Here is a 55,930-nt window from a genome sequence, read left to right as displayed (position 1 = left end):
GATGTTCTTGAGGATCGTGGAGGTGTTGAAGCCGCTGCCGCCATTGCCGGTGTCGGCGCGGCGGGTCATGATGACGTCGACGAAGTCGTTGGGCAGGATGAAGCCGCCGGCGGACGTGTCGGCCGATATCGCGGTCGCGACGGCGCGCATGCCGGAAGGCAGGATCGACGACATGAAGCTCTGCCCCTCGCCGACCAGCTTGGAGCGCCGCAAAGGTTCGCCGGTATACATGGCGACACGGGCGACCGAGCCCTTGAGCTTTTCGATCGCATCAGGCTCGGCCGCGCGCGTGATGAAATTGGCGTTGACGCCATCGGCCGGCCATTGTTCCCAGCTGATGTTGTTGCCGAGCTGACTGCCCATCGGCACGTCGCCGGAAAGCACCAGCACATCCTGCAACGCGATCGCCGGCTGCTTGGGCGCATCGACCACGACCTGAGGCGGCGGCGCCACGACCATGTTCTTCGCCACATAGCCCGCGCCACCCGCCGCGACCGCAGCCACGCCCAGAATAATCAATCGGGATGCTGGCATTCGTCCGTAACCCTTCGCCTTAAAGGCAAACCACCTCGCCAGGCCGGACTTTGCAGCTGCAATCGTCAAAACAAGGTTAATGCAATGCTTACGATCGTGATTAATTTAAGGTTTACTCAAATTAGACGGAACGGCCCGCCGTTAACAAAAAAGGCGGCCGGGCCGCCTTGGAATTTAACAAAAAGGCGGCCAAGCCGCCCGGGAGTCGCCGATATCGATCTCGGCCCAAGCCTATGTCGTGAGCCTTTCCAGCGCCCAGACCATCAGCGGCGAGTCTGGGAAAGTGATCAGCCCACCCGCCCCCAGCGCGATGCCATATGGAACGCCGACGCTCTCGTCCGCGAAATGGCGCAGGAACCGGTTGTGACCGGTGTACATGGAGAGCGGTGATTTCCGGTAGGCTAAGATTGCCGCCGTAAGCAGGCCGCCGATGAAGGCCGACGTCACCAGATAGCCGATCAGGTTGATGTTGAGGCCCATCCATAGAGCGGTCGCGGCCAGAAGCTTGGCGTCGCCGCCGCCCATGCCGCCGAGCGCAAAGAGGCCGAACGTCACCGCAAGCACGAGGGCACCGGCAGCGAAGTGCCAGCCATAGGTTGCCCAATCCATACCGGTGAGTGGCGCGACAAGCGCGAATGTCGCCACCAACAGCACGGGAACGCGGTTGGCGATCGTCATCGACAAGGTGTCCGATACCGCAGCGTACAGCATGCAGAAGGGGAAGACGACGAAGATCACGGCTTCAAGCATCGGTTGCGGCGCCCATGCAGCTTTCCGGCGGCATCCTAGGCGCGCCGGATTAACGAACGATGAGGCCGGACGATCAAAGTCGGCCGGACGCATGAAAAAGGGCCGCCAGCTGGCAGCCCTTCTTTTTTGCGATTGAAAAGACGCGATAGCGCGGTCTTGTTACGGAGCCGTGGCGCCGTTGAGGGTCGAGGCGATGTTGGCGAACTTGGCGTTCAGCGCGCCACCGAGCTGGGTAGCACCGACCATGATGGCGAGCGCGATGAGGGCGGCGATCAGACCGTATTCGATGGCGGTTGCGCCGGATTCGTCCTTCACGAAACGTGCAATGAGATTAGACATTCGAGAGCTCCTACTCCACGTGTTACAGCACTTCCGTCAACTTCTCTTTGCGGTTGATCGGATGCTGCAAATCTAGGGAGAAGCCGTTTCGATCGGCTTAATAAACAGCCTTACCGATTCCTTTCCGGTGGCGAACGCGCCGGTTGGTTAACCGTGGCCTAAACATCGCCAGCCGGCTCGGGCCCTTGGGAAACCGGCGCTTGTGCACTATTCCTAAAACAGCAAGCGCCATCGACGCATAACGCACATGCAAGCCGATCCTTAATCATGCCGGGCCGGCTTAACCGTTGCTTCACCAATCTCGTTCATGTTCCGTGAAGAATCTGCCCGCCGGGAGCGCTTCAATGACGTCGTCGAGATCGCTGTTTCCAATCGCCGCGCTGCTGGCAACCGCCGCGTTGGTCATGCCGGCCAGGGCCGGCGCCGGCATAGAAGTCACCATGAACCAGGCAAAGATCGTCAAATTGTCACGCGCTGCCGACACGGTCGTCATCGGCAATCCGGCGATCGCCGACGCCTCCGTGCAGGACGCCTCGACCATCGTTCTCACCGGCAAGGGCTTCGGTGTCACCAACATGGTCGTGCTCGATTCGGACGGCAGCCCGATCATCGATGAACAGGTGACCGTCGTGCGGCAGGCCGCTTCCTCGGTACGCATCTACAGACGCGCCGAAGTCCAGACCATGTCCTGCACACCCTATTGCGAGAGTGCGTTCAAGAGCGAGGCCGAGAAGGCTTCCGAATCCGAAATGAGCGCCGGGCACTGAGCGTTGCGAAGGGGCGAACCCGCCGGCATTAAAGACAGCTTAATGCTCGCCCGACGAATTTAGCGATCATCCAAACCGGAACTCAATGGGTTTTCGCTAACCTTGCCGCCGGTACCATAAAGGGGATCGGCAGGACGCGGTATGAGCAAGGATGCCACAACCGGCAACGGCTTGGACAGCAAGGCGCGCGCCAGATCGCGCCCTGGCTTTTTCAGCGACAGGCGCGGCAGCACGGCGATGGAATTCGCGATGCTGGCCATACCGTTCGCGCTTCTCGTGTTCGCCATTCTCGAAAGCTGCATTTCGTTCGCCGGCCAGGAGGTGATGGCCAACGTCACCGACGACGTGGCCCGCCAACTGCGGACCGGGCAATTGCAAAAGACGAACGTCACCGAAGCCTCCATCAAGCAGCTGATCTGCAGCAGGCTTGAGATCATGGTGGCCCAGGGTTGCCCGGGGTTGCTGGTTGATTTGCGCGAATATCCGAGTTTCGCCGACGCCGCCACGGCGGGCTTCAAGATCGTCGACGGCGACATCGTGCTGGTGCAAGGCACCAACTCGATGACCTTCACGGTCTCGCCGGGGCTGGCGGAGTCCATCAACATGTTGCGGGTGTTCTACAAATGGCCGGTGATGACCGATTTCCTGGCCAAGTCGATGGCCAATCTGAAGGGCGGCAACACGCTGCATTTCGCATCGGTGACCTGGCAGAACGAGCCATTCGACGACAATTGAGGTTGCTCGACGGCTGAAGCCGCGGCGTGGAGGACGATATGCATAGTGCGGGGGCACTGCGGTGGATTTCGGCGAAGGTGGCGCGGTTTTGCCACGATCGCCGCGGCGTCGCGGCGATCGAGTTCGCGTTCATCGTGCCGGTGCTGCTGATCATGTATTTCATCACGATGGAGGCCTCGCAGGCTATCGAGACCAGCAAGAAGGTCAGCCGCATCGGCAGCATGGTGGCGGATCTCGTCACGCAGCAGCAGACCGTCGTGAAGGCCAACCTCGATGCAATGATGAAGATCGGCACATCGACGCTGCAGCCTTACAACCGTTCATTGCCGACGATCATCATCACAGGAATACAGATCACGGACGAAGCGTCGCCGAAGGTTCAGGTTGCATGGTCGCGTAAGCTGGTGGGCACCACCTACAGCGCCGACGCGGCCGTGAACTCGATCACCACGGTGCCGGCGACGCTGAAGATCCGCAACACCTTCCTGGTCCGCGTCGAGAGCGACCTCGGCTACAAACCGATCATCACATGGTCCGCCAGCAATTCGCAGGGGCTCGGGCTGACCTCGGCTTTCAGCAACATATCGATGAGCGAAACCTACTATCTACGGCCGCGCCGGTCCCCGACGATACCCTGCGGCGACTGCTGAAACGCTAGGGCACTTCACCGTTTCACGGACACGGTGAAGTGCCCTATCTCCTTGTTTTTACGCAATTCTGTGCGGAAAACCGGTCACACTGTTCCTGGAATTGCTCTAGTCCTGCCCGTCCGTTTCCCGCTGCACGATCGCCACCGCCATCGCATAGTCTTTCCGCGCGGCCGGCCCGAAGCCGCCGGAATGCGCCCGCTCCAACAGGTCGTACACATCGGGCGTCTGTGACCTGAGATTGGTCAGGAAGACCGTCAGCCGGCGCTTTGCCTCGGGGTCGAGATCGCTGCGGACGGCGTGCGGGCCGTAGCGCAAGAGGCCCGAGGTCCACAACACTCGAAGCGACCCCTCAGGGATGCCGGCAGCCTCCAGCCGCGCGACGCTGCCGTCGGAATGGCTGGGCTGGCCGTCGGCACCGGCCGGCTCCCACCCGAACAGGGCGTCCGCTTCGCCGCCAGCCAGCATCGTCTCGGCCGCGGTGGCTGAAGCGGCGTGCACAAGAAAGGGCGAATCCCGCGCGATCTTGGCGCCTTCGGCCGACAGCGCCGCCAGCGGCAGCAGAGAACCGCCGACATTGTCATCGGGCGCGATCGCGATTCGATGCGAGGCCAGTGCGGCGAGGTCCGGCACTTTGCCGTCACGCGTCACCAGGACGGAACGGATGCCAACGGCGCCGTCGGCATCGACCGGCGCCACCAGAGGCTCGACACAGCCGCAGCGCTCCGAAGCCGCGGCATACGCGAGAGCGGAATAGACTGCGTATTGCACGCGTCCGCTCGCCTGCGCCTCGATCAGCGCCGCGTAATCGCGCGCAACGACGAACTCGACCTTCATGCCGAGTGCATTGGCGTAGGCCTCGGTCAGGCGCGCGAGCCCCGGAACGGTGTTGCCGCCGCCCGGTTCGGCGACGATGCCGATGCGGAACGTTCCGATGTCGTCACGCCAGTCGGCGCGTGCCGGCCAGGAAGCAGCGCCGAACGTCGCGAGGACGACCGCGCACATTTTCACGGCCTGCCTTGCCGCGATTTTGCCGCGCCTTGCCATACCTGCTTCGTCCCCGCTGCATCCACGCCTCGCCGCAACTATGGCGCCAAGCGGTTGCGGTTTGGTTTCCGATTTGCCAACGCCGCCGGGGAACCCTATGTCTGGCAGCGAGCACTGACAACAAAGATACCCGTGGCGCGCGCGTTCCTGTTCGTTCTCGATTCTTTCGGCATCGGCGGCGCGGCCGACGCCGAACGCTATGGCGATGCCGGCGCCGACACGTTCGGACATATTTTTCAGGCCTGCGCCGATGGTCGCGCCGACCGGGAAGGTTTGCGAAACGGGCCGCTTGCGGTACCCAACATGATGGCGCTCGGTCTTGGCCGGGCGGCACGGACGGCGACCGGGCTCAAGCTCGACATCGATACACCGTTGCTTGCCTCGGCCTTCCATGGTGCCGCCCAGGAAGTGTCGAGCGGCAAGGATACTCCCTCCGGCCACTGGGAGATCGCCGGCCTGCCTGTGCGCTTCGACTGGGGCTATTTTCCCGACACGGTGCCGGCCTTCCCGGCGGAGCTCACCGACGCGATCATCCGCGAGGGCAAGCTGCCGGGCATCCTCGGCAACTGCCACGCGCCTGGAACCGAGATCATAGAGCGGCTCGGCGAGGAGCATATCCGCACCGGCAGGCCGATCTGCTACACATCGGTCGATTCCGTGTTGCAGATCGCCGCGCATGAAACGCATTTCGGGCTGGAGCGGCTTTATGAGCTTTGCCTCACGGTGCGGCGGCTGGCCGATCCGCTAAAGATCGGGCGCGTGATCGCGCGGCCATTCGTGGGCGAGACAAAAGCCACGTTCCAGCGCACCCACAATCGCCGCGACTATGCGGTGCCGCCGCCGGAAGAGACCCTGCTCGACCGGCTGACCGGCCGCGGCAGCAAGGTCATCGCCGTCGGCAAGATCGGCGACATCTTCGCTCATCGCGGCATTTCGGAAGTGCGCAAGGCCGGCGGCAACATGGCGATGTTCGACAAGGCGCTCGGCGCCATGGACGACGCCCGCGACGGCGATCTGGTCTTTGCCAATTTCGTCGATTTCGATACCGAGTTCGGCCACCGGCGCGATGTCGCCGGCTATGCCGCGGCGCTCGAAGCCTTCGACCGCCGGCTGGCCGAGGCGCTGTCGCGCGTCAGGCCAGGAGATCTGCTCATCCTCACCGCCGACCATGGCAACGATCCGACCTGGCGCGGCACCGACCATACGCGCGAGCGCGTTCCGGTGATCGGCATTGGGCCGGGGCTGAAGGGCGGCGACATCGGGCTGAGGCCGACTTTCGCCGATATCGGCGAAACCGTCGCGGATCATCTCGGCCTGGCAATCGGCCGCCATGGGACGTCCTTTCTCGCAACGATAGGCGGCCATGCCTGAGCTGCCTGAAGTCGAGACCGTACGCCGCGGGCTGCAGCCGGTCCTGGAAGGGGCGCGGTTCGTCAACGTCGAGGCGCGCAGGCCGGATCTTCGCTTTCCCTTTCCCGAGCGCTTTTCGGAGCGGCTTACCGGCAAGACCGTGACGGCGCTTGGCCGGCGCGCCAAATACCTGACGATGCATATCGAAAACGGCCCGGTTCTCATCTGTCATCTCGGCATGTCGGGATCGTTCCGGGTCGAGGCCGCCGGGAGTGGCGACGTCGCCGGCAGCTTCCACCACGAGCGCTCGAAAAGCGCGGCGCATGACCATGTCGTGTTCGATGTCGCCTCGACAACGGGCGAGCGATCGCGCGTCGTCTTCAACGACCCGCGCCGCTTCGGCTTCATGCTGTTTGCCGAAGGGCCGCCGGACACACATCCGATGCTGGCGGGGCTCGGCATCGAGCCAACCGGCAACGCGCTCGACGGCCCCCTGCTCGCCTCGCTGCTGAAGGATCGCAGATCGCCGCTCAAGGCGGCGCTGCTCGATCAGAGGCTGATCGCCGGACTAGGCAATATATATGTGGCGGAAGCCTTGTGGCGCGCCGGCCTCTCGCCGCTGCGCGAAGCCGGCACCATCGCCGGATCGGCCAAGAAGGCGAAAGAGCAAAGCGAACGTCTTGCCGGGGCGATCCGCTCGGTCATCGCCGATGCGATCGCCGCGGGCGGCTCCTCGCTGCGCGACTATGTCCAGGCCGACGGATCGCTCGGCTATTTCCAGCATTCCTTCGCAGTGTACGACCGGGAGGGCGAGCCGTGCCCGAAGCCGGGCTGCCACGGCCACATCGAGCGCATCGTGCAGAGCGGCCGCTCGACCTTCTATTGCCGGACCTGTCAGCGGTAAGCTAGGAACGGTATCGATCACCCCACTGCCGCGGAAGGAAGAGCCCATGACCTATGAAACCATTCTGGCGGAAACACGCGGCAAGGTCGGGCTGATCACGCTGAACCGGCCCAAGGCGCTCAATGCGCTGAATTCGCAGGTCCTCGCGGAGGTCTTGGCGGCGACGAGCGCGTTCAACGCCGATCCCGCGATCGGCGCGATGGTGCTTACGGGCTCGGAAAAGGCGTTTGCCGCCGGTGCCGACATCAAGGAAATGCAGGCGCTGTCCTTCGCCGACGCCTACAGCCAGGATTTCTTCGTCGGCTGGGAGGAATTCACACGCATCCGCAAGCCCATCATCGCGGCAGTCGCGGGCTATGCACTCGGCGGCGGCTGCGAGCTGGCCATGATGTGCGACTTCATCATCGCCGGCGACAATGCCAAGTTCGGCCAGCCCGAAATCACGCTCGGCGTCATGCCGGGCATGGGCGGATCGCAGCGGCTGACCCGCTTCGTCGGCAAGTCGAAGGCGATGGACATGTGCCTGACCGGGCGGATGATGGACGCGGCCGAAGCCGAGCGGAGCGGGCTGGTGTCGCGGGTGGTGCCGGTCGCCGAACTCACCGAGGAAGCACTGAAAGCGGCAGCGAAGATCGCGGAGTTCTCGCTGCCGTCGGTGATGATGACCAAGGAGGCGGTCAACCGCGCTTATGAGACGACGCTCGCCGAAGGGCTGCGCTTCGAACGCCGCCTGTTCCATTCACTGTTTGCGCTCGACGATCAGAAAGAAGGCATGGCCGCCTTCGTCGAGAAGCGGAAGCCGAATTTCACCAACCGCTAGGCCGTGGCGCCCGATGATTGAAAGCGGGTGACGACGCGCCGCGCTTTCAGTCTCCAAAAGACCACCCAAAAAGACTTCCCAGTGGCGTTGACGCGCCGGAAAAGCTGAACTATAAGCCGCACCAACCGAGGCGGCCCTGTGGCTGCCCGTTTGTTTTTTGCGCCCTGCGGCACCCCGCTGGCGCTCACCAGATCAGAAGAGAGGCATCATGGCCAATACGTCCTCGGCCAAAAAGGCAACGCGCAAGATCGCCCGCCGCGCAGCGATCAACAAGAACCGTCGCTCGCGCGTCCGCACCTATGTCCGCAAGGTCGAAGAGGCGCTGGCCGCCGGCGACAAGGCTGCGGCGGTGGAAGCCTTCAAGGCTGCGGAGCCGGAATTGATGCGCGCCGCCACCAAGGGCGTTGTCCACAAGAACACGGCTTCGCGCAAGGTCTCGCGGCTGGCCCAGCGGGTCAAGACGCTGTCGGCCTGACCGACTCCTCTTCCACTCAGTCGATACTGAACCCGGCCGTACAGGCCGGGTTTTTTCGTTTGCCGGCAAGTACTTAAAAAGTTTGCTCGCAAGCTGCACTTGTGAGCGATTCCAATGCCGGTAATGTTTTGCCGGCATATTCAGTGCCGCTGATATCGGCACGCCCTCGCCGCGGCAACTGCCCAAATTTGCCTATCAAGAAATCCCTAGATTTTTCAATGGCTTACGGCGGGTCATCCACAGCTTGTTCAACTCATGACCGAGCGATAGGGGAGAAGTAGCTGTCAAGAGAATTATTTCAGAATATTTCGTTTCAGGCGGCCTTTTTCATATTCGCCGGAAAAGGGTTTGAATCACAAAGGCTTTGTCAAAACGTGCCGTCGCGGCACCCGATTTGAAGCCCTCTCCGGTAACCAGATTCGTTAAAAAACCGTTAGATGTGGCCTTGCCCTATCCACAGCGATTTCGGTAATGTCCATCCATCGAAGGGACGGGCTCTAGCCCTTGACCCAGCCTGAATCGGCCAGCACAAAATGGCGGAATTCATGACGTGGAGCAATTCCGCGTGTGGCTTGGTTTGTCTCTTCGATGCGGGTAGGGGACTGGCGTAATTGTACATGGCAGTCGATGTCTCACCGGCCTTTCCGCCGGACGGCAGTGCATTGCCTTGTCTTTGTTGGAAGCCGGCGTGCGGAGCCGGCAGCTGGTCCCTTGCGCGAGTTGCGACGATCGTTGCCGGCGGCGGCAACGGCAGCGCAGCAAATGAGGTCGCCGGACCAAGGATGCAGGAGGCGCATTCCCGGCGGAAAAAAGGGTACGAGAAGACAAGGGACTTGATCATGCAAAGCGGCATCGAGAGGGAGATAGCGGGCGAACTCCCGTTTCCATCAACTTTTGTCGGAGGGGGCGACATGGTGGCATCCAGCGACGCGGAACAGAAGTTCGAACGGGTCAAGGCTCAGCTGAAAGCGCGTCTCGGAGCCGAGGTCTATTCGAGCTGGTTCGGTCGCATGAAGGTCGCCGAGGCCTCCCGCGGCATTGTCCGCATCTCCGTGCCGACAGCCTTCCTGCGGTCCTGGATCAACGGCCATTACCTCGAGCTCATCGCCGAGCTTTGGCGGCATGAGGATCCGGACGTCCTCAAGATCGAGATCATCGTGCGCACCGCCACGCGCCAGGGGCGCAACCATGTCGAGCCGGAAGTGGCGCCGCCGCGCAAGATGACCAAGCAGACCCACACCGCGCTTGCCAACGGCACCGCGAGCGCCGGGCGCGTGGAACAACGGGCGCCGGCGCCGCGCCCGGGCGCGCCCGCGGAACCGGAGTTCCGCCACAATGTTCTGGGGTCGCCGCTCGATCCGCGCTACACGTTCAGCTCCTTCATCGAGGGGCCGTCGAACAGAGTGGCCTTCGCGGCGGCGAGAGCCGTGGCGGAATCGCAGTCGAGCGCGGTGCGCTTCAACCCGCTTTTCCTGCACGCGACCGTCGGGCTCGGCAAGACGCACCTGCTGCAGGCGATCGCAGCGGAATCGCTGCGGCACAACCCGAAGTCTCGCGTCGTCTACCTGACGGCGGAATATTTCATGTGGCGCTTTGCCACCGCGATCCGCGACAACAACGCGCTGACGCTGAAAGAGCAGCTGCGCGACATCGATCTCTTGATCATCGACGACATGCAGTTCCTGCAGGGCAAGTCGATTCAGCATGAATTCTGCCACCTCATCAACATGCTGCTCGACAGCGCCAAACAGGTCGTGGTCGCGGCCGACCGGCCGCCGTCGGAACTGGAATCGCTGGAGCCGCGCGTGCGTTCGCGGCTGAACGGCGGCGTGGCGCTGGAAATGTCGGCGCCGGATTTCGCCATGCGGCTCGGCATGCTGAAGCTGCGCCGCGCCACCGCCAAGACCGATGACACCTCGCTCGACATCTCCGACGAAATCCTGGAGCATGTCGCGCGCACGGTGACCGGCAGCGGGCGCGAGCTCGAAGGCGCCTTCAACCAGCTTCTGTTCCGCCAATCCTTCGAGCCGCAGATCACCATCGACCGCATCGACGAGATCCTCGGTCACATCTACCGCTCCGGCGAGCCGAAGCGCGTGCGCATCGAGGACATCCAGCGCATCGTGGCGCGCCACTACAACGTGTCGAAGACGGAGCTTCTGTCCAACCGGCGCACGCGCACGATCGTCAAGCCGCGGCAGGTGGCGATGTATCTGTCGAAAGTGATGACGCCGCGCTCGTTACCGGAGATCGGGCGGCGCTTCGGCGGCCGCGACCACACGACCGTGCTGCATGCCGTGCGCAAGATCGAGGACCTTTCGGGCGGGGACAATACGCTGGCGCAGGAGCTCGAACTGCTCAGAAGGCTGATCAACGACCAGGCCTGAGGGATCGCGGAAACAGTCGACGACGTGCTTCGCCGGCTTTATCCCCAGAAAGCCCGCGCTGCCGGCCGTAACCGGTGCCGCGGGCTTGCGTTCGCAGGCTTTTTACTGTCAGCTTACGGAGATTCTGGAAGCCTTTCAGGGCTTTCGCGGGATGCCGTCTGCCGGTGACCCGTTCATTCATTGAAGCGAGCCTGTTTCGTCATGCGTGTTATCCTGGAACGGTCAAATCTCCTGAAGTCCCTCAACCACGTCCATCGCGTGGTCGAGCGGCGCAACACCATACCGATCCTGTCCAACGTGCTGCTCAGCGCCGAGGGCGCCAGCCTCGAGATGAAGGCCACCGACCTCGACCTCGAAGTGACGGAGGCGACGCCCGCCAAGGTCGAGCGCGGCGGCGCGACGACGGTGCCGGCGCATCTGCTCTACGACATCGTGCGCAAGCTTTCCGACGGCGCCGAGGTGATGCTGAAGACGGACGAGGACGGCAACGCGATGACCGTCACCTCGGGACGTTCGAGCTTCCGTCTGCAGTGCCTGCCGCAATCCGACTTCCCGGAGCTCTCGGCCGGTTCGTTCTCGCATATCTTCCGGTTGGAATCGGCGGCGCTCAAGGGGCTGATCGACAAAACCCAGTTCGCCATCTCCACCGAGGAGACGCGCTACTACCTCAACGGCATCTTCCTGCACACGCATGAGGTGGGCGGCAAGTTGAAGCTGCGCTCGGTGGCGACCGACGGACACCGCCTGGCGCGCGCCGAGATCGACGCGCCGGCGGGCTCGGAAGGCATGCCCGGCATCATCATTCCGCGCAAGACGGTGAGCGAGCTGCAGAAGCTGGTCGACGATCCCGATGTGGCGGTGACCACCGAGCTGTCGGATACCAAGATCCGCTTCACCATCGGCAGCGTCGTTTTGACCTCGAAGCTGATCGACGGCACCTTCCCCGACTATCAGCGCGTCATCCCGACCGGCAATGACAAGAAGCTGATCATCGACCGCCAGAGCTTCGCGGCTGCGGTCGACCGCGTTTCAACCATTTCCTCCGAACGCGGCCGGGCCGTGAAGCTGTCGATCAATGACGGCCAGCTCACCTTAGCCGTCAACAACCCCGACTCTGGCAGCGCCACCGAGGAACTGGCGGCCGACTATTCGGCGGACCCGATCGAGATCGGCTTCAACGCCAAATACCTGCTCGATGTCGCCGCCCAGCTCACGGGTTCCGAGGCCAAGTTCATGCTGGCCGACGCCGGTTCGCCGACGCTGATCCACGACATGGCCGACGAGACCGCGCTCTACGTGCTGATGCCGATGCGGGTCTAGGTCCGGGGCGGACCTGATGTGTTACCTTGACCACGGACGCCAGACAGCTTCGGCAGCAAAGCTATATAAGTAAGCTAACACTTACGAATTTCCGCAACTACGCAGCGCTTTCGCTCGACCTAGCGCCCGGCGCTGTGGTGCTGTCGGGCGACAATGGCGCGGGCAAGACCAATCTCTTGGAAGCGATCTCGTTTCTGACACCCGGCCGGGGCCTGCGCCGCGCGCCCTATGCAGATGTGGCGCGCGAAGGCGGCGACGGCGGCTTCGCTCTGCATGCGCGCATCGACGGACCGGAAGGCCAGGTCGAGATCGGCACTGGCATCTCCGGCGGCGACGCAGCCGGCGAAAGCGGCAGGAAGGTGCGGATCAACGGCGCGCCGGCGCGATCGGCCGAGGACATGCTGGAGTGGCTGCGGGTCGTCTGGCTGACGCCGGCGATGGATGGCCTGTTTCCTGGGCCGGCGGCGGACCGCCGCCGCTTTCTCGACCGGCTGGTGCTGGCGATCGATCCCGGCCATGGCCAGCGCGCGCTCGACTATGAGAAGGCCATGCGCGGCCGTAACCGCCTGCTTACCGAAGGTTCCCGCGATGGCGCCTGGTTCGACGCGATCGAGACGCAGATGGCCGAGACCGGGGTGGCGATCGCCGCCGCGCGGGCAGAGCTGGTGCGGCTGCTTGCAGCCATGATCGACAGATTGCCCGGCAGCGGGCCGTTTCCGCAGGCCGACATCAGTCTTGCCGGCGACCTGGAGAGCGAGGTCGCCGTCGCGCCGGCCGTCGATGTCGAGGAGCGCTTCCGCCGCGCGCTTGCCAATGGCCGCGAGCGCGACCGCGCCGCCGGCCGTACGCTGGACGGTCCGCATCGCTCCGATCTCCTGGTACGGCACCGGCCGAAGTCGATGCCGGCGGAACTGTGCTCGACCGGCGAGCAGAAGGCGCTGCTGGTCGGCATCGTTTTGTCGCATGCCAGGCTGACCGGTGAGATGTCGGGACTGACGCCGATCCTTCTCCTGGACGAGATCGCCGCGCATCTCGACGCGGGCCGGCGCGCGGCGTTGTTCTCGATCCTGGAAGAGCTGAATTGCCAGGCCTTCATGACCGGCACCGATGCGGCCCTGTTTTCGAGTCTTGCCGGCCGGGCGCAGTTCCTGACGGTCGATCACGGCAGCATCGGACTGACGGCGAGCCCTTGAAGCCATTTTCGCGCTGCGCCACCAGGGTTTGCCGCGCGTGTGGACCACAAGGCTTCGCCTTGCGCTTACTGACAAGGGTCTACGCCGGCGATATGGTTCGACTATGACCGACACCGCCCTGACCGACGAAGAGCTCGAACGCTATGCCCGCCACATCGTGCTGCCGGAGATCGGCGGGCCGGGCCAGCAGAAGCTGAAACGGGCGCGGGTGCTGGTGATCGGCGCCGGCGGGCTCGGCGCGCCGGTGCTGGAATATCTTGCCGCCGCCGGCGTCGGTACGCTCGGCATCGTCGATGACGATACGGTTTCCCTGTCCAACCTGCAGCGGCAGGTGATCCATGGCAGCGACACGATCGGCATGGCCAAGACCGACAGCGCACGAGAAGCGATCATGCGCATCAATCCCAATGTCACGGTGGAATCGCATCGCCTGAGGCTGACGGCGGAAAACGCCCCTGCCCTCGTCGCCCGCTACGATGTCGTTGTCGACGGCTCCGACAATTTCGAGACGCGCTACGCGGCCGCCGATGCCTGCGCCGGCGAGAAGAAGCCCCTCGTCACGGCCGCCGTCGGCCGCTTCGACGGGTCGGTGACGGTGTTGAAGCCGTTCGAGACAGGCGCGGACGGCAAACGCAATCCGAGCTATCGCGACCTGTTCCCGGAGGCGCCGCCCGAAGGGCTGGTGCCGTCCTGCGCCGTCGCCGGTATAGTCGGCGCGCTGACGGGCGTTATCGGCACGCTGGAGGCGATGGAGGCCGTCAAGCTGATCACCGGCATAGGCGAGCCGCTGATCGGCCGCCTGCTGCTCTACGATGGCCTCACGGCCCGCTTCGACACCATCCGCTACAAGGCCGTCTGAGCGCATGGACCAGAGCGTCGGAATCTCCATAATCGGCCTTCCAACGGATTTCGACCGGTGGGACGACCTGCTCGCGCTGATCCGGCGCGCCTTCGCCTATATGGACGGGGTCATCGACCCGCCCTCCTCGGCGCATCTTTTGACCGCCGATACCCTTGCCGAGAAGGCAAAACGCGAGACGGGGTTTCTGGCGATCGAGAACAGCCGTATCGTCGGCTGCGTCTTCGCGCTGGAGCGAGTGCGGGATTTCTATGTCGGCAAGCTCGCGGTCGAGCCGCGGCTGCAGGGCCAAGGCATAGGGGCCCGGCTGATGCGGGCGGTCGAGAATCTCGCCCGCAAACGGGGCAAGGAGGCGATCGAGCTCCAGGCCCGCATCGAGCTGACGGCAAACCACGCAGCCTTTGCCCGGCTCGGCTTTCGCGAAACCGAGCGCACGGCGCATGAGGGCTATGACAGGCCGACCTCCATCACCATGCGCAAGGTGCTGCCTTGAGCCTTTCGCTCAATCCGGAAGAACAGGCGATTGCCGCCCGCCAGGACGGCGCCGGCATGGCGATGCGCATCGTCGCCGAAAGCGCCCGCCTGCTCGGCGCGCCGCGGCTGATCCCGATCGCGTCCACCCATATCGACGGCGCCCTGTACCACGGCGATTCCGGCACGCTGTTCGCAGAAAAACTGGTCGAAGGCGGAGCGAAGGTCGCGGTGCGCTCGACGCTCAATGTCGGGGCGCTCGACCTGATGGGCTGCTCGCGCATTCGTCTGGAAGAGCCGCAACGCGGCATGGCCCGGCGGATGATGGAGGCCTATCGCAAGCTTGGTTGCGAGCAGAGCTGGACCTGCGCGCCGTATCAGGCCGGACACAGGCCGGCACTCGGCAGCGACGTCGCCTGGGGCGAGTCCAACGCCGTCGTCTTCTGCAATTCTGTGCTGGGCGCGCGAACCAACCGCTATGGCGATTTCCTGGACATTGCCTGCGCCATCACCGGCCGCGCGCCGGATTACGGCCTGCACCAGCCCGACAACCGCCGAGCGCGGCTCGTTTTCGATGTCTCGGGCCTGTCGCCTTCCTTCCTTGCCTCGGAGATCGCCTGGCCTGTCTTGGGAAGCCTTTATGGCCGCGAGGTGGGCAACGCGATCGGCGTCGTCACCGGCGTGACGGGTCATCCCGGCGAAGACGCGCTGAAAGCCTGCGGCGCGGCGGCTGCATCGTCGGGCGCGGTCGGCCTGTTCCACATTGCGGGCGTAACGCCCGAGGCGCCCGACGTCGAAACCATCCTGGCCGGGGCGGAGCCGGAAGCGGTGATCCGCGTGACGCCTGAGATGGTGGCCAAGGCCCGCGCGGGCCTATCGACCGCGGCGGCGGCCAAGACCATCGACGCGGTGGCGATCGGCAGCCCGCATCTGTCGAACGCCGAGTTCGACACCCTGGAGCGGCTGATCGCCGGACGGCGGCTTGCGGTGCCGATCTACGCCTGCACCGGCCGCCACGCGCTTGCGTTGCTGGAGCAGGACGGCCGGCGAAGAAGGCTCGAGGCGAGTGGGGTCGTCATCGTCGCCGATACATGCGTGGTGGTGACGCCGATCATGCCGGAGCTCGGCAATGGCGTGCTGATGACCAACTCAGGCAAGTTCGCGCATTACGCGCCGGGCAACACCGGCTACGCGGTGCTCTATGCCTCGCTCGCGGACTGCGTCGAAAGCGCGGTCCTCGGCAAGCCGGTCTTCACGGATATCGCCGCATGAGCGCTGCCGCCGAAATCCTTGTGCCGGGCAAAGCGGGCGAAGGCGAGGCGCTGGTGCTGACGGCACCGATCAGCTTCTGGGGCGGCGTCGACCCGAAGACAGGCCGCATCGCCGATGTCCGCCATCCGCAGCATGGCGAAGTCATTGCCGGCCGCGTGCTGTTCCTGCCCGGCACGATCGGCTCGTCGTCCGCTTCGGCGGTGCTGATGGAGCTCGTCCACAACGGCCGGGCGCCGGCCGCCCTGGTGCTGCACGAGCCCGACGCCATCCTGCTGCTCGGCCTGATCGTCGCCCGGGAGATGGGTTGGGAAACGCCGATGGCGGTGCGGCTTGGCCGAGACGCGTTCGAAACCTGTGGCGGCAGGGTGAGAATAGCCGAAGACGGCGCTCTCACCGTCTCGGGCGAATAAGCTTCAGGTCCTGAGCGGCAGGACGCGATCGGGAGGGCGGTGGCCATCGAAGAAGGCGCGGATGTTGATGATCACCTTCTCGCCCATGTCGATGCGGCCCTCGAGCGTGGCCGAGCCCATATGCGGCAAAAGCACAACCTTGCCTTTGGCGGCGAGCTTCAACAGCTTGCTGTTCAGCGCCGGCTCGTGCTCGTAGACGTCGAGGCCGGCACCGGCGATCTTGCCGTCCTGGATCAGCTTGACCAGCGAGTCCTCATCGATAATGTCGCCGCGCGCGGTGTTGACGATATAGGCCGAGGGCTGCATCAGCGCGAGACGACGGCCGGATAAAAGGTGGAATGTCGCCGGCGTCGACGGGCAGTTGACCGAGATGATGTCCATGCGGGCGAGCATCTGGTCGAGGCTTTCCCAGTAGGTCGCCTCCAGTTCCTCCTCGACGGCCGGCAGCACGCGGTGCCGGTTGTGGTAATGGATCGACAGGCCGAAGGCCTTGGCCCGCCTGGCGACCGCCGTGCCGATGCGGCCCATGCCGACGATGCCGAGACGTTTTCCCCAGATGCGCCGGCCGAGCATCCAAGTCGGCGACCAGCCGGCCCATTTCTTCTCGCCCGTCAGCACATTGGCGCCTTCGGCGAGCCTGCGCGGCACGGCGAGCATCAGCGCCATGGTCATGTCGGCGGTGTCTTCGGTAAGCACGTTCGGTGTGTTGGTGACGGTGATGCCTTTCTTGGCGGCCGCCGCGACGTCGATCTTGTCGACGCCGTTGCCGAAATTCGCGATCAGCTTGAGGTTTTCGCCGGCCTGGGCGATCAGCGCGGCGTCGATATGGTCGGTGATGGTGGGGACCAGCACATCGGCTTCCTTGACCGCCGCGACCAGCTCCGGCTGCGTCATTGGCCGGTCCTCGACATTCAGCCTCGCGTCGAACAGCTCGCGCATGCGCGTTTCGACCGGATCGGGCAGCTTGCGCGTTATGACGACGAGGGGCCGTTTTTTGCCTGCCATTTTATCCCCGAAGCTTCCTCGAAACCGATCTCGTTGAGACCTCTTTAACCAAGACCGGCGAAACTTATAACCAGTCGCGGCATCAGCCCACTCCTGTAACAAGCGGTGCCGCCGAAGACAAAGAAAAAGGGGCGCCCGTCCCGACGGACCGGCGCCGAAAGGAACGAAAGTGTCTGGTTTCGCGTCGCTTCGCCTGGCCTTCAGCGCTGCCGTTGTCGGTGCCCTGCTTTGCGCGCCGCAGGCTTCGGCGCAGAGCGCCGCAGCACCCGCCCAAACCATAACGCTCGGGCCGAGCGGCCTGCCGCTGCCGCGTTTCGTCAGCCTGAAGCCGGCCCGCGTCAATTCGCGCGTCGGCCCCGGCGCCAATTATTCCGTCAACTGGATGTATCTGAAGGCCGGCCTGCCGATGGAAGTCATCCAGGAATTCGACACCTGGCGCCGCGTGCGCGATGCCGACGGCTCGGAGGGCTGGATCAACCAGTCGCTGCTTTCCGGCCGCCGCACCGCGATCGTCGCGCCCTGGCAACGCGGCAAGGGCGGGCGAATCAACCTGCTCGACGAACCCGACAAGGATGCGAGTGTCGTCGCCATCATCGAGCCGGGCGTGATCGGCTCGATCAAGAAATGCGACGGCCAATGGTGCGAGATGACCTTCGACGGCCATACCGGCTGGATGGCGCAATCGCAGGTGTGGGGCGCCTATCCGGGCGAAAAGGTCAAGAACTAGGCCGTGCCGATATTCAGGTGAGGCCGGTTTGCGAATGGCGGCTCACTGCGCTTCCGGTGCTCACGTATCTTAAGTACGCTCCGCTCCGGCTCTCGAAAACCCGCCATTCTCGACTGGGCCTGGCCTGAATCGACCCAGCCTAACTGGACACACCGTCCTGCGGGCGGCCGATGCGGCCGAGATGCGTATCCTGAAAACCGGTGGGCAGCTTGAGGCCGTAGCCGAGGGCACGGTCGATGGCGATGTGGGCGATCCAGATCAGCGCCACAGCGGTCGTGACCGGGGCTCCGAGCAACGCGGCCGCGAGCAGGAGGACGAGCGGGGCAATCAGGACATGCAAGGCGTTGTAGGTGACGGCGCCGACTCGCGGTCCGGCGAGGTAGCCTAGCATCGACAGGTCGGGCGCCAGGACAAGCAGCACAAACAGCCACCAGGAAAAGCCGGCCATTGCATAGCAGACGATGGCCAACGCGGCGACCGTGACCCATTCAAACCGCGCAATCAGGTCGACGGGCCGCATCGCCACGGGATCAGTCGCCGCGTTTCGGGCGAAGCCTCACGACGATGTCGACATTGGCGATTTCCATGCCCTCCGGCGGCGCCGGCAGGTTGGAGACGGTCACCGGTCCGCTTTCGATGTCGAAAATCCGGTTCTCGCCTTCGACGTAGAAGTGGTGGTGATCGGACGTGTTGGTGTCGAAATAGGTTTTCGAGCCTTCCACCGCCAGGATACGCAGCAGGCCGGCCTGGGTGAACTGGTGAAGCGCGTTGTAGACAGTCGCCAGCGAAACAGGCACGCCGGCGGCGAGCGCCTCTTCATGCAGTTCCTCGGCGGAAAGATGGCGGTCGCCCTTGGCGAAAAGCAGATCGGCCAGCGCAATGCGCTGACGCGTCGGCCTCAGGCCGGCTTCGCGAACCCGCTTGTCCACAGCGACATTTTCCTTCCGGTAGCCCGAATCCATCTCTTCGCGTCGAAGCTTGCGGCCCAGCCCATCAACAGGTCCAGAGTGGCAAAAAGACGTCAAATGCCAAAACCGGACATCAATCGACATATATTCTGTAGTCCGAATGCGATCAATAGCGCGCATTGACCCGGGCAGGCGCACGGGTTAAGCGCAAACGCCGGTTTCCGGCCGCAAACAGAGTGTGTTAGGAAACCAACGAGAAGGGCGCCCTGCCGCCCGCGAAGGACACGGGGACAGAAATTTGATGGCGGGTCAAAAGTCCAGCTACGATTACGAGGAACTGCTTGCCTGCGCCCGCGGCGAGCTGTTCGGGCCGGGCAACGCCCAGCTGCCCTACCCACCGATGCTGATGTTCGACCGCATCACCGAGATCAGCGAGACCGGCGGAGCTTTCGACAAGGGCTTCATCCGCGCCGAATTCGATATCAAGCCGGATCTTTGGTTCTTTGCCTGCCATTTCATCGGCAATCCGATCATGCCGGGCTGCCTCGGCCTCGACGCCATGTGGCAGTTGACCGGCTTCTATCTCGGCTGGCTGGGCGAACCCGGAAAGGGCATGGCGCTTTCGACCGGCGAGGTGAAGTTCAAGGGCATGGTGACGCCGTCGGTGAAGAAGGTCGAATACGGCGTCGACTTCAAGCGCGTGATGCGGGGCCGGCTGGTGCTCGGCATCGCCGATGGCTGGCTCAAGGCGGATGGCGAACCCATATACGCGGCTACGGATCTGAAGGTCGGTCTGTCCAAGCAGTCGGCCGCCTGACCGTTTTTCGCCACGGCGTCGCGTAGCCAATGGGCGCCACGTCAGTTTATTTGCGTATGATCACAAGCGGAAACCGGCTAGGTTTTTCGCCCGGATACGCCGGAAGGAGTTGCGAATGAGACGGGTCGTAGTGACAGGGCTCGGCATTGTGTCGTCGATCGGCAACAATGCCAACGAGGTGCAGAGCTCGCTTTACGATGCCAAATCCGGCATCAGCTTTTCCAATTCCTTCGCCGAGCACGGCTTCCGCTGCCAGGTCTGGGGCGCGCCGACGCTCGATCCCACGCCGATGATCGATCGCCGCGCCATGCGCTTCCTGAGCCAGGGCGCGGCCTGGAACCACGTCGCCATGGACCAGGCGATCGCCGATGCCGGCCTGAGCGAAAGCGATATCACCAATGAGCGGACCGGCATCGTGATGGGTTCCGGCGGGCCATCCACCCGAACCATCGTCGAAGCGGCCGAAACCACGATCAAGAACAACAGCCCGAAGCGCATCGGCCCGTTCGCCGTGCCGAAGGCCATGTCGTCGACCGCGTCGGCCACGCTGGCGACATGGTTCAAGATCCACGGCGTCAACTATTCGATCTCGTCGGCCTGCTCGACCTCCGCGCATTGCATTGGCAATGCCTATGAGCTGATCCAATGGGGCAAGCAGGACGTGATGTTTGCCGGCGGCCACGAGGACCTCGACTGGACCATGTCGGACCTTTTCGACGCCATGGGCGCCATGTCGTCGAAGTTCAACGACAAGGCGTCGACCGCTTCGCGCGCCTACGACATCAACCGCGACGGCTTCGTCATCGCCGGCGGCGCCGGCGTGCTGGTGCTGGAGGAGTTGGAGCACGCCAAGGCGCGCGGCGCCAAGATCTATGCCGAGATCGTCGGCTATGGCGCGACGTCCGACGGCTACGACATGGTCGCTCCTTCGGGCGAAGGCGCTATGCGCTGCATGCGGCAGGCACTGTCCACGGTGACCTCGCCGGTCGACTACATCAACACCCACGGCACCTCGACGCCGGTCGGCGATTCCAAGGAAATGGGCGCCATTCGCGAGGTGTTCGGCGACAAGATGCCCTATATCACCTCGACCAAGTCGCTCACCGGCCATTCGCTGGGTGCGGCCGGCGTGCAGGAATCGATCTACTCGATCCTGATGATGCAGGGCGGCTTCATCGGCGAGAGCGCCCATATCGAGGAGCTCGATCCGGAATTCGAGGGCATGCCGATCGTGCGCAAGCGTATCGACGACGCCAAGATCGACACCGTCCTGTCCAATTCCTTCGGTTTCGGTGGCACCAACGCAACGCTGATCTTCCAGCGCTATTCCGCATAAAGCCGGCGTTTTTATAAGGATTGCCTTTTATGGACGGGTTGATGAAGGGCAAGCGCGGGCTTGTCATGGGTGTCGCCAACGATCATTCGATTGCCTGGGGCATCGCCAGGAAGCTGTCGGAACACGGGGCGGAGCTCGCCTTCACCTACCAGGGCGACGCCTTCGGGCGGCGGGTCAAGCCGTTGGCCGAGAAGGTGGGAGCCTCGCTGATCGTGCCCTGCGACGTCGAGGACAGCGCCTCGGTCACCGCGACCTTCGAAACCCTCGGCAAGGCTTGGGGCGGGCTGGATTTCGTGGTTCACGCCATCGGCTTTTCCGACAAGAACGAGCTGAAGGGCCTTTACGCCGACACCAGCCGCGACAATTTCGTGCGCACCATGGTGATCTCCTGCTACTCTTTCACCGAGATTGCGCGCAATGCCGCCGCGCTGATGGGCAATGGCGGCTCGATGATCACGCTGACCTATGCCGGCTCGGTCAGGGTGATGCCGAACTACAATGTCATGGGCGTCGCCAAGGCCGGGTTGGAGGCCAGCGTGCGCTACCTCGCCAACGACTACGGCCCACGCGGCATCAGGGTGAATGCCATCTCGGCCGGGCCGGTGCGGACGCTGGCCGGCTCCGGCGTGTCCGACGCCCGCCACATGTTCTCCTACCAGCAGCGCAATTCGCCGCTCAGGCGCACCGTGACCATCGACGAAGTCGGCGGCTCGGCGCTTTACCTGCTCTCAGACCTGTCGTCGGGCGTCACCGGCGAGATCCACTATGTGGATTCCGGCTATCACATCGTTTCGATGCCGGCACTGGAGGAATTGAAGCAGAACGACGGCTAGTGCATTTCACCGTTTCATGGAAACGGCGAAACGCACTATCTCTTTGTTTTTACGCAATTCCGGATGGAAAACCGCTCACACTTTCCTGGAATTGCTTCTGGCGCGAATAGTTTGCGGCCGCCATAGTAGCGTTCCGGTAAAATTGCATGCCTCCGCGGAAACTCATTTTAAGGAGATATCCGCTATAAGGCCCCGTAATCCAGGGACCATGCATGCCTGCAGTCAGCAATCCCAAACGGACTCCGCTGTTCCGGCTCATCACCATCGCCAGCTCCGGCATGGGCAGTTTCATCCTTGGGCTATGGGGGCTGCGGTTCGGCTTCGGCGACGGCATGGCCGGCATGCCGGCCGAAACGATGGCCGGCGTCATCGCCGCGCTCTGCGCCTTGGCCGCCGGCGGCGCCGCGCTGTCGTTCTTCGCGGGCGTCGATGAATCGGAAGCCTATGTCTTCAAGGAAACCCATTTCGACAAGCTGACCGGCCTTCTGTCGCGCCAGGCCATGGTCGGCAAGATAGCCGAGGCCGCCTCCGGGACGATCCGAACCGGCGAGCCGGTGTTCCTGATCGACATCGATATCGACCGTTTCAAGCAGATCAACGACGCCATCGGTTACAGCCAGGGTGACGAACTGATCCGCGCCTTCACCACAAGGCTGAAGGAGAATATGCCGAAGAATGTAACGATCGGCCGCATCGGCGCCGGCGAGTTCGCCGTGTTGCTGCCCGACCGCGACCTCAGGGGGTCGATCGAACGGCTCATCGAAAGGTTCATCAACGAGATGATGGAGCCCTATCAGCTGCCGAGCCATCTGCAGTCGGTCAGCCTGTCGGTCGGCATCGTAGCGATGCCGAAGGACGGCGTCGACCCGGTGCTCATCCTGCGCCGCTCGAACCTGGCGCTGCAGAACGCGCGCGCCAGCGGCGTCGGTAACTGGTCCGTCTTCCACGCCGATATGGGCCGCGTCGCGGATTACCGGCAGTGGATCGAGTCGGAGCTGAAGACCGCCTTCGACCGCGGCGACTTCAGCCTCCACTATCAGCCGCAGTTTAACCTGCCGAGCGGCCGTGTCGTCGGTTATGAGGCGCTGATCCGCTGGAAACATCCGGAGCGCGGCATGATCCCGCCGGTGGAGTTCATTCCGATCGCCGAGGAAACCGGCATGATCAATCCGATCGGCGAGTGGGTACTGCGCAAGGCCTGCAGCGACGCCAGGTACCTGCCGCAGGAATGCTTCGTCGCCGTCAACATCTCTCCAGTCCAGTTCATGACCAGGGACTTCGTTGGCATCGTGCGGGAAGTGATGGAATCGACCGGCATCAAGCCGTCGCGGCTGGAGCTCGAGGTCACCGAGACGGCGATGATGCAGGATCGCGACCGCGCCGCGGCGATCCTGGAGCAGCTTGCCGAGATGGGCATCTCCGTTGCCGTCGACGATTTCGGCACCGGCTATTCCAATTTGAGCTACCTGATCGACTTCTCCTTCGGCAAGCTCAAGATCGACCGTTCCTTCGTCAGCCGCATCGACAGCGACTCCAGCTCCGGCGCGATCGTTTCGACCATTGTCGGCCTGTCACGGGCGCTCGGCGTCGGCATCATCGCCGAGGGCGTGGAGACCGAGAACCAGGCGACGCTGCTTCGGGCCGCCGGCTGCGAGGTGGTGCAGGGCTATCTGTTCGGCCGACCGGCGCCGCTCAAGGTCGAGCTCGGCGAGGCGCGGCCCGCCTTCGGCGCGCGCGAGCCTGCCCGCATCGTCAGCGTGCAGTGAAGCGCCCACGCAAGGCATTTCAGCGACGCGCCGAAAACACCTTGAACATGTTATCGCGGGCGATCTCGGCATGGCTGGCAAAGGCCGCCGAGAGCACCTGTTCGTAAGGAAGCTGGCGGTTGGCGACCATGAACAGGCGGCCGCCCGGTTTCAGAGCCTTCGACGCGGCGCGGATGATGCCGGCGCCGATTCCGGGCTCGGCGGCGCGGCCGCTGTGGAAAGGCGGGTTCATGACGATCGCATCGTAGCGCCGTTCGACCGCCTCGGTGAGCAGATCGATCCAGAAGAAGCGCGGCTCGATGACGCCATGGACGTTCAGCCTGGCCGCCTCCAGGGCCCCGAAATCCGCTTCGTAGAGATCGAGCGCGGTGAGGCCTTGCGAGCGCTCCAGGACTTCCGCCGCCAGATAACCCCAGCCGGCGCAGAAATCGGCGACATTGCCTCTGAGATCGCCGGGCAGGTTCGCGGCCAGCAGTTTCGAACCGGCATCGATCCGATCAAAGGAAAACATGCCGGGCGCGGTCCTGAAGCCGCCTTCGATAACAAGGTCGGGATTGCTGGCGCGCAGCGCCGCGGCTACCTGCGTGCCAGTCCGCCGGAACCAGAAAGCAACGCCGTGATGCTTCGGCAGATGGCCTTCGAGCGGCGACAGCGCGTTGATCCGCTTGCGCAGGCTGTCGACGCCCTCATCCTTGCCGCCGGCAACGACGACAGGCGCGCCCGGAGCGGTACGCTCGACCGCTTCGGCGATGCTTAACTCATTTTGCCCGCGATGCCGGCCGGCGAGCACGAGAGCGATGTCGTAGTCCTCGCCCTCCGGCCGCGATGTGACCGTATAACCGGACGCCTGCAAGGCGCGAAAATGCGGCCTAAAACCTTGCGCGCAATGCAATGCCGCCGCGAAACCTTCGGGCAAGCGGAAGCCAGGCTCGGCGCCGAGAAAAAGCACGCGGGCATCCTTTCGGGGCAGAGGCAGCGCCTCGGCCTCGAACGGATAGAACAGCGTCTTCAGCGGCTCGGGGGCCATTCACCTGCTCCGTAGAACTCTTTGCATTGCCCTGAAACAAAACGGGCGCGACCTTGCGGCGCGCCCGTCTTGGATTATGCGATCAAGCCGATCAGGCGGCGTCTTCCTCGCCTTCGGCCTTCTTCTTTTCCTGGACGATTTCCTTGCCGGTCGCCTGGTCGACGACCTTCATCGACAGGCGAACCTTGCCGCGCTCGTCGAAGCCCATCAGCTTGACCCAAACCTTGTCGCCTTCCTTGACGACGTCGGAGGTCTTGGCGACGCGCTCATTGGCGAGCTGCGAGATGTGGACGAGACCGTCGCGCGGGCCGAAGAAATTGACGAACGCGCCGAAGTCGGCCGTCTTGACGACGGTGCCTTCGTAGATCTCGCCGACTTCCGGCTCGGCGACGATGGTGTGGATCCACTTCTTCGCCGCCTCGATCTCCTTGGCGTTCGCCGAAGCGATCTTGACGGTGCCGTCGTCCTCGATGTTGATCTTGGCGCCGGTCTTCTCGACGATCTCGCGGATCACCTTGCCGCCGGAGCCGATGACGTCGCGGATCTTGTCGGTCGGGATGTGCATGACCTCGATGCGCGGCGCGAACTCGCCGAGCTCGGCGCGGGCGCCGGAGATCGCATGCGCCATCTCACCCAGGATGTGCAAGCGGCCGTCCTTGGCCTGGCCCAGCGCGATGCCCATGATTTCCTCGGTGATGCCCTCGATCTTGATGTCCATCTGCAGCGAGGTGACGCCATTGGCGGTGCCGGCGACCTTGAAGTCCATGTCGCCGAGATGGTCCTCGTCGCCGAGGATGTCGGAGAGCACGGCGAAGCGCTCGCCTTCCTTGATCAGGCCCATGGCGATGCCGGCCACGGGCTTGGCCAGCGGCACGCCGGCATCCATCAGCGCCAGCGAGGTGCCGCAGACGGTTGCCATCGAGGACGAGCCGTTAGACTCGGTGATCTCGGAGACGACACGCAGCGTATAGGGGAACTGGTCGGCGCTGGGCAGCATCGGGCGAATGGCGCGCCAGGCCAGCTTGCCATGGCCGATCTCGCGACGGCCCGGCGAACCCATGCGGCCGGTTTCGCCGACCGAATAGGGCGGGAAGTTGTAGTGGAGAAGGAACTTCTCCTTGTACATGCCGATCAGCGAATCGACGAACTGCTCGTCCTCGCCGGTGCCGAGCGTGGCGACGACCAGCGCCTGGGTTTCGCCGCGGGTGAACAGCGCCGAACCATGGGTGCGCGGCAGGACGCCGACCTCGGAGACGATCTTGCGCACGGTCTTGAGATCGCGGCCGTCGATGCGCGAGCCGGTGTCGAGGATGTTCCAGCGCACGACCTTGGCCTGGAGTTCCTTGAAGACGGTGCCGATCTGCTCGGACGTGTACTTGGCTTCCTCGCCTTCGGCCGGAGCGAACGCGGCCTTGACCTTCGCCTTGACGGCGTCGACCGCGGCATAGCGCGACTGCTTGTCGGTGATCTTGTAGGCTTCGCGAAGCTCGTCGCCGACGACCTTCAGCATCTCGCCTTCGAGCTCGGAATAATCCGGCGCGGTGAAGTCGCGCGGCTCCTTGGCGGCGACCTCGGCCAGCTTGATGATGGCGTCGATGACCGGCTGGAAGCTCCTGTGGCCGAACATGACGGCGCCGAGCATCAGATCCTCGGAGAGCTCCTTGGCCTCGGATTCGACCATCAGCACGGCGTCGGCGGTGCCGGCGACGACGAGGTCGAGCTTGGATTCCTCCATCTCGTCGATATGCGGGTTGAGCACATATTCGCCGTTGATGTAGCCGACGCGGGCACCGCCGATCGGGCCCATGAAGGGCACGCCAGAAAGCGTCAGCGCGGCGGAGGTGGCGACGATCGACAGGATGTCGGGATCGTTCTCGAGGTCATGCTGGACGACGGTGACGACGATCTGGGTGTCGTTCTTGTAGCCGTCGGCGAAAAGCGGGCGGATCGGACGGTCGATCAGGCGCGAAACCAGCGTTTCCTTCTCGCTCGGACGGCCTTCGCGCTTGAAGTAGCCGCCCGGGATCTTGCCAGCGGCATAGGTCTTTTCCTGGTAGTTGACGGTCAGCGGGAAGAAATCGAGGCCGGGCTTCGGCTCCTTCATCGAAACGACGGTGGCGAGAACGACGGTCTCGCCGTAGGTGGCGAGCACCGCGCCGTCAGCCTGGCGCGCGATCTTGCCGGTTTCCAGGATGAGCGGACGGCCGCCCCATTCGATTTCCACTTTGTGTTGATTGAACATATCTTGTCCTTCATATGCGGAAAGGACCGCGCCGTCCTAACGGCTACGGGTTCTCCCTTTCCTGGCTTCTTCGGGCAGCCACGGGCAAGACAACGGGAAGCTCGATCAAGTCCGGCTCCAGCCGAGCGAGCATCCTGCAATCCTGCCCCATGACCGTCCATGGGCGGCTCCGGATAGCCCTCTGCGGTCCGGAACCCGGTCGGCCGATTGACCGGCCAGCTTTACGCATGACGCCGGAAACCGCGGTTTCCGGAACGCGCCCTGCGCGGAGAAGAATTCCTTTTCAGCACCGATGCACCGGACCATCCGATGCGCCAATGCGCGACCGGCGGGCCCCTACGGGAGCCCGCCGGTCAATTCGTCAGCGACGCAGACCGAGCTTGTCGATCAGCGTCTGGTAGCGCGCGTCGTCCTTGCGCTTGAGATAGTCAAGCAGGCTGCGGCGCTGGGAGACCAGAGCAAGCAGACCACGGCGGGAATGGTTATCCTTCTTGTGATCCTTGAAGTGCTCGGTCAGGTTCTTGATGCGCTCGGAAAGGATGGCAACCTGGACTTCCGGGGATCCGGTGTCGCCCTTGGCGGTTGCGAATTCAGTCATCAATTCCTTCTTGCGATCGGCAGTGATCGACATCGTGCTTTTCCTTATCTGTTGGAGGAAACGGGACGCCCACAGCCGGGATGTCGTCCAGCAGGGGCCAGTGCAAGCGACGCGTCAGGGCGCGAAGCTGCGGCGCATATAGTGCAATTCCGGAAAAAACACCAGCCCAATTGTCAAGCCGGCTTGTCGCAGGTTCTGGTTGCGAAAAGGACGGATATCAAAGGTCACAGCCACTTCTTCCATTTGAAGAATGCAATCAAACCGGCGGCGACCAGCGCCATGAACACCAACGCCGCCGGATAGCCGTAATAGGCCTTCAGCTCCGGCATGTTCCAGGGCGAGCTTTGCGGATCGAAATTCATACCCCAGACGCCGACCAGGAAGGTCAGCGGCATGAAGATCACCGAGACGATCGTCAGATAGGAAATGACGTCGTTGGTGCGGGCCTGGGTCAGCGACACATGCATCTCGATCAGGCCGGTAAGCATGTCGCGCTGGTTCTCGACCAGCTCGATCAGGCGCAGCGAATGGTCGAGCGTGTCGTTGAAGAAGATCTTGGTCTCCGCCTTCACGAACGGCACGTCGTTGCGGATCAGCGTCGCCAGCGCGTCGCGCATCGGCCACAGCACGCCCTTGAGAACGTTAGCGTCACGCCTCAGCTCGTGCAGCTGCCGCATCTGGTGCTTGTGCGGCTTGTTCAGCATCTCGTCCTCGATGCCGTCGACCGTTTCGCTCGCCGCCTCGATGGGCGGGAAATAACTGTCAACGATGGCATCGATCAGCGCGTAAGCGAGATAATCGGCGCCGCGCGAGCGCAGCCGGTTGGGCATCGCGCCGGCAATGCGCTTGCGCACCGGATCGAAGGGATCGCCCTCGCGCTCCTGGAAGGTCACGACGAAATTGCCGCCGAAGAACAGCGCGACCTGCTCGTAGCGATGCGAGGTGACATCGTCGATCATGCGCATGACGACGAAGGCATGGTCCTCGTAGAAATCCACCTTGGGCCGCTGGCCGGTGTTGACGACATCCTCCAGCGCCAGCGGATGCAGGTGGAAGATGCGGCCGATCTCCTCGATCAGCGGTATGTTGGCAAGCCCGGTGCAATCCAGCCAGACCACAGGCCATTTCTCGCAATGGGCGTTGAGGTCGTCGATCGATGCATTGTCGATGGTTTCGTATTTCCGAGGCGAGATCAGCGTCAGCCGAAGCTCGCTGCGCTGCGCCGCGGGATCGGCGATAAGCGTGCCGGGCGACGCGCCGACCGGAGGCCGGCGGGTTTTCGACGGCGCCCTTTTCCTGCCGGTGTCAGCCTTTGCCATGAGTTCCCTAGAGCATTTCACCGTTTCACGGAAACGGTGAAATGCTCTATCTCCTTGTTTTTACGCAATCCGGGCGGAAAACCGCTCACACTTTTCCTGGAATTGCTCTAGACTCTCGCGCTCAGCCGGAGATTAAAGCGATTCCAGGAGAAGTGTGCAGCGGTTTTCCGTCCGGGACTGCACAAACAACAAAGACTTGCATCGGAATCACCCGGCAAAGACCCGCTTGGGCTTGAACATGCCCTGCTCGATGGCGCCGATGGCAACGAGCTTGCCGCGCGCGGTGGCGCAGGCCTCCTCGGCCTCGACGGGCGCATCGCGGCCACGAATGATGACGGGATTGCCAAGGCGGATCTTGGTCGCAGCGTCGTCGCTGACGGCGACCTGCGGCAGGCAGTCGAGCGCCACCGCCGTTTCGACGAGCAGCGCATCGATGGCGCTGAAATCGACCGGGATCGCGGCTTCGTCCGGGCCAGCTTCCGTCCTGCCGCCGAAGCGGGCCGCTTCCAGCTCGGCTACCGTGACGAAATCCTCCGGCGTGAACGGCTCGACCTCGACACGGCGCAATTCGGCGATATGGCCGAAGCAGCCAAGGTCGCGACCCATGTCGCGAGCCAGCGAGCGCACGTAGGTGCCCTTGCCGCATTCGACCTCGAAGACGGTTTTGTCGGTGCCATGCTCGACGATATCCAAACGGCCGATCTCGATTTCCCGCGCGGGTATCTCGACCGTCTCGCCGTCGCGGGCGAGGTCGTAGGCACGCTCGCCGGCGATCTTGATGGCCGAAAATTGCGGCGGCGTCTGCATGATGACGCCGATGTATTTGGGCAGCAGCGCCCGCAGCTCGGCCTCGGTCGGACGACGGTCGGAGCTGTTGGTCACGGGACCTTCGAGATCGTCGGTCGAGCGTTCTTCGCCCCAGGCGACGGTGAAGCGGTAGACCTTGGCGCCGTCCTGAACATAAGGCACGGTCTTGGTCGCCTCGCCGAGCGCGATCGGCAGCATGCCCGAGGCGAGCGGATCGAGCGTGCCGGCATGGCCGGCCTTTTCGGCCTGGAACAGCCATTTGATCTTTGACACGGCCTCGGTCGAGCCCATGCCCACCGGCTTGTCCAGCACCACCCAGCCGGAGACCGGCCGCCCCTTCTTCTTGCCGCGACGCGCCAATCTAGTCCTCGTCCTTGTCGTTGTTCTTGCCGTCGCCGAGATCGCGCGCGACTTCGGGCGATTTCAGCAGTTCATTGATCTTCGCGAAATTGTCGAAGGAGGTATCGAGCCGGAAGCGAAATTCCGGCATGTACTTCATCTGCCTCAACGCGCCGGAAACACGGCCGCGGATGAACTTCGCATGCCTGTTGAGCGCCTCGACCACGGCGTTGTCATCGCCCGCGCCAAGCGGCGAGACGAAGGCGGTGGCGATCTTGAGATCGGGCGACATGCGCACCTCGGAGACCGAGACGACGCTGTTCTCGATCACTGGATCGATGATCTCGCCGCGCTGCAAGGTCTCGGAAAGGGCATGGCGCACCTGCTCGCCGACGCGCAGCATGCGCTGGGAGGGGCCTGACTGTGTCGAACGGGACATGTTTCTTCGGTCCTGAAATCGTGGAGCGCGGGATGGGACCACGCCCCATGTCTCAAAATGCATGAGTGGTGTGGGCGGCAGCCTCGCGGCCGCCGCCCGTTTCATTCCGGCAAGTATAGCCGAATTTAGAGCGTCCTGCTCACCATCTCGACGCGGAAGCACTCGATGACGTCACCGACGCGCATGTCCTCGTAGTTCTGGAAGGCCATGCCGCACTCCTGGCCGGCCGGCACTTCCGCAACCTCGTCCTTGAAGCGCTTCAGCGTCTTCAGCGTGCCTTCGTGGACGACGACGTTGTCGCGGATCAGGCGCACGCCCGCGCCACGCTCGACCTTGCCCTCGGTGACGCGGCAGCCGGCGATCTTGCCGACCTTCGAGATGTCGAAGATCTCCAGGATCTCGGCATTGCCGATGAAGGTCTCGCGCCGCTCCGGAGAAAGCATGCCGGAAAGGGCGGCCTTCACGTCGTCGACAAGGTTGTAGATGATCGAGTAGTAGCGGATCTCGATGCCCGCGGCAGCAGCCGCAGTGCGCGCCTGCGCGTTGGCGCGGACGTTGAAGCCGATGATCGCGGCACCCGACGTCTCGGCCAGCGAGACGTCGCTCTCGGTGATGCCGCCGGCGCCCGAATGGACGATCCGCACCCTCACCTCGTCGTTGCCGAGCTTTTCGAGAGCGGCATTGATCGCCTCGATGGAGCCCTGCACGTCGCCCTTGATGACCAGCGGAAACTCCTTCAGTCCGCTCGTCTGCAACTGCGACATCATCTGCTCGAGCGAACCGCGCTGGCCGGCATGCTTGGCAACCGCCTTGTCGCGGGCCAGGCGCTGGCGATATTCGGTGATCTCGCGGGCGCGGGCCTCGTTGTTGACGACGGCGAAGCGGTCGCCGGCCAGCGGCGTGCCCTGAAGGCCGAGCACCTCGACCGGCATCGCGGGGGGCGCTTCCGGAACGTGATCGCCGCGGTCGTTCACCAGCGCGCGCACGCGGCCCCACTCATTGCCGGCGACGATGATGTCGCCCGGCATCAGCGTGCCGGTCTGCACCAGGACGGTAGCGACCGAGCCACGGCCCTTGTCGAGCTTGGCCTCGATCACCGCGCCTTCGGCGGTGCGGTCGGGATTGGCCTTGAGGTCGAGGACTTCGGCCTGCAACAGGATCGCCTCGAGCAACTTGTCGATGTTGGTGCCCTTGGTCGCCGAAACCTCGACGTCAAGAACCTCGCCGCCCATCGATTCCACGAACACTTCGTGGCGCAGCAGTTCCGTCCGAACCTTCTGAGGGTCGGCGTCGCGCTTGTCGATCTTGTTGATCGCCACGATGATCGGCACGCCGGCCGCCTTGGCGTGATTGATCGATTCGATCGTCTGCGGCATCACGCTGTCGTCGGCAGCCACCACCAGCACCGCGATGTCGGTGACCTGGGCGCCGCGGGCGCGCATGGCCGTGAAGGCGGCGTGGCCGGGCGTATCGATGAAGGTGATCTTGTGGCCGTCCTTCTCGATCTGATAGGCGCCGATATGCTGGGTGATGCCGCCGGCCTCGCCGGAGACGACATTGGCGTTGCGGATGGCGTCGAGCAGCGAGGTCTTGCCGTGATCGACATGGCCCATGATGGTCACGACCGGCGGGCGCGATACCAGATCTTCAGGCCGGTCGGCGATGTTGAACAATCCTTCCTCGATGTCGGACTCGGCGACACGGCGGACCGTGTGGCCGAATTCGGAAGCCACCAGCTCGGCCGTGTCGGCGTCGATGACGTCGCCCGGCTTCAGGATCTGGCCCTGCTTCATGAAGTACTTGACCACGTCCACGGCGCGTTCGGACATGCGCTGCGCCAGTTCCTGGATGGTGATGGTTTCGGGCAGGATCACTTCGCGCATGACTTTCTCGCGCGGCTCGTTGTGCAGCGCGCGTTTGAACTTCTCCTGGCGGCGGCGCATCGAAGACAGCGAGCGTCCGCGCGCATCGTCATCCGACAGCGCCGAGTTCAGTGTCAGCTTGCCGCGGCGGCGGTCGTCCTCGCCCTTGGCGGGCCTGGCCGGACGAGCCACTTCGGGCGTGGCGAGGCGGCGCGCCGGCGCACTGGCCGCACCACCGGTGCCTGAGCGCCTGGGCTTGGCCTCTTCCTCGTCATCGGCCGTGGCGACGTCGGCGGCCAGCGGTGCGCGGCGGCGAGCCTCTTCCTCGGCGCGGCGCCGGGATTCGGCTTCGGCCTGGAGGCGCGCTTCTTCCTCGGCCTGACGGCGCGCGGATTCCTCGCGCTCGCGCTTGCGGCGTTCTTCCTCCTCGGCGCGGCGCTTGCTCTCTTCCAGAGCACGCTGCCGATCCTCGGCCTCGCGGGCCTTGGACCCTTCCAGCGCCCTGCGGCGCGCTTCCATCTCGCCGCGCGAGAGTTCGTTCAGAACCATGCCGGAACGCTCGGCCGGCGGAGGCGGCGCCTTGGGCGCTTCCTGCACGGCAGGCGCGGCGGCGACAGGAGCAGCGGCGGGCTTGGGCGTGAACACCGACGGCGCCACCGGCTCCGGCTTGTCGCCAGGCAGCGAGAACTTGCGCTTCTTGGTCTCGACCACGACCGACTTGGTGCGGCCATGCGAGAAATTCTGGCGCACGGTGCCCTGCTCAAGGCCGGGGCGCTTCAGCGTCAAGGTCTTCTTCGGCGTAACGCTCAACGTCTTGTCGTCGCCCGATTTCGTATCGTTCATTCCATATCCTCTGCGGCATCATCTTCGTCAGCAACGGCCGCAAGCATTGCCAGATCGTTCGGGGTACCGCCCCGATATCGGTCGAGCGCAACAACGCGCTTCTCAACCGCCAGTCCCGCGTCCTGCGCGAGGACGGCAGCATGTATCACATTTGTGCCCCCCAATGCCAAGCTCAACTCGGCCTCGGAGAAAAGTTTGTAGGCAAGGATGGCCGGACCGCCAAGATGGACGGTTGCCCGCCGCGCCTGACTGATCTTGCGGACGCCATCGTCCGAGGCCTCGGTCGCATGCAGCACCAGCAGCGCCTGCCCGTCGCGCACCGCGCCCTCGACCTTGGCGGCGCCAAGAACGACGGCGCCCGCCTTGCGGGCAAGGCCGAGCATGCCCAGAGCGGATCTGGAGAGCAGCCCGTCGACCATGCCGCCGATATCGGCCGGAACGGTCACCTGTGCCTTGAATGCACGGGCAAACAGGTTCTTCGCCGCTGCCTTGTCGATATGTAGGCGATCGGCGGTGACCCAGCAACCGCGGCCGGGCAGATTTCTCTTGATGTCCGGAACGACGGCCGAATCCGGGCCGACGACGAAGCGGATCAGTTCATCCGCTTCGGCCTGCCTGCGCGTAACGATGCAAGTGCGATCGTTCATCTCGTCCACGGGCTTTGCGATTGGTGGTCACCTCACGCACCGACGGTTTCGCCGGCCGCTGCCTGCTCGGCGGCGAGCTCTTCCTCGGTGATCCAGCCGGCCTTCTTACGGGCGGCAAGCACCATCTGCTCGGCCTCGGCGCGCGAGACGCCGTGGCTGGCGAGCACGCCCGGATAGACCTTGGTCTCACCGTCCTTGCGCTCTTTCCAGCCGATCAGGTCGTCCGCGGCATAGCCGGCGAAGTCCTCGATGGTCTTCACGCCGTCCTCGCCGAGCGTCACCATCATGGCGGTGGTGATGCCGGGGATCTCACGCAACTCGTCCTTGACGCCCAGCGCCTTGCGCTTTTCGTCGTGCTCGGCCTCGATCTTTTCCAGATATTCGCGGGCGCGGGTCTGGATCTCCGAAGCGGTGTCCTCGTCGAAGCCGTCGATCGAGGAGATTTCGCCGGAGTCGACATAGGCGACTTCCTCGACGCTGGTGAAGCCTTCGGAGGCGAGCACCTGGCCGACCATCTCGTCGACGTCGAGAGCTTCCATGAACAGCGCCGAACGCTCGACGAATTCCTTCTGGCGACGCTCGCTCTCCTCCTGTTCGGTCAGGATGTCGATATCCCAGCCGGTGAGCTGCGAGGCGAGCCGCACGTTCTGGCCGCGGCGGCCAATGGCCAGCGACAGCTGGTCGTCCGGCACCACCACCTCGATGCGCTCGGCATCCTCGTCCAGCACCACCTTGGCGACTTCGGCCGGCTGCAGCGCGTTGACGATGAAGGAAGCGGCCGACGGCGACCACGGAATGATGTCGATCTTCTCGCCCTGCAACTCGCCGACCACCGCCTGGACGCGGCTGCCGCGCATGCCGACGCAGGCGCCGACCGGATCGATCGAAGAATCGCGCGAGATGACGGCGATCTTGGCGCGGGAGCCCGGATCGCGGGCGACCGACTTGATCTCGATGATGCCGTCGTAGATTTCCGGCACTTCCATGGTGAAGAGCTTGGCCATGAACTGCGGATGCGTGCGCGACAGGAAGATCTGCGGGCCGCGCTGCTCGCGGCGCACGTCGTAGACATAGGCGCGGACGCGGTCGCCATATTTGTAGTTCTCGCGCGGGATCAGTTCGTCGCGGCGGATGATCGCCTCGCCACGGCCGAGATCGACGATGACATTGCCGTATTCGACGCGCTTGACGGTGCCGTTGACGATTTCGCCGATGCGGTCTTTGTACTCGTCATATTGGCGGTCACGCTCGGCCTCGCGCACCTTCTGCACGATGACCTGCTTGGCCGACTGGGCGGCGATGCGGCCGAAATCCATCGGCGGCAGCTGCTCGGCGATGAAGTCGCCGATCTGGGCGTCGGGATTGCGCTCGCGGGCCGTGGAAAGCGCGATCTGCGTCGCGTAGTCCTCGACCTTATCGACCACTTCCATCAGCCGCTGCAGCTTCATCTCGCCGGTGTTCGGGTTGATGTCCGCGCGGATGTTGGTCTCCTGGCCGTAGCGGGAGCGCGCCGCCTTCTGGATCGCATCGGCCATGGCGGCGATGACGATCTGCTTGTCGATGGACTTTTCACGCGCGACCGCGTCGGCGATCTGCAGCAGTTCAAGCCTGTTGGCGCTTACAACCATTGTCTTTCTCCCGATTTCGCGCCGGGCACGCGGCCCGGCTACTCAATCAACTTTCCTGTTCGGTTTCGTTTTCTTCGTCCGCGCCGGCGTCTTGCGCCTCGCCGCGGCGTTTCCTGGCTTCCTTGCGCGCCCGGTTGTCCTTCGACAGGGCGTCGCGGATGAGATCGTCGGTCAGCACCAGCCGGGCCTCGGCGATCGCGTCGTAGGGCACGCGCACCGTCGGCTCCTCGCCATACGCCGCCTTGTCGCGCTCGACCAGGATGCCGTCGGCGTCGGCCTCGGCGATTTTGCCCTTGAAGCGCTTGCGGTCGTCGATGAGGACCGACGTCTCCAGCTTGACCAAATGGCCGGTCCAGGTGGTGAAATCCGACTTGCGCACCAGCGGCCGGTCGATGCCGGGCGAGGACACTTCGAGATGATACGCCTTTTCGATCGGATCCTCGACATCGAGCGCCGGCGACACCGCGCGGCTGACTTCTTCACAGTCCTCGACGGTCATGGTGCCGTCTTCGCGCTCGGCCATGATCTGCAGCGTCAGCCCGTTCTGGCCGGTCAACTGCACACGCACGAGACGGAAGCCGATCGCCTTGAGCACCGGCTGCACGATCAGCGCAATGCGCGCATCGATGCCGCTTTCGCGGATGATACGGTCGTCGGCCTCGCTTGCCGCTGCAGTCATCGGATCCCTGTCGCTTTTGGCTTCCGGCCGGCGGGTAATAAAAAAGAGCGGGACCGGGTGGACCCACTCTTCGTCATACCGACCAAGAATTTGAGGCTGATATAGACGATTGCCGCCGGTGTTTCAAGCCTGCAGGACGGGGCTTGCTGCGATGTCTATAGTTGTCGCGGCCATCGCTGGGCTGCAAGATCGGATATTCCTTGCGTTCGACCGGGGCGGCCATAACTGTCTCCTTACCGGCAATTCGCGATCTGTAGCGCTAAATGTAATACAGAGGCCGGCCACCACTTATCTCCGTATAAACGTCAGATAAGCCGGCCGGCGTCCCTCGCGGATGGCCTTGGCCTCGTAGCGGGTGCCGGGCCAGCCCGCATAGGGCCGATGCCAATCCGCAGCCTCTCCAGCCTGCCACTCGAACGCGTCGTGAGCGCGGCAGGCAAGCAGCGTCCAGTTCACATAGCTGTCGATGTCGGAGGCGAAGCGGAACCTGCCGCCGGCTTTCAGCACCCGGGCAAAGCGGCCGAGATTGGCGGCGCTGACGAAGCGCCGCTTCCAATGCTTCTTCTTCGGCCACGGATCCGGATAGAGCAGGTCGATGCCGTCGAGCGAGTCTGACGGCAGCCAGTCGAGCAGTCGCGTGGCGTCGTCGTCATAGACCCTGAGATTGGCAAGCGGCGCCTTGCCGAGCGCCGTCATCATCTTGGCCATGCCATTGACGAAGGGCTCGACGCCGATGAAGCCCGTCCCCGGCGCTTCCATGGCGCGATGCAGGAGATGCTCGCCGCCGCCGAAGCCGATTTCCAGCCGCAGCGCCGAAACCTTGGCCTTGAACAAGGTGCTGAGGTCCGCCGGCGCTTGCGCCGTCAGGTCGAGCCGGTATTCGCGCAGGCCGCTTTCGAGGGCGACTGCCTGCTGCGGGCGTATGGTCTTGCCGTGCCGGCGGCCGAAGAATCCTTCGGTCGCCCGGCTCGGCCTGTCCTTTGCGTCCGCTGGCGTCAGGCGGCTACGGCGTCCTTGAGCGCCTTGGCGAGATCGGTCTTCTCCCAGGAGAAGGAGCCGTCGCGGCCGGCCTTGCGGCCGAAATGGCCGTAGGACGAGGTTTTTGCGTAGATCGGCTTGTTCAAATCGAGATGACGGCGGATGCCCGACGGCGACAGGTCCATGACCTTGCGCAGCGCCTCCTCGAGCTTCGCTTCCTCGACCTTGCCGGTGCCGTGCAGGTCGACATAGACCGACAGCGGCTGGGCGACGCCGATGGCATAGGAAAGCTGGATGGTGCAGCGGTCGGCAAGCTTGGCCGCCACCACATTCTTGGCCAGGTAGCGGGCCGCATAGGCCGCCGAACGGTCGACCTTGGTGGTGTCCTTGCCCGAGAAGGCGCCGCCGCCATGCGGTGCCGCGCCGCCATAGGTGTCGACGATGATCTTGCGGCCGGTGAGGCCGGCATCGCCGTCAGGCCCGCCGATGACGAACTTGCCGGTCGGGTTGATGTACCAGTTGCAGTCGTCGGCGATCTTCAGGTCGCCAAGCGCCTCGCGGATATAGGGCTCGACCACCTTGCGGACCTTCTTGGAGTCCCAGCTCGCATCGAGATGCTGGGTGGAGAGCACGATCTGCGTGACTTCGGCGGCCTTGCCGTCGGCATAGCGCACGGTGACCTGGCTCTTGGCGTCCGGGCCGAGCTTGCCGGCATCGCCATTGCCTTCATGGCGCGCTGCCGCCAGCAATTCGAGAATCTTGTGGCTGTAGTAAATCGGCGCCGGCATCAGATCGGGCGTCTCACGGCAGGCGTAGCCGAACATGATGCCCTGGTCGCCTGCGCCTTCCTCGCCCTGGCGGTCCGCGGCGTTGTCGACGCCCTGGCCGATGTCGGGCGACTGGCCATGCAGCAGCACGTCGATCTTGGCGGTCTTCCAATGGAAGCCGGACTGCTCGTAGCCGATCTCGCGGATCGCCTTGCGGGCAACGGACTTGAACTTGGCCGGATTGACCACCGGATGGCCGGATGCATCCTTGAGGACGTTGCCCGCCTTGTCCTTCTTCAAAAGCGTGTCGGGGACGCGGACCTCGCCGGCGATGACGACACGGTTGGTGGTGGCCAGCGTCTCGCAGGCGACGCGCACCTTCCACGGATCCATGCCCGTCTTCTTGGCTTCGCGATAGACCAGATCGACGATCTCGTCGGAGATACGGTCACAGACTTTGTCGGGATGACCCTCGGAGACGGATTCCGAGGTGAAGAGATAATTCTGCCGCGTCACGGGTGTCCCCTCTTGAAAAAAGATCGGCAGGCCTGCCGATTTTGGCGCGCCACGTGTTAGCGGTGCCGGGCGCCGCTCGTCAAGCGGCGCGACGGATCTGGCATGAATGTAAGGCAAGGTCGGCTATGCCACCGGCGGCAGGGTGCCGCCGGTGGCATAGGTAAAAGTCAATCGGCGTCGTCGGCGGAGAGCGCCTTGACCAGATCGATGATCCGGCGGCGCACCTTGACGTCGCCGATCTTGACGAAAGCCCTGTTGAGCTGAAGCCCTTCAGGACTGCCGCAGAATTCGATGGCGAAGGCCATCGAGGAGTCTTCGGCAAATCCCCGATTGCCGCCGCCGGTCTCCTCGCCGGGGGCATCCTCGAAGAAGAAGGCGACGGGAACGCTCAGGATGGAGGCGATCGCCTGCAGACGGCTGGCGCCAACCCTGTTCGTGCCCTTCTCGTACTTCTGGATCTGCTGAAAGGTGATGCCAAGATTTTCACCCAGCTTTTCCTGGCTCATTCCAAGCATATTTCGACGTAGCCGGATGCGACTCCCGACATGGATGTCGATCGGATTCGGCTTCTTCTTGTTCTCTTCTGTCATTTTTTCCTCGCCGAATTTTTCCGGCTTTTTCTATTTTGTTCCGCCCATATGAAGCCGGAGCCACCTGCCCCAACAGAACCCTCCAACCGACTTCGAGAAAATTTTAGGCGTTACAGTATGAGTTTCTAATGTGCCGACTGTCAATTCACCCGTAGCCGCTGCCTTACATTCAATGTGAAGGCGGCGAGCGCAAACAGCAACATGATCAGCAATCCGTTAATGCGCCGCTGGTCGGGAGACAGGAGGGCGCGCCCAGAGACCGGCACATGCGCGTCGATGGCGCCGCGCGCGTCGACAGCAAGCGCATCGACGATGCGACCGTGCGAATCGACGACCGCGGAGATGCCGTTGTTGGCCGCGCGCAACAGCGGCAACCCATTCTCCACCGCGCGAATCTGGGCCTGCCTGAAGTGCTGATACGGGCCTGGCGTGTCGCCGAACCAGGCGTCGTTGGTGACGTTCACAATTACGTCAGATGACGCAGCGTCGACGGCGACGAGATCGGGAAAGATCACCTCGTAGCAGATGAACGGAGCAGCGCGCAGGCCGCCCGGCACGCCGATCGGATGCCGCTCGTTGCCGGCGGCGAAATTCATCGGTCCGGCAACGAGCTGGCCGACGCCGAAGCGTTCGAAAAGATCGGCGAAGGGCAGATACTCGCCGAAGGGCACCAGATGCACCTTGTCGACGGCATCGACGATCTCGCCCTTGTCGTTGATCGCCACGACGGAATTGTAATAGCGGCTGCCGGCACTCGCCGATCCGCCTTCCTCGCGCACGACACCGGCAATCAGCATCTGGCCGTCGGCCAGCATGTCGCCTAGCGCCGTCAGAGCGTCCGGACGCTCGGTGAACAGGAACGGCACCGACGTTTCCGGCCACAGGATGAGCTGCGGCTTGGCATGCCCCTCTTCCGGCGCTTTCCCCGATATTCCCAGCAAAGTCGCGAAGATGCGGTCGCGCACCGAGGCGTCCCATTTTTCACTGAGATCGACCGCGGGCTGGACGATGCGGACATCGATCGAGCGTGTCGGCTTCACCGGGGTGGCGAGCCTGAAATAGCCGAAGCCGACATGGGCGGCGACGAGGATGACGAACAGGGCGATACCCAGCCTCAGATGCCGGCGCGCCGCGACCAGCGCGGGGAGGGAAAACAGGAAGACGGCGAGCGCGTTCATGCCGGTCATGCCGGTCACCGACACGCTCTGCATCAAGAGCGGCACCGGCATCGCAGCATAGCCGACGGCGTTCCAGGGAAAGCCAGTGAAGAGGAAGTCGCGCAGCCATTCGGCCAGACCGAAGCCGAAGGCGAGCGCGGCGATGCGGCCGATGTCGCTGCTCCAGAACAGCCGCGCCACCACGGTGGCAAGGCCATAGAAGAAGGCTAGCGCGAAGGGGATGCCGACGACGGCGAAGGGCAAGGCCCAGGCGAAGCTGTCGGCCTCGACCAGCAATGCCTGGCCGATCCACCAGAGACCGGCGAGGAAGTAGCCGAAGCCGAACCACCAGCCGGTGGCGAAAGCCGGTCTCAGGCGCCGGAACCAGCCATCGGAAGCTTCGCCTGTGGCGCCGTCGAGCAGCCAGACGAGCACCGGAAAAGAGACGAAGCAAACGGCGAAGAAATCGTAGGGCGCCTGGGCAAGCACCGCCAGCGCCCCCGCGGCAAAGGCCACCAGCGACCGCCGCCATCCCCAAAGCAGAATTATCCGGCCGGCAAAGCGCTGCATCAAGCGTCCCAAGTCGCGCGAATCAGGGAGCTAGAGATTTAACAGGCTGCACCGCCCGATCCAAACCCGGATAAGCGCGGCCTGATACACGGTCTTTCTATCCATGCCAGCCCTCGATGCGCAGGCCGCTCAGTCGCTCAGCCTCGTCCTTGGGCACAACACGCACGGTGCGCGTGAATGTCCAGACATGGCCTTCGGGATCACGGGCACGATATTGGCGCTCGCCGTAGAAATGATCGGCGGGCTCCTCGACGACTTCGGCGCCCGCCGCGCGCGCTTGCTCGCAATGAGCGTCAAGGTCTTGCTGCAAACGGACATAGACGGCTTGCGTGTTCCTGCCGCCGACGGAGGCGGGACTGGCGATACGCTCATCCCATTCCGAATCGACGATGATGTAGCCGTCGCCGAAACGCATTTCGGCATGCACGAGCCGGCCGTCGGCGTCGCTCACCAGCATGCTCGGCTCGAAGCCGAAGGCCGCCTGCAGAAAGGCCAATGCCGCGCGCGGATCGCGGTAGAAGACGCCTGAGCCCAGGACCGCGTGCTTGAACGGATCGTCGATCGGCATGCCGCTCCAAGTCTTTTTGCGCAATCCCGGACGGAAAGCCGCTACACACTTTTACTGGAATTGCGCTCCAAGTTTTGTCTTTACGCAATTCCGGACGGAAAACCGCTACACTTTCCTGGAATTGCTCCAGGCGATCAGGCCTGTTCGGTGCGGGCGGCGCGGCGGCGCTGGCGCTCGCCCTTCTGGCTTTGCACGATGCGCACGCGCTTGACGCGGCGCGGGTCGGCGTCGAGCACATGGAATTCGAAGCCCGGAATGGCCTGCACGACTTCGCCGCGGGCGGGGACGCGGCCCAGCGTGTTGAAGATCATGCCGCCGATGGTGTCGACATATTCGCCATGCTCGCCGGCGGCGAAATCCCCGCCGATCATCTTGGCGACCTCGTCGATCTCGGCCTTGCCGTCGACGACGAAGACTCCGTCGCCGGTCTGCGTGATCATCGGCTCGTCGTCGTCATGCTCGTCCTCGATGTCGCCGACCACCATCTCGACGATGTCTTCCAGCGAGGCGAGGCCATCGGTGCCGCCATATTCGTCGATGACCAGCGCCATCTGCGTGCGCGTCGTCTGCATGCGGCCCATCAGGTCGGAGGCGAGCATCGAGGGCGGCACGAACAGCACCTGGCGGATCAGATTGAGATCGCCGATGGTGCGCGCCAGATCGACCTGCGCGAGGTCGAGCGCCGTCGTCGCCGGCGCCTTCGCCCTGGTGCGGCCCTTCTTGACGCGGGCCACCTTGGTGATGTGGGCGAGCACGTCGCGAATGTGGACCATGCCGCGCGGATCGTCGAGCGTCTCGGAATAGACCGGCATGCGCGAATGGCCGGACTGCTCGAAAAGGCCGAGCAGGTCGCCAAGGGTGGTGTTGATCTCGACCGCCTCGATATCGGCGCGCGGCACCATGACATCCTCGACCCGCACTTCGCGCAGGCGCAGGATGTTGTTGAGCATGGCGCGTTCGCCGGGCGAGAAGGACTCGGCGTCGGTCGCCGTTTCGGCAAGCGCGCCGGCGATCTCCTCGCGCAGGCTGGTGCCGTTGCGGTGCCGGAACAGGCCGAGCACGCGGTCGAAGAGGGAAGGACCGGCATGCGTCGGCTCGGCGGCCGCGCTGCCGGTGGGAATACTCGGACTCGAGCCCTCTTCCGTCTTTTCGGAAGGTTTGGCAGCACTGCCGGCGTCCGGGCGGGCGGCAGTTTCTGGTGTGTCGTTCATCGCCATCGGGTCAATTGAGCTTTTTTGTTACGCGTAGGGATCGGGAATGGCAAGCCTCGCAAGCGCCGCGCGCTCGATCGCTTCCATCTCCTCCGCCTCAGCGTCGGTCTCGTGATCATGACCCAAAAGATGCAGCAGGCCATGGATGACGAGATGGGTGATATGGTTCTCAACCGGCTTGTCTTCCAGGGCGGCCTCGCGCGCCACCGTCTCGGAGGCGAGCACGATATCGCCCAGCATCGGCGGCAGCGGGCCGCCTTTCGGGACGGAAAAAGCCGGGAAAGACAACACGTTGGTGGGTTTGTCCTTGCCGCGCCATTCGGCATTGAGCGTCCGGATATGGGCATCGTCGGAAAAAACGATGCTGAGCTCGGAGGCTCCCTCCGCGCTGGTCTCCGCGAAGGCGGCCGCAACAGCGCGATCGACGAGACGCGTCAACTCGGCTTCAGCCGGCCAATCGCCAGCCTCGATGAAAATATCGATATCGACCGGCGTCTCGCCGCCACGTTCCGGGTGCGGAGCCATTGCGCCTTCGATCAGCTTTCGGCGCCCAGGCCTCGCGCCAGCTTGCCGTCGCGGTCATAGGCCTTGACGATCTCGGCGACCAGCGGATGGCGCACAACGTCGCCCTCGTTGAAGCGGACGGTGACGATGCCAGGCACCCCGTCGAGGATGCGCAGCGCCTCGACCAGTCCCGACTTGGTGTTGGGCGGCAGGTCGATCTGGCTCGGATCGCCGGTGACGATCATGCGCGAGTTCTCGCCGAGACGGGTCAGGAACATCTTCATCTGCATCTGCGTGGTGTTCTGCGCCTCGTCGAGGATCACCGCCGCATGCGCCAGCGTCCGGCCACGCATGAAGGCCAGCGGCGCGATCTCGATGACCTCGGCCGCGATCGCCCGCTCGACCTTGTCGGCCGGCATCATGTCGTACAGCGCGTCGTAGAGGGGCCTGAGATAGGGGTCGACCTTCTCCTTCATGTCGCCGGGCAGGAAGCCAAGCCGCTCGCCGGCCTCGACCGCGGGGCGCGACAGCACGATGCGCTCGACCATGCCGCGTTCGAGCAGCATGGCCGCATGCGCCACCGCCAGGTAGGTCTTGCCGGTACCGGCGGGGCCGATGCCGAAGACCATTTCGGAACGCTCCAGCGCCCGCATATAGGCGTCCTGCGTCAGCGAGCGGGCATAGATCGTCTTCTTGCGCGTCGATATCTGGGCGGCCGAGACCTTGCCCTTGCGCTCCATGGTCGGCAGCGTCAGCTGGTCATCGGCGGCAATCGCCATGCGCACGGCACCGTCGACGTCCGACTGGCCGATGTCGACGCCCTTCTGCAGGATGCCGTAGAGCGTATCCAGCGCGCGGCGCGCCTGTTCGGCGGCCGAAGCCGAGCCCTTGATCGCAAGCTGGTTGCCGCGCGAGCGGATATCGACGCCGAGCTTCTGCTCGAGCCGGGCCAGATTCTCGTCGAACTGACCATAAAGGGCGCTGGCAAGCTTGTTGTTGTCGAAGGTCAGTACGATGTGCGCCATGTCGGAGGCCCCGGACGCCTGGTTCTGGGGCGGATTCTTCAGTTCGGCAGCGCTCAACCGTCTCTCCTCATCTGCCGAGGCTTGTGGCTATGCATGTCGTTGTCCCAAAACCGCGGGGCACTTTGGGCGACATGCATCAGACCAACTCGGCGAACAGGCTGTTGGGGCCTGTCTTCGTGATTCGTACGTCAATAATGTCACCGATTCCACCGGCCTTGTCGTCAACAATAACCGGATTCAGCCATGGCGAGCGGCCGACGATCTGGCCGGCATGGCGGCCGGGCTTCTCGATCAGCGTGCTGACGGTGCGGCCGACCAGGCCGGCGATGAAATTCCGCTGCTGCTCGTTGATCAGCGCCTGCAGGCGCTGCAGCCGCTCGTCCTTCACCGCTTCGGCGAGGTGCCCGTCCATCTCGGCGCCCGGCGTGCCGGGCCGGGGCGAATATTTGAACGAGAAACAGGCTGCGTAGTTCACCTCGCGCACCAGGCTCAGCGTCGCCTCGAAATCCTCCTCCGTTTCGCCGGGGAAGCCGACGATGAAGTCGCCGGACATGGCGATGTCGGGGCGGGCTGCGCGGATGCGCTCGATCAGCGCCAGATAGTCACGTGCCGTGTGCCTGCGGTTCATTGCCTTCAAAATCCGGTCGGATCCCGACTGCACCGGCAAATGCAGATAGGGCATGAGAGCGGGCAGGTCACGATGCGCGGCGATCAATTCGTCGTCCATGTCGCGCGGATGGCTGGTGGTGTAGCGCAGCCGCGCAAGGCCGGGGATTTCCGCGAGCCGGAACAGGAGACGGCCGAGGCCCCATTCCTCGCCGTTTTCGCCGACGCCGTGCCAGGCGTTGACGTTCTGGCCGAGCAGGGTCACCTCGCGGACGCCGGCCTCGGCCAGGCGCTCGGCCTCGGCGACGATCTGCGCCACAGGGCGCGAGATCTCGGAGCCGCGCGTGTAGGGCACCACGCAGAAGGTGCAGAACTTGTCGCAGCCTTCCTGCACGGTGAGAAAAGCGGTGACGCCGCGCCTGGCGAGCTCGGCGCGCTTCGGCTGCGGCAGATGCTCGAACTTGTCCTCGATGGCGTATTCGGTCTCGACGATCTTCTCGCCGCCACGGACCCTTGCCAGCACGTCGGGCAGCCGGTGATAGGTCTGCGGGCCGATGACCAGATCGACCGCGGGGGCGCGGCGGATGATCTCGGCGCCTTCGGCCTGCGCCACGCAGCCGGCGACGCCGATCAGCAACTCGCGGCCGGCCTCGGCGCGCTCGGCCTTCATGTCGCGGATGCGGCCAAGCTCGGAATAGACCTTTTCCGCCGCCTTTTCGCGGATATGGCAGGTGTTGAGCAGCACCAGGTCGGCGTCTTCGACGGCGTCGGTGGCGACATAGCCGTCGGCCGCCAGCGCATCGGTCATGCGCTGGGAATCGTAGACGTTCATCTGGCAGCCGTAGGTCTTGACGAAGACCTTTTTCGCCGTCCGGACCGTGCCGGCCGAGTGCCCGGCCGCACCGCCGATGTCGTGGCTTTCAATCGTGTTCACTTCCATCGGGCGGCTTCTAGCGCCTTTCCGTGACAAAAAACAGACGATTCTGGCCGGATGCAGCGCCGCGCGTCCCGCTTTCAGGCAACACGCTGACGACCGGGACGCGGATCGGCGAGCGCGGCCTGCATCATCTCGCGCACCTTGGCTTCCATCAGCCGAGCCGTTTCCTTGCGGTTCGAGCCCTTGGAAAACGGCACCGGCTGGCCGAAATGCACCTCGGCGTCGATCGCGCCTTCGGCAAGCAGGGTTTTGAGATGCGGCATCAGATCCTGATCGCCGATCCAGGCGGTCATCGGCCGATGGCGGCGGCCCATCGGCATGCCATGCAGGCGCGTATAGGCGATCGCCACGGGTTGGATGAAGACCTGGTCCGCCGCGCCTTCCGAGATCGCCATGGAGGCGGCGCCGAAGAGCGTGCTCTTGAACGGCAAAACGAGGTTGCCATCGCCGGTCGAGCCTTCGGCGAACAGCACCATGGCGTCACCTTTTGCCATCCTTTTGGCAATCTCGCTTGCCTGGTCGCCGGAGGTGCGTTTGCGCTCGCGTTCGATGAAGACGGTGCGCTGCAGCTTGGACAACATGCCGATCAGCGGCCAGCCTTCCATGTCGGCCCTGGCGATGAACTTCACGTCGACGAAGGAGCCGAGCACCATGATGTCGGTCCAGGAGATGTGGTTGGCCGCCACCAGCAGAGGACGGTCCTTGGCCAAGGCGCCTTTCACATGCACCCGCATGCCCAGCGCCCTCAGGATCATGCTGTGCCAGATCTTCAGAATGAACGTTTCCGGCCACAGCCCCGTCTTCATCGACAGGATCTGCAACGGCACCAGCACCAGGGAACAGACGACGACATAGAAGAGCGCCAGAAAAATCCGTAATTTCTTGATCATTCGCTCCGGCCCCAACCGGACTGTCGCTAGCGAAGATCGCGGCGCATGACAAGCGCGCCGGTCGGGCCGTGCTCGGTCGAGCGGTAATAGTTCGGGCGATGACCGACCTGGATGAAGCCGAGCCTGCGGTAAAGTCCGATCGCGGGCGCATTGGTCTCGTCGACCTCGAGGAAGAGCGCTTCGGCGCGCTGCGCATGAAGCTCGCGCAGCACGGCGTCCATCAATTGCCAGCCAAGGCCCTGCCGGCGATGGCTGCGGGCGACGGCCACGGTCAGGATCTCACCCTCGCCGGCCGCGAGCCGGGCGAGCACGAAGCCGACCGGCGGTTTGGAGCCCTGGCCGGTTTCGCGCGCCGCGTAACCGAACACGGTATCCTGCTCGAGCAGCGCCGCGAATTCGCCGTCGGTCCAGGGCCGGACGAAATCCTCGCGATGCAGTACCGAGACGGCGGCGCTGTCGGCAACGGTCAGCGGTTCCAGCGCATAATCCCTGCGGCGCGGCTGAAAGAACGGAATGCGCATCAGGAATCGTTTCCCCTATCCTGCCTTGGCAGAATGAAACCCGCCTGCGGCTTGGCGTCCGCGCCACGCAGATAGAGCGGCTTCGGCTTCTCGCCGGGTCCCTTGCCGGCGGCCAGCCTGGCATAGGTTGCAATGTCGGCGGTGGCGGCGACCGGGCCGATGTCGAAAGGGCGCCCGGCCGCCTCGGCAATCCGCGGCGCGGCGGTGCCGACCAGGACCGCTTCAGCACCGATCGCCATGGCCGCTGCCCCGGGAAGCGTGGCCACCGAAGGTCCGTAAGTTTCGACTAACTCTTCATTGTAGAGCGCGGCATGGATTTCCTCGCGGCCGGCGTCGAGCGCTGCAAGCACCGAACGCCCGGGAAAGGCGTTCGCGCCCTCCGCCGCCAGAGCTTCCAGCGTCGTCACGCCTATCGCCGGGATTTTCAGGGCGAGCGCCAGGCCGCGCGCGGTCGAGACGCCGACGCGCAGGCCGGTAAAGGAGCCTGGTCCGATCGAGACAGCAGCGGCGCCGAGGTCGGGATAGCCGATCCCGCCGATCTGCATGGCCGTCTCGATGACGGCCATCAGATGCTCGGCATGGCCCTTGCCGAGATCGCGCACCTCGCGGCCAAGTTCCTCCCCCGCGCCTGCGTCATAGACGCAAGCGGCACAGAGATTGGCGGCGCAATCGATGGCGAGCAATTTCATGCAAGCAGCTTCATGGGGACAGCTTCATAGGCCGGTTAAAGAACTGGATCGAAACACAATTCCCTCTGCCCGGCATACGCCGCCGCCGCAAGTGCCAAGGAGGAGAAATGTTAAGCGGCTTTGCTTCTTGAGCGTTCACCGTTTCATGGAAACGGCGAGCCGCTCTATCTCTTATTTACGCAATTCCGGACGGAAAACCGCTCACACTTTTCCTGGCATTGCTCTGAATCCTGACGCAATTCCGGACGGAAACCGCTCACACTTTTCCTGGAATTGCTCTAGGCGCGGCGATCACGCCGCCGCGATGCGCAGCATATGGTTGTCCCAGACATAATCCGGCTCGGAACGGGTGGCGCCGACGCCGCCGACGATCTCGCCGGCGCCGGTCGTCGCCATGAAGCCGGCGCCATCCGGCGCGAGGCCGCAGACCTCGACCAGCGACTTGGTCGCGACCACGCGTCCGCTGGCGGAATCGAGGATGGCCAGCGAATTGCCTTCCGGAGAGGTGACGGCAACCGTGCCTGTCGCGGCATTGGCGGCGACCGAGCCGATATAGTTGCGGAAGCCGGCGAGCACATCCCGCGGCATCTCCAGGAGGTCGAGTTCCTTGCCGCGCACGGCGCGGCCGACCAGCGCCGGGCGGTCGGTCGCCGGCCCGCGATACTGGCAGCCGAACCAGACGGTGCCCGCCTGGTCGAGATCCATGTGGCGGATCGAAAGCTGGTGCAGCGCCGGCGGCAATTCGTGCTTTTCGATCAGGTCGCCGGTGACGCGGTCGACCAGCGTGTAGGACGGCTTCATCGTCGCGATGTTGAGCTCGGCCCGGCCATAGTCGGGATGGGTTTCGATGCCGCCGTTGGCGATAGCCAGCGTTCGGCCATCGCCGAGCAGGAGCAACTCGTGCGGCCCCATGCCGTAGGTCGGGAACTCGCCGATGCGATCGAACTTTGCCTTCGCGTCATAGACGCCGACGACACCGGTTGCGTTGTCGAAATCGTTCTCGGTCGCGTAGAGCAAGGCGCCGTCGGGCGAGAACACGCCGTGACCGAAGAAATGCCGGCCGGTGATGCTGGCAATGGTCAATGGCTTGTCGCGACCCGCATGATCGAAGACGACGGCGAAAGTGCCAGGCTGGCGGGCAAACACCACCGAGCGCTTCGACACCGGATCGAAGGTGACGTCATGCCCGCGATCCGGCAGATCGACCGTGTGCAGGATTTTGCCGGCCTCGGAGAGCACGGCGGCGCCGAAACTGCCGTCGCGCTTGACGAAGGCTGTGGCAAACACCGCATCCGCGGCAAGCGTGTCCGCCCAGGCGCGCGGCGCCATGGCGGCGGCAAAGCCCGCGCCTGCGGCGCGCAGAAAATCGCGGCGGTCGATAAGGGCGGTTCTCACGGGACGATCTCCCTTGGAGCCTGACCTTGTCCAAAAAGTCTGCAACTTTTTGGGGTCATGCTCAGTCCCCATCCAGCGAGGAAAAGCCCGCGGTCAGGCCGAACTCGGCGGTCATCCTGGTGCCGATCAAGGTCGACAGGCTGGAGGTGATCAGCGCGAAATGCTGGAGCTTGTCGCGCAGCGTGGGATCGGCGAGGGCCTTGTCGATCGGTCCGGCGATCGATTTCGCTGTTGTCACGCCGTTGGCGAGCTGGATGTGGATGGATTCGGCCATCCATCGCGCATCGGCAGGCAGCGCGTCGCCGAGCTTCGAGGCCTGGAACAGCTGGTCGATGCCCGAGAGATTTCCGGCCAGCGACCTCGCCGTGTTCTGCGAGCGCCAGTAGATCGCCTGCTTCGGCTTGTCGGCATCCGGCTTGACGCCAAGAAAGCCCTTGAGCCGCACGTCGCGGATCATGTCCAGCTCGTTGATGAAGACGCCGACAAGTTCTGTCACCGCTTCGTTGCCGTCACGGTAGAGTGGGTTTTTCGGCCCTGGATTGGCCCAGAGCCCAGCGAAGCCATCGGGCTTTTGCCAGGCGTCGCGCACCTCGCCGGCCATGGTTTCGACGTTGCCGGCGACAGCAGCACCATAAGCGCAGCGATAGGGCTCGTCCTTCCCTGCAAGCGTTTCGGCGCCGTCGCCATAGAGCACATATTCGAGGGCGCCGAGGCCCTGCATGGCGACGCTCTTTTGCGCCAGCTGCGCCGGATCGGTGGCTGACGGATCCTTCGATGCGAGCGTGGCCTGCACTTGCCGCAGGCCGATGCTCTTGCGGTCCGGCCAATAGAGCATGCGTTCCAGCCGGTTGTTTTCCTTGATCGGCCCGAAGGCGATGATCTCTGCCACCGACCAGGCCTCCACCGTTGCAGAAAACGCCGCGCGCGCCGCTTCGAGTTTTTGGCCGGTCGGCGCTTCGCAAAGCTGGTGCATCGCCTTGGTCAGGCCGTCCGCATGCTCGTCGAGGCTGGCATAGGCGGGGCGGACGAAACCGTCGATCGCTCGGCCGATGACGTCGGAGGCCTTGACCGCAGCCGATGCCGGCAGCGCGGCGGCCAGAAGGAACGGGAGAGCAAGGATCAGGCGTTTCGACATCAGAGTGACGCGTTTTAACATCAGAGGGACTCCAGGAATTTGATCAGTGCGTCACGATCGGCAGCTGCTGCGCCTGCGAAGCGGTCGCGCGCCTTCTCGCCCTCGCCGCCATGCCACAGGATCGCCTCGGCAAGCGTGCGGGCGCGGCCGTCATGCAGATAGAAAGTGTTGCCGTTGACCGTCGCGGTCAGCCCGATACCCCAGAGCGGCGGCGTGCGCCATTCGGCCCCCGTCGCTTCGCCGACCCGCTGCCCATCGGCGAGCCCCTCGCCCATGTCGTGCAGCAGGAAGTCCGAATAAGGCCAGATCAACTGAAAGGCCTGCGCCTTGTTGGGCGTGCCGCGCATGGTGACGAATTTCGGCGTGTGGCAGGCAATGCAGCCCATCTCGTAAAACTGTTTCTTGCCGGCAAGCACTTGCGGTGCGGCGATGTCGCGCCGCGCCGGTACCGCCAGGTTCTGCGAATAGAATGTGACGAGGTCCATCACCGGCGGCGGGGCTTCGGCCGTGCCCAGCCGCAGCTGCACGCCGTTCGGCATGGCAAGGCAATCCTTCTCGGCTTCCGTGCAGTCGCCCCAGGGCTTCGGCATTTCCGGCGTCGAGATGCCGATATCGCCGGCGAAGGCGTCGGCCGCCTGCTGGCGGATCGAAGCGGTCTGCGCCTTCCAGCCGAAGCGGCCCAAGACCACCTGGCCGCTCAGTTCGTCGCGCACGATGTTCGGCCGGCCCGAAATCCCGTCACTGTTACGGTCGTCCGGATCGGCATGGGCAAGAATATCGGCCGGCGCGATCTGCTCGATCAGGCCGAGCCCGATCATCGGCGGCGTCAGGCGCGGCGAGAGCGTGGTGCGCGGATCGAGCGGACCGTAGCCGGGATTTTCGATCTTGTAGCTCGGCTTGCGCAGCGAAACGACGGCGCCGTCGCCGAGCGTCACCTTTTGCTCCTGGTAATCGACCCGCATCCTGCCCTCGCCCTTGAGGCCCGGGACCGCGAGCTCCTGCAGTTGGGAGCCGTAAACCGGGTCCGGAAAATTCAGCAGCTCATGGCCGGCAAGCGCGGCCTTTTCCTCGGCATTGCTCGCGTCGCGCGCAAGCCGCAGGAACATCGATGTCGATCCGGCATCACCTTCCGGCGGGCGGCCGCGGCCATCCTTCAGATGGCAGTTCTGGCAGGCGCGCTCGTTGAACAGCGGACCGAGCCCATCCGAAGCCTGGGTCGAAGACGGCGACGACACCCAGTTCTTGCGGAACAGCGCGTTACCGAGCTTGAAGGTTCCTTCTTCCTCGAAGGTTATGTTGGCGGAGGATTGCGAGAAGGCATCGCGGTTGACGTCCTTCTCCGACGTGCCGGCGCCGCCCTGCATCAGCTCGAACGGCTCCGGCCTGGTAAAATCGGTCGTTGGCCTTGTGACGGCCAGGACCCGCGCCTGATCCTTCGGCGTCAGGTCGGTGCGGCTCGTCGGCAAAGCCGCCGGCTCGCCGGCCCAGACAGGCAGGGAAAGCATGGTTGCCAGCAAAAGCGAAGCCCCGCTGCCGGTCCGGTGTCGCGGGGTGTTCTGGGGCGGCAGGCCCTCGATTGCGGCCAGCCGCGCGCGACGCGAAAAATCTACGGGGCGCCGCATTCCCGCATGTCCTTACTCCGCCTCGTTGGCCGAGTCGGCGTTGAGCAGACCGTATTTTTCCTCGCCGATGGAGGCGAGCAAGTCGAGCTGCGTTTCCAGGAAGTCGATGTGGCCTTCCTCGTCGGTCAGGAGATCCTCGAACAGCTTCATCGAGACGAAATCGCCGGCGTCGTGGCAAATCTCGCGCGAGCGCTTGTAGGCGGTGCGCGCGTCATACTCGCCGGCAAGATCGGATTCGAGCACTTCCTTGACGTTCTGGCCGATGCGCAGCGGCGCGACGGACTGCAGGTTCGGGTGGCCTTCGAGGAAGATGATGCGCGCGATCAGCCGGTCGGCGTGATGCATTTCCTCGATCGATTCCGCACGCTCCTTCTTTGCAAGCTTGGTGTAGCCCCAATCCTCGAGCAGGCGATAGTGCACCCAGTACTGGTTGACGGCTCCAAGCTCCAGAAACAGAGCTTCATTAAGCCGCTCGATGATCTGCGGTTCGCCTTTCATGGGTTCTGCTCCCGTATTGGCCGCGCAAGCCTCGCACGCGATCCAGGTGTGAAACGATGTCCACGCCGCCCACCTCTGAGCGGGCGTGGTAGTTCTCGGTGACCCGAATGATCGTTTCCACCACATTTGGGAAACAGCCGCAACAGCGACCGCGCTTGCGCATGGCGTGGTAGACCTTCGCGGGCACGATCAGCTGCCAGGGATCCTCATCCAGCAGCCCGACGATCGTCTGCTCGATCTCCTTCTCGGTGATGATGTTGCAATGGCAGATCAGCATTTCACTTGCTCTGGCTGACGGCGCCGGTCCGGCGCCGTTTGGCTGGTGGGTATGTCTAAATCTTACTTGAACACCTTGTCCGGGGCATCGAGGCTGTCCGAGCCCTCGAAGGCGATCTGATTCAGCTTGAGCGAGCCGACGGCGCGCTCGATCGACTTGGTCTGGTCGATCAAGGCGTCAATCGCCGCCTGCACGGTGGCGTTGCCTTGCGTGTTGCCCTCGGCGATCTGCTGGTCGTAGGCCTCGCCGGCCAGCGCGCGCGCCTTGATGGCCTCCATCTTGGCGACGCTGGTGTCGAGCTTGCCCGACAGCTCCTGGTCGATCGCCGGATCGGCGGCCTTCACCATGTCGGACACCGACGGACCCGAAACCACGGAACCGTCGAGCCGCTTGTAGCTGGCATGATAGGCGTCGCGGATGCCGACAGCGTCGTAGAGATGCGAGTTGTAGGTGTTGTCGGAGAAGCAGTCGTGCTCCTCCTCCGGATCGTGCAGCAACAGGCCGAGCTTCATGCGCTCGCCCGCCAGCTCGCCGTAGGAGAGCGAGCCCATGCCGGTGAAGATGGTGGAGATGCCGGCATTGGCATCACCATCGGTGAGATTCTTGCGCGCTGCGCCGTCTTCCTTCCAGTTGTCGACCATTTCCTGCAGGTCGGACACCAGAAGGTCGCTCGCCGACTTCAGATATTCGGCGCGGCGGTCGCAATTGCCGCCCGTGCAGTTCTTGAGGTCGTAGTCCGTGTAAGGCCGCTCGCCGGCGCCCGGGCCGGTGCCGTGCAGGTCCTGGCCCCAGAGCAGGAACTCAATGGCGTGATAGCCGGTCGCGACGTTGGCCTCGACGCCGCCGGCCTCCTGCAGGGTGCCCGAAAGGAACTCGGGCGTCAGCTTCGAGGCGTCGACCTTCTTGCCGTTGATCTCGATCTCCTTGTTGGCGATGACGTTGGCCGTGTAGAGCGCGTTCTCGTCCGACTCGGTCCCGTAGCTCTTGGCGACATAGTCGATCAGGCCCTCATCCAGCGGCCAGGAATTCACACGGCCTTCCCAGTCGTCGACGATCTTGTTGCCGAAGCGGTAGACCTCGGTCTGCTGGTAAGGGATGCGCGCCGCCTTCCAGGCTTCGCGCGCGGCGTTCAACGTGTCGGCCGACGGGCTGGCGATGAGCGCATCCACCGCCTTGTCCAGCGCCTGCGCGGTGGTCAGCGAATCCTCGTATTTGGCCAAGGCGATGTCGGCATAGGTCTTGATCACCGCCTTGGCGTCGGTCTCGGCTTTCGCCGGCAACACGAACACCGCCGCCGTCAGTGCAGCCGTGGCGCAGATCGCGGCCAGCCTGCCGCCATTACGTGCCGTCATCATCCTTCTCCAGTTCCTTGGAAATTCAACAAAAGGCGCCCACCCGCGCCGAGGCATGAGCATGCCGGGAAAAATGGTGGCCGCGCCGATGCGCGGTTCGCGATAAAAAGACACCCACTTGCCTCCAATGGAAAGGGTTCAAGGCCCAGACATCAAAGGAATGCGCTTTGAGCGCAGCTCTCCATAAAGCGATGGAGGGCCCGGGAGTCAACTGGCCCGATAGAAAAAATTCAATTGAAACAACAGTTTAGAATTATTCTAAACTACAAATATCAAGTTTTATGCCCGACAAGGCCTCGCTGGCCGATTGACAGACAGCCATTCTGGGTGCGACCCGATCCGCGGCTCTTGCGGCGGCGGCAGACAATCGCCACCTGGCGCAAGAGCCTAGATTTGCAAACAAAAAAGGATTGCGATGACGAACGGGGTTGTGATTGTCGGTGCGGGCCATGCCGGCGTGCAGGCCGCCGCCAGCCTGCGCGAAGAGGGCTATGAAGGGGCCGTCGTCCTGATCGGTGACGAGAAGGAACTGCCCTATCACAAGCCGCCGCTGTCCAAGACCTTCATCAAGGACGCCGAGGCCAAACCGCAGCCCTTGCGCGGCGAGTCGTTCTATTCGGGCAACGCCATCGACTACCGGCCGGGCGTGCGCATCGACAGCATCGATGCCGGCGCGGGCCGGTTGACCATCGCAGGCGGAGGAACGCTCGGCTTCGACCGGCTGGTGCTTGCGACCGGCTCGCGGCCGCGCCAGCTCAAGCTCGACGGTGCCGGCCTTGCCGGCGTGGTCTCGCTGCGCTCGCTGGCCGATGCGCGCCTGATCCGCGAGTTCAGCGCGCAAAGCGAAGACGTGGTCATTCTCGGCGGCGGCTTCATCGGACTGGAGATCGCCGCGACGCTGAGGGCGGCCGGCCGCAACGTCACCGTCGTCGAGGCCGTCGACCGGTTGCTCGGCCGCGCCGTGGCGCCGGTCATCGCCGCCCATGTGCGCCAGCGCCTGGAAGCGACCGGCGTGCGCATCCTGACCGGCACAACCATCGCCCGTCTGGAAGGCGACAACGGACGCGTCTCGGCCGCGATCACATCGGGCGGCGAGCGCCTGCCGGCGCAAATGGTGATCATCGGCATCGGCGTGGTGCCCAATGTCGAGCTGGCGGAAGCCGCGGGCCTCGCCATCGGCAATGGCATTCGCGTCGACCAGCATATGCGGAGCTCTGTTCCCCAAATCCTCGCCATCGGCGACGCGGCCTCCTACCGGCACTGGTTCACCGGCGGCGACGTGCGGCTGGAATCGGTGCAGAACGCCACCGACCAGGCAAGGCTCGCCGCGCGCACCATCCTTGGCCATGCGGAGCCTTTCTCGGCGGTGCCATGGTTCTGGTCGGACATCGGCGACATGAAGCTGCAGATGGTGGGGCTGACGCAAGGCGGGGACAGCCACGTGGTGCTCGGCGATCTCGCCGACAACAAGTTCTCGATCTACCACTATGCTGGCGACCGGCTGCTCGGTATCGAATCCGTCAACCGCCCGGCCGACCATATGCTGGGCCGCAAGATGCTCGGCGCCGGCTTCTCGCCGACGCCGCAGACGGTGGCGGCAGGACCGGATGCGCTGAAGGCGGCGCTTGCGGTGTTTCAGGGAATGGAGCCCGCCAAGGCCACCGCGTAGCGATTGCCAATTTTTGCTGCACGCAACAAAATGCCTGCATGAGCACGATCAATATCTCGCTACCTGACAGCTTGAAGAGTTTTGTCGATCAGCAAGTGGCGGAGCGAGGCTTTGGCACGAACAGCGAGTATGTGCGTGAATTGATCCGCCACGATCAGGATCGTCAAATTCTTCGCCGCTTGCTCATCGAGGGCGCTTCATCCGCGCCGGGCGCTACCGTTGACGGCGACTATTTCGCAGCGCTGCGCAGGCGAGCTCGGCGCCGATAAACTGGCGTGCGGGTGGCCGCACGCCAGGGTGAAGATTCAGGAGCAATACAGGCCTCCCTCACGCCGCCCGCGCGTCGCGGAT

Annotated in this window: 57 protein-coding genes and 1 pseudogene (2 of these 58 only partly in view); 21 read left to right on the top strand and 37 right to left on the bottom strand. The window is 64.1% G+C overall.

Translation table 11 applies throughout. The annotated features are described in order from the left end of the window. The 3 genes from cpaB to MJ8_RS04280 all read right to left on the bottom strand — a co-directional run. Window positions 1-534 carry the 5' portion of a Flp pilus assembly protein CpaB gene (cpaB, locus tag MJ8_RS04290; RefSeq protein ID WP_201413242.1) on the bottom strand. 279 nt of this gene lie to the left of the window's left edge, so 534 of the gene's 813 nt are visible here — the first part of the coding sequence; the start codon lies at window positions 532-534; its stop codon lies beyond the left edge, outside the window. A gap of 231 nt (window positions 535-765) precedes the next feature. After that, the gene (locus tag MJ8_RS04285; protein ID WP_201413241.1) at window positions 766-1,284 is read right to left on the bottom strand and encodes a prepilin peptidase; all 519 of its coding nucleotides are present in this window, start codon (window positions 1,282-1,284) and stop codon (window positions 766-768) included. Window positions 1,285-1,443: 159 nt separating this feature from the next. Continuing rightward, window positions 1,444-1,623 (bottom strand): Flp family type IVb pilin, encoded by a 180-nt coding sequence (locus tag MJ8_RS04280; RefSeq protein WP_201413240.1) that lies wholly within the window; start codon window positions 1,621-1,623, stop codon window positions 1,444-1,446. A gap of 344 nt (window positions 1,624-1,967) precedes the next feature. Between MJ8_RS04280 and MJ8_RS04275 the strand changes: the two genes are divergently transcribed. Then, window positions 1,968-2,390 (top strand): pilus assembly protein N-terminal domain-containing protein, encoded by a 423-nt coding sequence (locus MJ8_RS04275; RefSeq protein ID WP_201413239.1) that lies wholly within the window; start codon window positions 1,968-1,970, stop codon window positions 2,388-2,390. Window positions 2,391-2,449: 59 nt separating this feature from the next. On the opposite strand, the gene MJ8_RS32120 is transcribed toward MJ8_RS04275, so the two are convergent. Beyond that, window positions 2,450-2,650 (bottom strand): hypothetical protein, encoded by a 201-nt coding sequence (locus MJ8_RS32120; RefSeq protein ID WP_225248121.1) that lies wholly within the window; start codon window positions 2,648-2,650, stop codon window positions 2,450-2,452. Here MJ8_RS32120 and MJ8_RS04270 point away from each other — a divergent pair. Continuing rightward, on the top strand, window positions 2,628-3,125 hold the full coding sequence (locus MJ8_RS04270; RefSeq protein ID WP_225248120.1) for a TadE/TadG family type IV pilus assembly protein: 498 nt from the start codon (window positions 2,628-2,630) through the stop codon (window positions 3,123-3,125). The genes MJ8_RS32120 and MJ8_RS04270 overlap by 23 nt on opposite strands. Before the next feature lie 38 nt (window positions 3,126-3,163). Then, window positions 3,164-3,775 carry a TadE/TadG family type IV pilus assembly protein gene (locus MJ8_RS04265; RefSeq protein WP_201413237.1) on the top strand — a complete coding sequence of 204 codons (612 nt, stop codon included), beginning with the start codon at window positions 3,164-3,166 and terminating at the stop codon, window positions 3,773-3,775. A gap of 105 nt (window positions 3,776-3,880) precedes the next feature. Here the strand turns inward: MJ8_RS04265 and MJ8_RS04260 are convergent, their stop codons facing one another. Beyond that, window positions 3,881-4,777, bottom strand: coding sequence for a phosphate/phosphite/phosphonate ABC transporter substrate-binding protein (locus MJ8_RS04260; RefSeq protein ID WP_225248284.1), 897 nt, complete (start codon window positions 4,775-4,777; stop codon window positions 3,881-3,883). A 174-nt stretch (window positions 4,778-4,951) separates the two neighbouring features. Between MJ8_RS04260 and MJ8_RS04255 the strand changes: the two genes are divergently transcribed. From MJ8_RS04255 to MJ8_RS04205, 11 genes and pseudogenes are all read left to right on the top strand, one after another. Then, window positions 4,952-6,190 carry a phosphopentomutase gene (locus MJ8_RS04255; RefSeq protein ID WP_201413235.1) on the top strand — a complete coding sequence of 413 codons (1,239 nt, stop codon included), beginning with the start codon at window positions 4,952-4,954 and terminating at the stop codon, window positions 6,188-6,190. Next, complete coding sequence (gene mutM / locus MJ8_RS04250; protein ID WP_201413234.1) at window positions 6,183-7,073, top strand: bifunctional DNA-formamidopyrimidine glycosylase/DNA-(apurinic or apyrimidinic site) lyase; 891 nt, start codon at window positions 6,183-6,185, stop codon at window positions 7,071-7,073. Before MJ8_RS04255 ends, mutM begins: the two co-directional genes overlap by 8 nt. 46 nt (window positions 7,074-7,119) lie before the next feature. After that, window positions 7,120-7,893: an enoyl-CoA hydratase gene (locus MJ8_RS04245; RefSeq protein ID WP_201413233.1), complete on the top strand. Its 774-nt coding sequence runs from the start codon at window positions 7,120-7,122 to the stop codon at window positions 7,891-7,893. A 208-nt stretch (window positions 7,894-8,101) separates the two neighbouring features. Next, the gene (rpsT, locus tag MJ8_RS04240; protein ID WP_201413232.1) at window positions 8,102-8,368 is read left to right on the top strand and encodes a 30S ribosomal protein S20; all 267 of its coding nucleotides are present in this window, start codon (window positions 8,102-8,104) and stop codon (window positions 8,366-8,368) included. Window positions 8,369-9,306: 938 nt separating this feature from the next. After that, a pseudogene (gene dnaA / locus MJ8_RS04235) lies at window positions 9,307-10,755 on the top strand (chromosomal replication initiator protein DnaA); the annotation flags it as partial. Between the two features lie 201 nt (window positions 10,756-10,956). Continuing rightward, window positions 10,957-12,075, top strand: coding sequence for a DNA polymerase III subunit beta (dnaN, locus tag MJ8_RS04230; RefSeq protein ID WP_201413230.1), 1,119 nt, complete (start codon window positions 10,957-10,959; stop codon window positions 12,073-12,075). A 26-nt stretch (window positions 12,076-12,101) separates the two neighbouring features. Next, window positions 12,102-13,268, top strand: coding sequence for a DNA replication/repair protein RecF (gene recF, locus MJ8_RS04225; RefSeq protein ID WP_201413229.1), 1,167 nt, complete (start codon window positions 12,102-12,104; stop codon window positions 13,266-13,268). Window positions 13,269-13,371: 103 nt separating this feature from the next. Beyond that, window positions 13,372-14,127, top strand: a complete 756-nt coding sequence (locus MJ8_RS04220) for a molybdopterin-synthase adenylyltransferase MoeB (protein ID WP_201413228.1) — start codon at window positions 13,372-13,374, stop codon at window positions 14,125-14,127. A gap of 4 nt (window positions 14,128-14,131) precedes the next feature. Further along, window positions 14,132-14,620, top strand: coding sequence for a GNAT family N-acetyltransferase (locus MJ8_RS04215; protein ID WP_201413227.1), 489 nt, complete (start codon window positions 14,132-14,134; stop codon window positions 14,618-14,620). Beyond that, window positions 14,617-15,870, top strand: coding sequence for an aconitase X (locus tag MJ8_RS04210; protein ID WP_201413226.1), 1,254 nt, complete (start codon window positions 14,617-14,619; stop codon window positions 15,868-15,870). The genes MJ8_RS04215 and MJ8_RS04210 overlap by 4 nt, the downstream gene beginning before the upstream one ends. Next, window positions 15,867-16,280, top strand: a complete 414-nt coding sequence (locus MJ8_RS04205; RefSeq protein WP_201413225.1) for an aconitase X swivel domain-containing protein — start codon at window positions 15,867-15,869, stop codon at window positions 16,278-16,280. Before MJ8_RS04210 ends, MJ8_RS04205 begins: the two co-directional genes overlap by 4 nt. Before the next feature lie 3 nt (window positions 16,281-16,283). Here MJ8_RS04205 and MJ8_RS04200 read toward each other — a convergent pair whose 3' ends face one another. After that, window positions 16,284-17,285 carry a 2-hydroxyacid dehydrogenase gene (locus MJ8_RS04200; RefSeq protein ID WP_140751062.1) on the bottom strand — a complete coding sequence of 334 codons (1,002 nt, stop codon included), beginning with the start codon at window positions 17,283-17,285 and terminating at the stop codon, window positions 16,284-16,286. 169 nt (window positions 17,286-17,454) lie between these two features. Here MJ8_RS04200 and MJ8_RS04195 point away from each other — a divergent pair, with 169 nt between their 5' ends. Then, window positions 17,455-18,012 (top strand): SH3 domain-containing protein, encoded by a 558-nt coding sequence (locus MJ8_RS04195; RefSeq protein WP_201413224.1) that lies wholly within the window; start codon window positions 17,455-17,457, stop codon window positions 18,010-18,012. A gap of 139 nt (window positions 18,013-18,151) precedes the next feature. Here MJ8_RS04195 and MJ8_RS04190 read toward each other — a convergent pair whose 3' ends face one another. Further along, entirely contained in the window at window positions 18,152-18,532 is a 381-nt protein-coding gene (locus MJ8_RS04190; protein WP_201415295.1) for a DUF4260 domain-containing protein, read from the bottom strand. 10 nt (window positions 18,533-18,542) lie between these two features. Then, on the bottom strand, window positions 18,543-18,974 hold the full coding sequence (irrA, locus tag MJ8_RS04185; RefSeq protein ID WP_201413223.1) for an iron response transcriptional regulator IrrA: 432 nt from the start codon (window positions 18,972-18,974) through the stop codon (window positions 18,543-18,545). 247 nt (window positions 18,975-19,221) lie between these two features. On the opposite strand from irrA, the gene fabA reads away from it, so the two are divergent. The 4 genes from fabA (at window position 19,222) to MJ8_RS04165 (ending at window position 23,672) form a co-directional block, all read left to right on the top strand. Further along, window positions 19,222-19,737: a 3-hydroxyacyl-[acyl-carrier-protein] dehydratase FabA gene (gene fabA, locus MJ8_RS04180; protein ID WP_027165888.1), complete on the top strand. Its 516-nt coding sequence runs from the start codon at window positions 19,222-19,224 to the stop codon at window positions 19,735-19,737. A gap of 115 nt (window positions 19,738-19,852) precedes the next feature. Then, on the top strand, window positions 19,853-21,073 hold the full coding sequence (gene fabB, locus MJ8_RS04175; protein WP_201413222.1) for a beta-ketoacyl-ACP synthase I: 1,221 nt from the start codon (window positions 19,853-19,855) through the stop codon (window positions 21,071-21,073). A gap of 29 nt (window positions 21,074-21,102) precedes the next feature. Next, entirely contained in the window at window positions 21,103-21,906 is an 804-nt protein-coding gene (gene fabI, locus MJ8_RS04170) for an enoyl-ACP reductase FabI (RefSeq protein ID WP_201413221.1), read from the top strand. A gap of 212 nt (window positions 21,907-22,118) precedes the next feature. After that, a complete protein-coding gene (locus MJ8_RS04165; protein ID WP_201413220.1) occupies window positions 22,119-23,672 on the top strand; it encodes a putative bifunctional diguanylate cyclase/phosphodiesterase in 1,554 nt (517 codons plus the stop codon). Window positions 23,673-23,691: 19 nt separating this feature from the next. Here the strand turns inward: MJ8_RS04165 and MJ8_RS04160 are convergent, their stop codons facing one another. The 28 genes from MJ8_RS04160 to MJ8_RS04025 all read right to left on the bottom strand — a co-directional run bounded on the left by MJ8_RS04160 (window position 23,692) and on the right by MJ8_RS04025 (window position 53,910). Beyond that, entirely contained in the window at window positions 23,692-24,699 is a 1,008-nt protein-coding gene (locus tag MJ8_RS04160) for a class I SAM-dependent methyltransferase (RefSeq protein ID WP_201413219.1), read from the bottom strand. 91 nt (window positions 24,700-24,790) lie between these two features. Beyond that, window positions 24,791-26,941 (bottom strand): polyribonucleotide nucleotidyltransferase, encoded by a 2,151-nt coding sequence (gene pnp / locus MJ8_RS04155; protein ID WP_201413218.1) that lies wholly within the window; start codon window positions 26,939-26,941, stop codon window positions 24,791-24,793. A gap of 361 nt (window positions 26,942-27,302) precedes the next feature. After that, the gene (gene rpsO / locus MJ8_RS04150) at window positions 27,303-27,572 is read right to left on the bottom strand and encodes a 30S ribosomal protein S15 (RefSeq protein ID WP_027165894.1); all 270 of its coding nucleotides are present in this window, start codon (window positions 27,570-27,572) and stop codon (window positions 27,303-27,305) included. 191 nt (window positions 27,573-27,763) lie between these two features. Next, window positions 27,764-28,858 (bottom strand): magnesium/cobalt transporter CorA, encoded by a 1,095-nt coding sequence (corA, locus tag MJ8_RS04145; RefSeq protein WP_201413217.1) that lies wholly within the window; start codon window positions 28,856-28,858, stop codon window positions 27,764-27,766. A gap of 207 nt (window positions 28,859-29,065) precedes the next feature. Continuing rightward, window positions 29,066-30,025 (bottom strand): tRNA pseudouridine(55) synthase TruB, encoded by a 960-nt coding sequence (truB, locus tag MJ8_RS04140; protein ID WP_201413216.1) that lies wholly within the window; start codon window positions 30,023-30,025, stop codon window positions 29,066-29,068. A 1-nt stretch (window position 30,026) separates the two neighbouring features. Continuing rightward, a complete protein-coding gene (rbfA, locus tag MJ8_RS04135; protein WP_201413215.1) occupies window positions 30,027-30,443 on the bottom strand; it encodes a 30S ribosome-binding factor RbfA in 417 nt (138 codons plus the stop codon). A gap of 125 nt (window positions 30,444-30,568) precedes the next feature. Further along, a complete protein-coding gene (gene infB, locus MJ8_RS04130; protein ID WP_201413214.1) occupies window positions 30,569-33,148 on the bottom strand; it encodes a translation initiation factor IF-2 in 2,580 nt (859 codons plus the stop codon). Beyond that, window positions 33,145-33,795 carry an RNA-binding protein gene (locus tag MJ8_RS04125; protein ID WP_201415294.1) on the bottom strand — a complete coding sequence of 217 codons (651 nt, stop codon included), beginning with the start codon at window positions 33,793-33,795 and terminating at the stop codon, window positions 33,145-33,147. Before MJ8_RS04125 ends, infB begins: the two co-directional genes overlap by 4 nt. Before the next feature lie 32 nt (window positions 33,796-33,827). Next, complete coding sequence (gene nusA / locus MJ8_RS04120; RefSeq protein ID WP_201413213.1) at window positions 33,828-35,423, bottom strand: transcription termination factor NusA; 1,596 nt, start codon at window positions 35,421-35,423, stop codon at window positions 33,828-33,830. 46 nt (window positions 35,424-35,469) lie between these two features. Beyond that, window positions 35,470-36,102, bottom strand: coding sequence for a ribosome maturation factor RimP (gene rimP / locus MJ8_RS04115; RefSeq protein ID WP_201413212.1), 633 nt, complete (start codon window positions 36,100-36,102; stop codon window positions 35,470-35,472). 288 nt (window positions 36,103-36,390) lie between these two features. Next, window positions 36,391-37,101, bottom strand: a complete 711-nt coding sequence (gene trmB / locus MJ8_RS04110; protein WP_201415293.1) for a tRNA (guanine(46)-N(7))-methyltransferase TrmB — start codon at window positions 37,099-37,101, stop codon at window positions 36,391-36,393. Further along, entirely contained in the window at window positions 37,098-38,363 is a 1,266-nt protein-coding gene (gene metK, locus MJ8_RS04105) for a methionine adenosyltransferase (RefSeq protein ID WP_201413211.1), read from the bottom strand. The genes trmB and metK overlap by 4 nt, the downstream gene beginning before the upstream one ends. Window positions 38,364-38,530: 167 nt before the next feature. Beyond that, the gene (locus MJ8_RS04100; RefSeq protein WP_040985949.1) at window positions 38,531-38,953 is read right to left on the bottom strand and encodes a helix-turn-helix domain-containing protein; all 423 of its coding nucleotides are present in this window, start codon (window positions 38,951-38,953) and stop codon (window positions 38,531-38,533) included. Between the two features lie 140 nt (window positions 38,954-39,093). Beyond that, window positions 39,094-40,680 (bottom strand): apolipoprotein N-acyltransferase, encoded by a 1,587-nt coding sequence (lnt, locus tag MJ8_RS04095; protein ID WP_201413210.1) that lies wholly within the window; start codon window positions 40,678-40,680, stop codon window positions 39,094-39,096. Between the two features lie 97 nt (window positions 40,681-40,777). After that, window positions 40,778-41,248, bottom strand: coding sequence for a VOC family protein (locus MJ8_RS04090; RefSeq protein WP_201413209.1), 471 nt, complete (start codon window positions 41,246-41,248; stop codon window positions 40,778-40,780). A gap of 134 nt (window positions 41,249-41,382) precedes the next feature. After that, window positions 41,383-42,459 carry a hemolysin family protein gene (locus MJ8_RS04085; RefSeq protein ID WP_201413208.1) on the bottom strand — a complete coding sequence of 359 codons (1,077 nt, stop codon included), beginning with the start codon at window positions 42,457-42,459 and terminating at the stop codon, window positions 41,383-41,385. Window positions 42,460-42,486: 27 nt separating this feature from the next. Continuing rightward, entirely contained in the window at window positions 42,487-42,984 is a 498-nt protein-coding gene (ybeY, locus tag MJ8_RS04080; protein WP_201413207.1) for an rRNA maturation RNase YbeY, read from the bottom strand. Window positions 42,985-42,995: 11 nt separating this feature from the next. Next, complete coding sequence (locus MJ8_RS04075; RefSeq protein WP_225248283.1) at window positions 42,996-43,988, bottom strand: PhoH family protein; 993 nt, start codon at window positions 43,986-43,988, stop codon at window positions 42,996-42,998. Window positions 43,989-44,124: 136 nt separating this feature from the next. Continuing rightward, a complete protein-coding gene (gene miaB / locus MJ8_RS04070) occupies window positions 44,125-45,534 on the bottom strand; it encodes a tRNA (N6-isopentenyl adenosine(37)-C2)-methylthiotransferase MiaB (RefSeq protein ID WP_201413206.1) in 1,410 nt (469 codons plus the stop codon). 74 nt (window positions 45,535-45,608) lie between these two features. Continuing rightward, the gene (locus MJ8_RS04065; RefSeq protein WP_201413205.1) at window positions 45,609-46,421 is read right to left on the bottom strand and encodes a lysophospholipid acyltransferase family protein; all 813 of its coding nucleotides are present in this window, start codon (window positions 46,419-46,421) and stop codon (window positions 45,609-45,611) included. Between the two features lie 26 nt (window positions 46,422-46,447). Then, window positions 46,448-46,942 (bottom strand): GNAT family N-acetyltransferase, encoded by a 495-nt coding sequence (locus MJ8_RS04060; protein ID WP_040985961.1) that lies wholly within the window; start codon window positions 46,940-46,942, stop codon window positions 46,448-46,450. Beyond that, window positions 46,942-47,631: a tRNA (adenosine(37)-N6)-threonylcarbamoyltransferase complex dimerization subunit type 1 TsaB gene (tsaB, locus tag MJ8_RS04055; RefSeq protein ID WP_201413204.1), complete on the bottom strand. Its 690-nt coding sequence runs from the start codon at window positions 47,629-47,631 to the stop codon at window positions 46,942-46,944. Before tsaB ends, MJ8_RS04060 begins: the two co-directional genes overlap by 1 nt. Window positions 47,632-47,922: 291 nt before the next feature. After that, complete coding sequence (locus MJ8_RS04050; protein ID WP_201413203.1) at window positions 47,923-49,026, bottom strand: DUF1513 domain-containing protein; 1,104 nt, start codon at window positions 49,024-49,026, stop codon at window positions 47,923-47,925. A gap of 61 nt (window positions 49,027-49,087) precedes the next feature. Next, on the bottom strand, window positions 49,088-50,182 hold the full coding sequence (locus MJ8_RS04045; RefSeq protein ID WP_201413202.1) for an imelysin family protein: 1,095 nt from the start codon (window positions 50,180-50,182) through the stop codon (window positions 49,088-49,090). Further along, entirely contained in the window at window positions 50,182-51,783 is a 1,602-nt protein-coding gene (locus MJ8_RS04040; RefSeq protein WP_201413201.1) for a di-heme oxidoredictase family protein, read from the bottom strand. The genes MJ8_RS04045 and MJ8_RS04040 overlap by 1 nt, the downstream gene beginning before the upstream one ends. 12 nt (window positions 51,784-51,795) lie before the next feature. Next, window positions 51,796-52,281, bottom strand: coding sequence for a bacterioferritin (gene bfr, locus MJ8_RS04035; RefSeq protein WP_041001570.1), 486 nt, complete (start codon window positions 52,279-52,281; stop codon window positions 51,796-51,798). Continuing rightward, window positions 52,247-52,558: a (2Fe-2S)-binding protein gene (locus MJ8_RS04030; RefSeq protein ID WP_201413200.1), complete on the bottom strand. Its 312-nt coding sequence runs from the start codon at window positions 52,556-52,558 to the stop codon at window positions 52,247-52,249. The genes bfr and MJ8_RS04030 overlap by 35 nt, the downstream gene beginning before the upstream one ends. Before the next feature lie 62 nt (window positions 52,559-52,620). Continuing rightward, window positions 52,621-53,910 (bottom strand): imelysin family protein, encoded by a 1,290-nt coding sequence (locus tag MJ8_RS04025; protein WP_201413199.1) that lies wholly within the window; start codon window positions 53,908-53,910, stop codon window positions 52,621-52,623. Between the two features lie 415 nt (window positions 53,911-54,325). Here MJ8_RS04025 and MJ8_RS04020 point away from each other — a divergent pair, with 415 nt between their 5' ends. Both MJ8_RS04020 and MJ8_RS04015 read left to right on the top strand, forming a co-directional pair. After that, window positions 54,326-55,579, top strand: a complete 1,254-nt coding sequence (locus MJ8_RS04020) for an NAD(P)/FAD-dependent oxidoreductase (RefSeq protein ID WP_201413198.1) — start codon at window positions 54,326-54,328, stop codon at window positions 55,577-55,579. A gap of 38 nt (window positions 55,580-55,617) precedes the next feature. Further along, a complete protein-coding gene (locus MJ8_RS04015; RefSeq protein WP_201413197.1) occupies window positions 55,618-55,848 on the top strand; it encodes a type II toxin-antitoxin system ParD family antitoxin in 231 nt (76 codons plus the stop codon). Between the two features lie 58 nt (window positions 55,849-55,906). Here MJ8_RS04015 and MJ8_RS04010 read toward each other — a convergent pair whose 3' ends face one another. Further along, on the bottom strand, window positions 55,907-55,930 hold the end of the coding sequence (locus MJ8_RS04010) for a 4-aminobutyrate--2-oxoglutarate transaminase (protein WP_201413196.1). 1,254 nt of this gene lie beyond the right edge of the window; 24 of the gene's 1,278 nt are visible here — the last part of the coding sequence; its start codon lies beyond the right edge, outside the window — the gene reads right to left on this strand; the stop codon is at window positions 55,907-55,909.

Origin of the sequence: Mesorhizobium sp. J8 (genome assembly GCF_016591715.1) — a bacterium.
Lineage (GTDB): Bacteria > Pseudomonadota > Alphaproteobacteria > Rhizobiales > Rhizobiaceae > Mesorhizobium.
Note: the sequence above shows the minus strand (reverse complement) of the source record. Positions and strands in the feature narration are given on the sequence as shown.

Coding starts and splice junctions, on each gene's coding strand:
- MJ8_RS04030 (WP_201413200.1), bottom strand. CDS start 52,558: ATGCTGATCTGCCATTGCAACATCATCACCGAGAAGGAGATCGAGCAG.
- rbfA (WP_201413215.1), bottom strand. CDS start 30,443: ATGTCCCGTTCGACACAGTCAGGCCCCTCCCAGCGCATGCTGCGCGTC.
- MJ8_RS04245 (WP_201413233.1), top strand. CDS start 7,120: ATGACCTATGAAACCATTCTGGCGGAAACACGCGGCAAGGTCGGGCTG.
- bfr (WP_041001570.1), bottom strand. CDS start 52,281: ATGAAAGGCGAACCGCAGATCATCGAGCGGCTTAATGAAGCTCTGTTT.
- MJ8_RS04270 (WP_225248120.1), top strand. CDS start 2,628: ATGGAATTCGCGATGCTGGCCATACCGTTCGCGCTTCTCGTGTTCGCC.
- irrA (WP_201413223.1), bottom strand. CDS start 18,974: ATGGATTCGGGCTACCGGAAGGAAAATGTCGCTGTGGACAAGCGGGTT.
- infB (WP_201413214.1), bottom strand. CDS start 33,148: ATGAACGATACGAAATCGGGCGACGACAAGACGTTGAGCGTTACGCCG.
- pnp (WP_201413218.1), bottom strand. CDS start 26,941: ATGTTCAATCAACACAAAGTGGAAATCGAATGGGGCGGCCGTCCGCTC.
- MJ8_RS04205 (WP_201413225.1), top strand. CDS start 15,867: ATGAGCGCTGCCGCCGAAATCCTTGTGCCGGGCAAAGCGGGCGAAGGC.
- MJ8_RS04045 (WP_201413202.1), bottom strand. CDS start 50,182: ATGTTAAAACGCGTCACTCTGATGTCGAAACGCCTGATCCTTGCTCTC.
- fabB (WP_201413222.1), top strand. CDS start 19,853: ATGAGACGGGTCGTAGTGACAGGGCTCGGCATTGTGTCGTCGATCGGC.
- MJ8_RS04100 (WP_040985949.1), bottom strand. CDS start 38,953: ATGACAGAAGAGAACAAGAAGAAGCCGAATCCGATCGACATCCATGTC.
- MJ8_RS04190 (WP_201415295.1), bottom strand. CDS start 18,532: ATGCGGCCCGTCGACCTGATTGCGCGGTTTGAATGGGTCACGGTCGCC.
- MJ8_RS04065 (WP_201413205.1), bottom strand. CDS start 46,421: ATGATCAAGAAATTACGGATTTTTCTGGCGCTCTTCTATGTCGTCGTC.
- MJ8_RS04075 (WP_225248283.1), bottom strand. CDS start 43,988: ATGGCGCACATCGTACTGACCTTCGACAACAACAAGCTTGCCAGCGCC.
- MJ8_RS04040 (WP_201413201.1), bottom strand. CDS start 51,783: ATGCGGCGCCCCGTAGATTTTTCGCGTCGCGCGCGGCTGGCCGCAATC.
- MJ8_RS04265 (WP_201413237.1), top strand. CDS start 3,164: ATGCATAGTGCGGGGGCACTGCGGTGGATTTCGGCGAAGGTGGCGCGG.
- MJ8_RS04125 (WP_201415294.1), bottom strand. CDS start 33,795: ATGAACGATCGCACTTGCATCGTTACGCGCAGGCAGGCCGAAGCGGAT.
- miaB (WP_201413206.1), bottom strand. CDS start 45,534: ATGGAAGTGAACACGATTGAAAGCCACGACATCGGCGGTGCGGCCGGG.
- MJ8_RS32120 (WP_225248121.1), bottom strand. CDS start 2,650: ATGGCCAGCATCGCGAATTCCATCGCCGTGCTGCCGCGCCTGTCGCTG.
- MJ8_RS04085 (WP_201413208.1), bottom strand. CDS start 42,459: ATGAACGACACACCAGAAACTGCCGCCCGCCCGGACGCCGGCAGTGCT.
- MJ8_RS04200 (WP_140751062.1), bottom strand. CDS start 17,285: ATGGCAGGCAAAAAACGGCCCCTCGTCGTCATAACGCGCAAGCTGCCC.
- ybeY (WP_201413207.1), bottom strand. CDS start 42,984: ATGGCTCCGCACCCGGAACGTGGCGGCGAGACGCCGGTCGATATCGAT.
- MJ8_RS04275 (WP_201413239.1), top strand. CDS start 1,968: ATGACGTCGTCGAGATCGCTGTTTCCAATCGCCGCGCTGCTGGCAACC.
- mutM (WP_201413234.1), top strand. CDS start 6,183: ATGCCTGAGCTGCCTGAAGTCGAGACCGTACGCCGCGGGCTGCAGCCG.
- corA (WP_201413217.1), bottom strand. CDS start 28,858: ATGGCAAAGGCTGACACCGGCAGGAAAAGGGCGCCGTCGAAAACCCGC.
- MJ8_RS04025 (WP_201413199.1), bottom strand. CDS start 53,910: ATGACGGCACGTAATGGCGGCAGGCTGGCCGCGATCTGCGCCACGGCT.
- rpsT (WP_201413232.1), top strand. CDS start 8,102: ATGGCCAATACGTCCTCGGCCAAAAAGGCAACGCGCAAGATCGCCCGC.
- MJ8_RS04260 (WP_225248284.1), bottom strand. CDS start 4,777: ATGTGCGCGGTCGTCCTCGCGACGTTCGGCGCTGCTTCCTGGCCGGCA.
- lnt (WP_201413210.1), bottom strand. CDS start 40,680: ATGCAGCGCTTTGCCGGCCGGATAATTCTGCTTTGGGGATGGCGGCGG.
- MJ8_RS04215 (WP_201413227.1), top strand. CDS start 14,132: ATGGACCAGAGCGTCGGAATCTCCATAATCGGCCTTCCAACGGATTTC.
- MJ8_RS04285 (WP_201413241.1), bottom strand. CDS start 1,284: ATGCTTGAAGCCGTGATCTTCGTCGTCTTCCCCTTCTGCATGCTGTAC.
- MJ8_RS04280 (WP_201413240.1), bottom strand. CDS start 1,623: ATGTCTAATCTCATTGCACGTTTCGTGAAGGACGAATCCGGCGCAACC.
- MJ8_RS04090 (WP_201413209.1), bottom strand. CDS start 41,248: ATGCCGATCGACGATCCGTTCAAGCACGCGGTCCTGGGCTCAGGCGTC.
- rpsO (WP_027165894.1), bottom strand. CDS start 27,572: ATGTCGATCACTGCCGATCGCAAGAAGGAATTGATGACTGAATTCGCA.
- MJ8_RS04060 (WP_040985961.1), bottom strand. CDS start 46,942: ATGCGCATTCCGTTCTTTCAGCCGCGCCGCAGGGATTATGCGCTGGAA.
- MJ8_RS04015 (WP_201413197.1), top strand. CDS start 55,618: ATGAGCACGATCAATATCTCGCTACCTGACAGCTTGAAGAGTTTTGTC.
- MJ8_RS04165 (WP_201413220.1), top strand. CDS start 22,119: ATGCCTGCAGTCAGCAATCCCAAACGGACTCCGCTGTTCCGGCTCATC.
- MJ8_RS04220 (WP_201413228.1), top strand. CDS start 13,372: ATGACCGACACCGCCCTGACCGACGAAGAGCTCGAACGCTATGCCCGC.
- MJ8_RS04160 (WP_201413219.1), bottom strand. CDS start 24,699: ATGGCCCCCGAGCCGCTGAAGACGCTGTTCTATCCGTTCGAGGCCGAG.
- dnaN (WP_201413230.1), top strand. CDS start 10,957: ATGCGTGTTATCCTGGAACGGTCAAATCTCCTGAAGTCCCTCAACCAC.
- fabI (WP_201413221.1), top strand. CDS start 21,103: ATGGACGGGTTGATGAAGGGCAAGCGCGGGCTTGTCATGGGTGTCGCC.
- fabA (WP_027165888.1), top strand. CDS start 19,222: ATGGCGGGTCAAAAGTCCAGCTACGATTACGAGGAACTGCTTGCCTGC.
- tsaB (WP_201413204.1), bottom strand. CDS start 47,631: ATGAAATTGCTCGCCATCGATTGCGCCGCCAATCTCTGTGCCGCTTGC.
- nusA (WP_201413213.1), bottom strand. CDS start 35,423: ATGGTTGTAAGCGCCAACAGGCTTGAACTGCTGCAGATCGCCGACGCG.
- rimP (WP_201413212.1), bottom strand. CDS start 36,102: ATGACTGCAGCGGCAAGCGAGGCCGACGACCGTATCATCCGCGAAAGC.
- MJ8_RS04020 (WP_201413198.1), top strand. CDS start 54,326: ATGACGAACGGGGTTGTGATTGTCGGTGCGGGCCATGCCGGCGTGCAG.